General features: G+C 74.9%; 45 protein-coding genes and 1 pseudogene (2 of these 46 running past the window's edge). 20 read left to right on the forward strand and 26 right to left on the reverse strand.

All coding sequences use genetic code 11. The annotated features are described in order from the left end of the window. From AB0F11_RS01280 to AB0F11_RS01355, 16 genes are all read right to left on the reverse strand, one after another. Window positions 1–315 carry the 5' end (the start) of a beta-ketoacyl synthase N-terminal-like domain-containing protein gene (locus tag AB0F11_RS01280; RefSeq protein ID WP_362166909.1) on the reverse strand. Its footprint begins 7,290 nt before the window's first position, so only the first 315 of its 7,605 coding nucleotides appear in the window; the start codon lies at window positions 313–315; the stop codon falls past the left edge of the window. A gap of 106 nt (window positions 316–421) precedes the next feature. After that, window positions 422–7,756 (reverse strand): SDR family NAD(P)-dependent oxidoreductase, encoded by a 7,335-nt coding sequence (locus tag AB0F11_RS01285; RefSeq protein ID WP_362166911.1) that lies wholly within the window; start codon window positions 7,754–7,756, stop codon window positions 422–424. Window positions 7,757–7,841: 85 nt separating this feature from the next. Beyond that, window positions 7,842–8,720, reverse strand: a complete 879-nt coding sequence (locus tag AB0F11_RS01290) for an alpha/beta fold hydrolase (RefSeq protein ID WP_362166913.1) — start codon at window positions 8,718–8,720, stop codon at window positions 7,842–7,844. Then, the gene (locus tag AB0F11_RS01295) at window positions 8,704–8,985 is read right to left on the reverse strand and encodes an acyl carrier protein (RefSeq protein ID WP_361903351.1); all 282 of its coding nucleotides are present in this window, start codon (window positions 8,983–8,985) and stop codon (window positions 8,704–8,706) included. Before AB0F11_RS01295 ends, AB0F11_RS01290 begins: the two co-directional genes overlap by 17 nt. 507 nt (window positions 8,986–9,492) lie before the next feature. Further along, window positions 9,493–9,768: a chorismate mutase gene (locus AB0F11_RS01300; RefSeq protein WP_362166915.1), complete on the reverse strand. Its 276-nt coding sequence runs from the start codon at window positions 9,766–9,768 to the stop codon at window positions 9,493–9,495. Between the two features lie 128 nt (window positions 9,769–9,896). Next, window positions 9,897–11,957: an anthranilate synthase family protein gene (locus AB0F11_RS01305; RefSeq protein ID WP_362166918.1), complete on the reverse strand. Its 2,061-nt coding sequence runs from the start codon at window positions 11,955–11,957 to the stop codon at window positions 9,897–9,899. Further along, window positions 11,954–12,613: an isochorismatase family protein gene (locus tag AB0F11_RS01310; protein WP_362166920.1), complete on the reverse strand. Its 660-nt coding sequence runs from the start codon at window positions 12,611–12,613 to the stop codon at window positions 11,954–11,956. The genes AB0F11_RS01305 and AB0F11_RS01310 overlap by 4 nt, the downstream gene beginning before the upstream one ends. A 20-nt stretch (window positions 12,614–12,633) precedes the next feature. Next, a complete protein-coding gene (locus tag AB0F11_RS01315; protein ID WP_362167257.1) occupies window positions 12,634–13,404 on the reverse strand; it encodes a 2,3-dihydro-2,3-dihydroxybenzoate dehydrogenase in 771 nt (256 codons plus the stop codon). 50 nt (window positions 13,405–13,454) lie between these two features. After that, the gene (locus AB0F11_RS01320) at window positions 13,455–15,008 is read right to left on the reverse strand and encodes an amidohydrolase family protein (RefSeq protein ID WP_362166922.1); all 1,554 of its coding nucleotides are present in this window, start codon (window positions 15,006–15,008) and stop codon (window positions 13,455–13,457) included. Then, on the reverse strand, window positions 15,005–15,304 hold the full coding sequence (locus AB0F11_RS01325; protein WP_362166924.1) for a phosphopantetheine-binding protein: 300 nt from the start codon (window positions 15,302–15,304) through the stop codon (window positions 15,005–15,007). Before AB0F11_RS01325 ends, AB0F11_RS01320 begins: the two co-directional genes overlap by 4 nt. Window positions 15,305–15,353: 49 nt before the next feature. Continuing rightward, window positions 15,354–16,967, reverse strand: a complete 1,614-nt coding sequence (locus tag AB0F11_RS01330; RefSeq protein ID WP_362166927.1) for an AMP-binding protein — start codon at window positions 16,965–16,967, stop codon at window positions 15,354–15,356. Between the two features lie 61 nt (window positions 16,968–17,028). Then, window positions 17,029–18,063 carry a ketoacyl-ACP synthase III family protein gene (locus AB0F11_RS01335; RefSeq protein WP_362166929.1) on the reverse strand — a complete coding sequence of 345 codons (1,035 nt, stop codon included), beginning with the start codon at window positions 18,061–18,063 and terminating at the stop codon, window positions 17,029–17,031. Beyond that, window positions 18,053–19,465 (reverse strand): salicylate synthase, encoded by a 1,413-nt coding sequence (locus AB0F11_RS01340; protein WP_362166931.1) that lies wholly within the window; start codon window positions 19,463–19,465, stop codon window positions 18,053–18,055. The genes AB0F11_RS01335 and AB0F11_RS01340 overlap by 11 nt, the downstream gene beginning before the upstream one ends. A 163-nt stretch (window positions 19,466–19,628) precedes the next feature. Further along, on the reverse strand, window positions 19,629–21,203 hold the full coding sequence (locus AB0F11_RS01345) for an MFS transporter (RefSeq protein ID WP_362166933.1): 1,575 nt from the start codon (window positions 21,201–21,203) through the stop codon (window positions 19,629–19,631). An 87-nt stretch (window positions 21,204–21,290) separates the two neighbouring features. Continuing rightward, window positions 21,291–21,515, reverse strand: a complete 225-nt coding sequence (locus AB0F11_RS01350; protein ID WP_362166935.1) for an acyl-CoA carboxylase epsilon subunit — start codon at window positions 21,513–21,515, stop codon at window positions 21,291–21,293. Then, entirely contained in the window at window positions 21,512–23,116 is a 1,605-nt protein-coding gene (locus AB0F11_RS01355; protein WP_362166936.1) for an acyl-CoA carboxylase subunit beta, read from the reverse strand. Before AB0F11_RS01355 ends, AB0F11_RS01350 begins: the two co-directional genes overlap by 4 nt. A gap of 305 nt (window positions 23,117–23,421) precedes the next feature. Between AB0F11_RS01355 and AB0F11_RS01360 the strand changes: the two genes are divergently transcribed. Beyond that, window positions 23,422–24,348 (forward strand): MBL fold metallo-hydrolase, encoded by a 927-nt coding sequence (locus AB0F11_RS01360; protein WP_362166938.1) that lies wholly within the window; start codon window positions 23,422–23,424, stop codon window positions 24,346–24,348. Window positions 24,349–24,456: 108 nt separating this feature from the next. Here the strand turns inward: AB0F11_RS01360 and AB0F11_RS01365 are convergent, their stop codons facing one another. Beyond that, window positions 24,457–24,783 (reverse strand): TfoX/Sxy family protein, encoded by a 327-nt coding sequence (locus AB0F11_RS01365; RefSeq protein WP_362166941.1) that lies wholly within the window; start codon window positions 24,781–24,783, stop codon window positions 24,457–24,459. 146 nt (window positions 24,784–24,929) lie between these two features. Here AB0F11_RS01365 and AB0F11_RS01370 point away from each other — a divergent pair, with 146 nt between their 5' ends. The 11 genes from AB0F11_RS01370 (at window position 24,930) to AB0F11_RS01420 (ending at window position 41,183) form a co-directional block, all read left to right on the forward strand. Next, a complete protein-coding gene (locus AB0F11_RS01370; protein WP_362166943.1) occupies window positions 24,930–25,328 on the forward strand; it encodes a VOC family protein in 399 nt (132 codons plus the stop codon). 159 nt (window positions 25,329–25,487) lie between these two features. Next, on the forward strand, window positions 25,488–25,895 hold the full coding sequence (locus tag AB0F11_RS01375; protein WP_362166946.1) for a VOC family protein: 408 nt from the start codon (window positions 25,488–25,490) through the stop codon (window positions 25,893–25,895). Window positions 25,896–26,149: 254 nt separating this feature from the next. Continuing rightward, window positions 26,150–26,500, forward strand: coding sequence for a hypothetical protein (locus AB0F11_RS01380; protein ID WP_362166948.1), 351 nt, complete (start codon window positions 26,150–26,152; stop codon window positions 26,498–26,500). Between the two features lie 119 nt (window positions 26,501–26,619). Next, window positions 26,620–27,297 carry a transposase family protein gene (locus tag AB0F11_RS01385; protein WP_362166951.1) on the forward strand — a complete coding sequence of 226 codons (678 nt, stop codon included), beginning with the start codon at window positions 26,620–26,622 and terminating at the stop codon, window positions 27,295–27,297. 369 nt (window positions 27,298–27,666) lie between these two features. Beyond that, complete coding sequence (locus AB0F11_RS01390) at window positions 27,667–30,786, forward strand: BTAD domain-containing putative transcriptional regulator (protein WP_362166954.1); 3,120 nt, start codon at window positions 27,667–27,669, stop codon at window positions 30,784–30,786. A gap of 625 nt (window positions 30,787–31,411) precedes the next feature. Next, on the forward strand, window positions 31,412–32,509 hold the full coding sequence (locus AB0F11_RS01395; RefSeq protein ID WP_362166956.1) for a 3-oxoacyl-ACP synthase: 1,098 nt from the start codon (window positions 31,412–31,414) through the stop codon (window positions 32,507–32,509). A 5-nt stretch (window positions 32,510–32,514) separates the two neighbouring features. Then, window positions 32,515–33,387, forward strand: a complete 873-nt coding sequence (locus AB0F11_RS01400) for a hypothetical protein (protein ID WP_362166958.1) — start codon at window positions 32,515–32,517, stop codon at window positions 33,385–33,387. Between the two features lie 5 nt (window positions 33,388–33,392). After that, window positions 33,393–35,678: an AMP-binding protein gene (locus AB0F11_RS01405; RefSeq protein ID WP_362166960.1), complete on the forward strand. Its 2,286-nt coding sequence runs from the start codon at window positions 33,393–33,395 to the stop codon at window positions 35,676–35,678. Continuing rightward, window positions 35,675–36,751, forward strand: coding sequence for an NAD-dependent epimerase/dehydratase family protein (locus AB0F11_RS01410; protein WP_362166962.1), 1,077 nt, complete (start codon window positions 35,675–35,677; stop codon window positions 36,749–36,751). The genes AB0F11_RS01405 and AB0F11_RS01410 overlap by 4 nt, the downstream gene beginning before the upstream one ends. Before the next feature lie 53 nt (window positions 36,752–36,804). Further along, on the forward strand, window positions 36,805–40,386 hold the full coding sequence (locus AB0F11_RS01415; RefSeq protein ID WP_362166965.1) for a non-ribosomal peptide synthetase: 3,582 nt from the start codon (window positions 36,805–36,807) through the stop codon (window positions 40,384–40,386). After that, window positions 40,383–41,183 (forward strand): formyltransferase family protein, encoded by an 801-nt coding sequence (locus AB0F11_RS01420; RefSeq protein ID WP_362166967.1) that lies wholly within the window; start codon window positions 40,383–40,385, stop codon window positions 41,181–41,183. Before AB0F11_RS01415 ends, AB0F11_RS01420 begins: the two co-directional genes overlap by 4 nt. Here the strand turns inward: AB0F11_RS01420 and AB0F11_RS01425 are convergent. Beyond that, window positions 41,119–42,648: a reprolysin-like metallopeptidase gene (locus AB0F11_RS01425; protein ID WP_362166970.1), complete on the reverse strand. Its 1,530-nt coding sequence runs from the start codon at window positions 42,646–42,648 to the stop codon at window positions 41,119–41,121. The two genes, AB0F11_RS01420 and AB0F11_RS01425, sit on opposite strands and share 65 nt — an antisense overlap. 502 nt (window positions 42,649–43,150) lie before the next feature. Here AB0F11_RS01425 and AB0F11_RS01430 point away from each other — a divergent pair. From AB0F11_RS01430 to AB0F11_RS01440, 3 genes are all read left to right on the forward strand, one after another. After that, entirely contained in the window at window positions 43,151–44,050 is a 900-nt protein-coding gene (locus AB0F11_RS01430; RefSeq protein WP_362166973.1) for a DUF1963 domain-containing protein, read from the forward strand. Between the two features lie 111 nt (window positions 44,051–44,161). Further along, the gene (locus AB0F11_RS01435; RefSeq protein WP_362166976.1) at window positions 44,162–44,536 is read left to right on the forward strand and encodes a VOC family protein; all 375 of its coding nucleotides are present in this window, start codon (window positions 44,162–44,164) and stop codon (window positions 44,534–44,536) included. Then, entirely contained in the window at window positions 44,533–45,342 is an 810-nt protein-coding gene (locus AB0F11_RS01440; RefSeq protein WP_362166979.1) for a thioesterase domain-containing protein, read from the forward strand. The genes AB0F11_RS01435 and AB0F11_RS01440 overlap by 4 nt, the downstream gene beginning before the upstream one ends. Window positions 45,343–45,416: 74 nt before the next feature. Here the strand turns inward: AB0F11_RS01440 and AB0F11_RS01445 are convergent, their stop codons facing one another. From AB0F11_RS01445 to AB0F11_RS01460, 4 genes are all read right to left on the reverse strand, one after another. Next, window positions 45,417–45,677: a type II toxin-antitoxin system RelE/ParE family toxin gene (locus tag AB0F11_RS01445; RefSeq protein WP_362166982.1), complete on the reverse strand. Its 261-nt coding sequence runs from the start codon at window positions 45,675–45,677 to the stop codon at window positions 45,417–45,419. Next, entirely contained in the window at window positions 45,674–45,931 is a 258-nt protein-coding gene (locus tag AB0F11_RS01450) for a type II toxin-antitoxin system Phd/YefM family antitoxin (RefSeq protein ID WP_362166984.1), read from the reverse strand. The genes AB0F11_RS01445 and AB0F11_RS01450 overlap by 4 nt, the downstream gene beginning before the upstream one ends. A 416-nt stretch (window positions 45,932–46,347) precedes the next feature. Beyond that, a complete protein-coding gene (locus tag AB0F11_RS01455) occupies window positions 46,348–48,570 on the reverse strand; it encodes a helix-turn-helix domain-containing protein (RefSeq protein WP_362166986.1) in 2,223 nt (740 codons plus the stop codon). Window positions 48,571–48,576: 6 nt separating this feature from the next. After that, a complete protein-coding gene (locus AB0F11_RS01460) occupies window positions 48,577–48,855 on the reverse strand; it encodes a hypothetical protein (RefSeq protein WP_362166989.1) in 279 nt (92 codons plus the stop codon). 520 nt (window positions 48,856–49,375) lie between these two features. Here AB0F11_RS01460 and AB0F11_RS01465 point away from each other — a divergent pair. The 4 genes and pseudogenes from AB0F11_RS01465 to AB0F11_RS01480 all read left to right on the forward strand — a co-directional run bounded on the left by AB0F11_RS01465 (window position 49,376) and on the right by AB0F11_RS01480 (window position 51,648). Then, the gene (locus AB0F11_RS01465; protein WP_362166992.1) at window positions 49,376–49,786 is read left to right on the forward strand and encodes a VOC family protein; all 411 of its coding nucleotides are present in this window, start codon (window positions 49,376–49,378) and stop codon (window positions 49,784–49,786) included. A 29-nt stretch (window positions 49,787–49,815) separates the two neighbouring features. Beyond that, window positions 49,816–50,066, forward strand: a pseudogene (locus AB0F11_RS01470) (AraC family transcriptional regulator); the annotation flags it as partial. Further along, window positions 50,066–50,710 carry a glyoxalase gene (locus AB0F11_RS01475; protein ID WP_362166994.1) on the forward strand — a complete coding sequence of 215 codons (645 nt, stop codon included), beginning with the start codon at window positions 50,066–50,068 and terminating at the stop codon, window positions 50,708–50,710. The pseudogene AB0F11_RS01470 and the gene AB0F11_RS01475, both read left to right, overlap by 1 nt. Before the next feature lie 143 nt (window positions 50,711–50,853). Continuing rightward, complete coding sequence (locus AB0F11_RS01480; RefSeq protein ID WP_362166996.1) at window positions 50,854–51,648, forward strand: alpha/beta hydrolase; 795 nt, start codon at window positions 50,854–50,856, stop codon at window positions 51,646–51,648. Between the two features lie 19 nt (window positions 51,649–51,667). Here the strand turns inward: AB0F11_RS01480 and AB0F11_RS01485 are convergent, their stop codons facing one another. Continuing rightward, on the reverse strand, window positions 51,668–52,399 hold the full coding sequence (locus AB0F11_RS01485) for a TetR/AcrR family transcriptional regulator C-terminal domain-containing protein (RefSeq protein ID WP_362166999.1): 732 nt from the start codon (window positions 52,397–52,399) through the stop codon (window positions 51,668–51,670). Window positions 52,400–52,606: 207 nt separating this feature from the next. On the opposite strand from AB0F11_RS01485, the gene AB0F11_RS01490 reads away from it, so the two are divergent. After that, entirely contained in the window at window positions 52,607–54,103 is a 1,497-nt protein-coding gene (locus tag AB0F11_RS01490) for an MFS transporter (RefSeq protein WP_362167001.1), read from the forward strand. Between the two features lie 71 nt (window positions 54,104–54,174). Here AB0F11_RS01490 and AB0F11_RS01495 read toward each other — a convergent pair whose 3' ends face one another. From AB0F11_RS01495 to AB0F11_RS01505, 3 genes are all read right to left on the reverse strand, one after another. Continuing rightward, entirely contained in the window at window positions 54,175–55,116 is a 942-nt protein-coding gene (locus tag AB0F11_RS01495) for a tyrosinase family protein (RefSeq protein WP_362167003.1), read from the reverse strand. Then, window positions 55,113–55,547, reverse strand: coding sequence for a tyrosinase family oxidase copper chaperone (locus AB0F11_RS01500; protein WP_362167006.1), 435 nt, complete (start codon window positions 55,545–55,547; stop codon window positions 55,113–55,115). The genes AB0F11_RS01495 and AB0F11_RS01500 overlap by 4 nt, the downstream gene beginning before the upstream one ends. 67 nt (window positions 55,548–55,614) lie before the next feature. Continuing rightward, window positions 55,615–57,671: the 3' portion of a BTAD domain-containing putative transcriptional regulator gene (locus tag AB0F11_RS01505; RefSeq protein ID WP_362167009.1), read on the reverse strand. The gene runs 1,459 nt beyond the window's last position; only the last 2,057 of its 3,516 coding nucleotides appear in the window; its start codon lies off the right edge, out of view — the gene reads right to left on this strand; its stop codon occupies window positions 55,615–55,617.

Consider the following 57,671-nt stretch of genomic DNA (forward strand, 5'->3'; position numbering starts at 1 on the left):
CGCGTAGCCGCTGTCGCGCAGCGCCTCCCGGGCCACGTGCAGCGACCAGTGGAAGATCCGGTCCAGCCCGGACAGCTTGCCGGCGTCGAGCAGGTAGCCGGTCGGGTCGAATTCGAAGTCGGTGATGAAGCCGCCCCGGCGGCAGTAGATCTCGTGCCGGGGGTCGGTGTCCCGGGTGTCGAGGGCGGGGCCGAAGACCTCCTCCCCGCCTTCCCTGCGGCTGTCCACCCCGGAGCTGAGGTTCTGCCAGAACGCGGCAGGGGTCTCGGCTCCCGGGAACAGGCAGGAGAGGCCGACGATCGCGTACTTGCTCATGAGAGCTGTGGGGTCCCTTCTGAGGGGCGGCCGGCCCGGACGGCCGGGGTGGTGCTGTGCCGTCCGGGCCGACGCGACCGCTTACGTCGTCAGGTACGAAGCGGGATCAGCCGCTGATGCCGTTCCGGGTGGCGAACTTGGCCGCCAGCTGGGGGGCGGAGACCACGGAGACACCGTCGAAGCGGGTCAGGACGCGGCCGTCGCGGGCGCAGGCCGTGATGGTGAGCGAGGAGCTGGTGCCGTTGCTCGCGGCGGTCGGCTCGACCACGATCAGGAAGGGCTCGCCGTCCGGCAGCGGGTGGTGCAGGTCGGCGCGGGCCACGCCGAGCGGCAGCCCGGCCGTCCCGCGGAACAGCTTCACCCACACCAGGCCCGCCTGGAGCAGCAGGTCGGCCGTGCCGGGCGCGAACCGCGAGCCGCCGAAGGCGCCGCCGTCCGGCCGCAGTTCGGCCAGCGAGACCTCCAGGACCAGCCGGGACTCCGCCTCGGCCAGCACCCGGCGCACCCCGCGCAGGGCCGGGCCGTGGAAGAGCGTGCCGTCCGTGTAGAGGTCCGCCGCGTCCCGCCCGGAGCCGAGCGCCGGCAGCCCGGCGACCGTGGCCTCGGCGGGCGCCGAGCCCGTGGCGACCACCGCGCCGTAGTGCGGCCGTACGGCGCCCTGCGCGTCCGCCGAGCGGATCGCCGCCTGCACCGAGCCGTCGCCGGCCGGGGTCAGCGTCAGCGTGATCTGCTCCGGCTGGGTCCCGTCGAAGACGATGCCCTTCTGGACCGAGAAGTCGCGCACCTGGCGCACCTCCTCGCCGCCGGTCCGCTCCACCGCACCGATCGCCCAGCCGAGCGCCACCACCGCGGGCAGCACCGGCGCGTCACCGATCACGTGGTCCACGACGACCGGGTCCTCGGCCACCGAGGCCAGCGACCGCTGCACCGTCACCGGCGCACCGCCCGCGGGCCGCTCCGGCTCCGACAGCGGGGTCGTCGGGCCGAGGACGGTGACGACGTCGTCCGCCCGGCCGGCCGAGAACTGCTCGGCGAACAGCCGCGCCCCGGTCTCCACCGGGATCAGGACGATGCCGCGCTCCTCGAAGATCGCCTTGACCTGCGGGGAGACCATGCCGCTCTCCCACGCACCCCAGTTGAGGGAGGTGATGTGGGCCTGCGGGTTGCGCTGCTTGAAGGAGGACGCCCAGGCGTTGAGCACCTCGTTGGCCATCGCGTAGTCCGACTGGCCCTGGTTGCCGAAGAAGCCGGCCACCGAGGAGAACAGCACCACGTGGCGCAGCGACCCCTCGGGCAGGGCGGCGGCCACCGCGCGCAGTCCGGTCAGCTTCGGTGCGAAGACCCGCTCGATCTCGGAGGCCTTCTTGTTGGCGATGAGCTGGTCGGCGAGGACGCCGGCGCCGTGCACCAGACCGGTGATGCGCTCGCGGTACGGGGCCAGCGCCGCGGCGGTCGCACCCGCGTCGGTGATGTCCGCCGCCAGGTACTCCACCTCGCTGCCCGCGGCCCGCACCCGCTCCAGGGTGCCCCGGATCTCACGGGCGCCGATGACGGCGGCACTGAGCTGCTCCACCCGCTTCGGGGTCGGCTTCTCGCCCGTCGCCTTCAGGTGCGCGGCCGCGGCTCCCTTGAGGGCCGGGTCCGCGATGCCGCGGGCCCACTCGGGCTCGTCGGCCAGCGGGGTGCGGCCCAGCAGGAGCAGGCCCGGCCGGTACTGCTCGGCCAGTTCGACGACACAGGCGGCGGTGATGCCGCGGCCGCCGCCGGTGACCACCAGCAGGTCGTCGGAGCCGAGCTCCGGGACCCCGGTGGTGCCGGTGCCGGTCAGCGGCTGCTCGGCCAGGGTCAGGCCGACGCGGCGGCTGCCGTCGTGGCCGGCCTGCACGGTGTCGGTGACGGCGTCGTACGCCTCGGCCACGACCAGCGCGGCCGCGGACTGCGCGTCCAGCGCGGGGGCCAGGTCGACGGCCCGGCAGAACACCGCCGGGGCCTCCACGGCCAGCGTCTTGACCAGGCCGGCGACACCGCCCGCCGGGACCTGCTCCTCGGGGACCCCGCCGAGGCCGAAGCGGCCGTCGAGCCGGGTGGCGGTGACGAACGCGGCCCGGCCGGAGCCGGCCGCCGCGGTCAGCGGCTCCACCGCGTGCTTGGCGACGAGGAGGGTGTGCGCCAGGCGGCGGACGCCGTCGGCCCACTCGCCGCCGTGCGCGGCGGACAGGTCGACCACCAGGGCGACCCGGTCGGCGAGGATCGGGTCGATCCGCTCGGCGAGCTCGGTCACGCCCCAGCCGGACAGGGCGTGGTCCTTGGCGCCGGTGATGCGCTCGGCGACGCCGGGCAGCCGCAGCACGTGCACCCGCCAGCCGGTGTCGGCGAGGCGGCCGGCGACGGCCGGGGCCAGCTCGGAGCCGTCGTCGACGACGAGGGCGGCGGAGCCCTGCGCGTACGCGTCGACCAGCAGGTCGGGCGTGGGCAGCTCGACCAGGGCGGCCTGCGCCCGGCCGATGCCGGCCTTGGGCTGCTGCGGCCCGTCGGCCGGGGCGGCGGCAGCGGCGGCGGTGGGGGCGCCGGCTTCGGTGGCGGGCGCTCCGGTGGGGGCCGAGCCCGCGATCAGCTGCACGATGTCGCGCAGGGTGCGCAGTTCGGCGAGCTGCTCCGGCCCCGCGGTGACGGTGGCGTCGGCGCGCTCCTGGAGGACGCCCATGATCTCGACGCGCTTGATGGAGTCGATGCCGAGGTCGGCCTCGATGTCCATGTCGAGGTCGAGCATGTCGGCCGGGTATCCGGTCTTCTCGCTCACGACGGACAGCAGGACGGCCTGGACGGCGCCGGCATCGGGACCGGTGGGGGCGGTCGCCGCAGCGGCGGGCGCGGCCGCGGCCGCGGGGGCCGCGCCGCCCGTCGTACCGGCGATGATCTCGACGATGTCGCGCAGGGTGCGCAGTTCGGCGAGCTGCTCGGGTCCGGCGGTGACGGTGGCGTCGGCGCGCTCCTGGAGGACGCCCATGATTTCGACGCGCTTGATGGAGTCGATGCCGAGGTCGGCCTCGATGTCCATGTCGAGGTCGAGCATGTCGGCGGGGTAGCCGGTCTTCTCGGAGACGACTTCGAGCAGGACGGCCTGGACGGCGCCGGCGTCCGGGCCGGAGGCGGCCGCGGGGGCGGCGGCGGGAGCAGCGGCCGGGGCGGCGGCGCCCGCGGCACCGGCGATGATCTCGACGATGTCGCGCAGGGTGCGCAGTTCGGCGAGCTGCTCGGGTCCGGCGGTGACGGTGGCGTCGGCGCGCTCCTGGAGGACGCCCATGATTTCGACGCGCTTGATGGAGTCGATGCCGAGGTCGGCCTCGATGTCCATGTCGAGGTCGAGCATGTCGGCCGGGTATCCGGTCTTCTCGGAGACGACCTCCAGCAGGACCGCCTGGACGGCGCCGGCGTCCGGGCCGGAGGCGGCCGCGGGAGCAGCGGCGGGAGCGGCCGCCGGAGCGGCCGGGGCGGAGGTGGCCGTGGAGCCCGCCATGATGCCGATGATGTCGCGCAGGGTGCGCAGTTCGGCGAGCTGCTCCGGTCCGGCGGTGGTCGTGGCGCCCGCGCGCTCCTGGAGCACGCCCATGATCTCGACGCGCTTGATGGAGTCGATGCCGAGGTCGGCCTCGATGTCCATGTCCAGGTCGAGCATGTCCGCCGGGTAGCCCGTCTTTTCCGAGACGACCTCCAGCAGGACCGCCTCCACACCCGGGCCGGAGGCAACGCTCGGAGCCGGAGCCGGAGCCGGAGCCGGAGCCGGAGCCGGAGCCGGAGCCGCGGCGGCAGCCGGGGCGGGGGCCGGGGCCGGGGCGGCCTTCGGGGCGGCCGGGGCCTGCGGGGCGGCGGCGGGCGCGGCCACCGCGGCGGCGACCAGGGCGGGTGCCGGGGCAGGGGCCGGGGCGGGAGCCGGGGCCAGGGCCGCAGGGGCCGGTGCCGGGGCCACCGCCGGGCGCGGGGCCGGTGCCTGCTGCCGGGTCAGGGCGGCGGGCCGCTCCGCGGCCGCCGGGGCGGCGCCGAGCTCCAACTGCGCGAGGTCGCGCAGGATCTCGTTGGCCCGCAGGTGGCTGCGGCCGATGTCCAGGCCGTGCTCCTTGACGGCGTTGACCGCTTCGAGCACCTCGCTCAGCTGCCCCTGGTCGGCGGCGCGCTCGAGCAGGCTCGTCAGGCGCTCGGCGCTGTGCAGCTGGCCGCTCAGATAGTCGTCGTGCAGGGAAAGGTGGTCGGCCACAAGATCGGCCAGGCGGTCGTTGTCCACGTGGGCTGTCTCCATGACGGCGGGTTCCGGGGCCGGCGCCGGCGCGGGTGCCGGAGCCGGTGCGGGGACGGAGGCCGCGACCGGGGCGGGTGCGGGCCGGACGGCGACCGCCGTGGCGGTGGCGGCCGGTGCGCCGGACGCGGCCACCGCCGCCACCGGTACGGGCTGCGGGACGGCCGGAGCCGGGGCCGGTGCGGTCGGTGCGGCCACCGGAGCCGGTGCGGCCGGGGCCTTCGCGGCGGCCGGCGCGGGAGCCGGCGCAGGCGCAGGCGCCGCGGCGACGGCCGGCAGGGTCGGGACGGCGATGCGGTAGCCGTTCTCGATCGCGTCGCGGTACGCGGCCCGGCGCTCGGGCGAGATGTAGTTGATGCCGTTCAGCAGGATCGACATGCCCTTCTTGGGCGCCGTCTCCGCCTCCGCCACCGCCGTGTAGCGGTCCGCGGTGGCCAGCTCCAGGCCGAGCACCGCGAGCTGGGCGACGCCCTGCTTCAGCGCGGTGTCCGCGTCCTTGCCGGGGCCGGCGTCGAGCGCGACCACGGTGTGCTCCCGCTCGCCCAGGATCCGGCCGACCAGCTTGGCCAGCACGTCCTTGGGGCCGAACTCCACGAACACCCGGAACCCGGCCGCGTACATCTCCTCCACGCGGGCCGCGAAGTCGACCGGGTTCAGCAGCTGCTCGGTGAGGATCTTCCGGTTGGCGGCGACGTCCTCGCCGTACACCGCGCCGCGGGTGTTGGCGTACACCGGCGCGGCCGGGGCGGACACCTCCACCGCGTCCACGCTGCCGCGGAACGCCTCGACGGCGTGCCCGACGAACGGGGTGTGGAACGCGGCCGACACCGGCAGCCGGGAGGCCCGCAGGCCCGCGTCCTTGGCGGCGGCGATCAGCTTCTCCACCTCGGCGGTGGCCCCGCCCACCACGATCTGGTCGGGCGCGTTGCGGTTGCAGACCACCACGCCCTCGCGGGCGGCGAGCAGCTCGGCCACCCGCTCCTCCGGCGCGGACACCGCGGCCATCGCGCCGGCCTCGAAGCCCTCCTCGGCCGGCGGGGCCATTGCGGCGCCGCGGGCGCGGGCGAGGGCGAAGAAGGCGTCGTCGTCGAGGGAGCCGGCCGCCCACAGGGCGGTCAGCTCGCCGAAGCTGTGGCCGAGGAAGCCCTCGGCGGTGAACCCGAGCTCGCTCAGGTAGCGGAACTGGCCCGCGGACAGGGCGCCGATGGCGGGCTGCGCGTACGCGGTGGCCCGCAGGGCGGCCTCCTGCTCCGTACGGGCGGCCTGGTCGAACGCCGGCGGCGGGAAGGCGACCGCCGACAGCGCCTCGGCGGCGCCCTCGAACTGCCGGTTGGCGGCGTCGAAGGCGGCCCGCAGCGGCGGCAGCGCCATCACGGCGGTCCTGCCGGGGCTCACGTACTGGCTGCCCTGGCCGGAGAAGAGCGCACCGACCTTGCCGGCCGCGGCGGCGCGGCGGCGGAAGTACACGCCCTTCGGGTGCGACCAGGCCTCCTCCGCGGGCCGGGCGCGCAGCTGCCCGAGTGCGAGCTCGCGCAGCGCGGCCAGCTCCTGGGCGCTGCGGGCGACCAGCGCGAGGCGGGCGCTGCCCTCGGGGGCCGGACCCCCGGTGGCGGTGGCGCCGGCGGCGAGCAGCTCGGTCAGCGCGCCGGTGTCGGCGGCGTGCCACAGGTGGACGGAGGCCACCGGGTGGGCGGGCCGCAGGTCATCGCCCTCGCCGTGCTCCTCCAGCACCATGTGGAAGTTGGTGCCGCCGAAGCCGAACGAGGAGATCGCGGCCCGGCGCTTGGGCCGCTCCGGGTGGCGGATCCAGGGGCGGGCCTCGGAGTTCACGTACAGCGGGCCGGCGCCGCGCTGCAGCGAGCCGTTCGGCTCCTGGACGTTGATGGTGGGCGGCAGCACCTTGTGGTGCAGGGCCAGCGCCAGCTTGATCATGCCGGCCGCGCCGGCGGCCGCCTTGGTGTGGCCTATCTGGGACTTCACGCTGCCGACGGCCGCGTAGCCCTTGGTGTCGGAGGCCTCGGCGAGGACCGAGGTCAGCGCCTTCAGCTCGGTGGCGTCGCCGACGGCGGTGCCGGTGCCGTGCGCCTCGAACAGCTCCACGCTGGCGGGGGAGCAGTCGGCGTCCTCGTACGCGCGGCGCAGCGCGACCATCTGGCCCTCGGCGCGCGGGGCGTAGATGGACTTGAAGCGGCCGTCGCTGGAGGTGCCCATGCCGCGCAGCACCGCGTAGATCTTGTTGCCGTCGCGCTCGGCGTCGGCGAGGCGGCGCAGGGCCAGCATGCCGATGCCCTCGCCGATCAGGGTGCCGTCGGCGTCCTTGTCGAACGGGCGGATGTTCCCGGACTTCGACAGGGCGGGCGTCTTGCTGAAGCACAGGTACATGAAGATGGTGTTCTCGGCGTCACAGCCGCCCACCAGCATCGTGTCGGAGCGGCGCTCCAGCAGCTCGCTGACGGCGGCGCGGACCGCGCCGAGCGAGCTGGCGCAGGCGGCGTCGACCGTCATGTTGATGCCGCCGAGGTCCAGCCGGTTGGCGACCCGGCCGGCGACAACGTTGCCGAGCATGCCGGGGAAGGAGTTCTCCTCCCACGGGGCGTACGCGAGGCGGAACTTGGCCGCGATCTCCTCCGCGTCCCGCTCGGAGAGCCCGCAGCTGCGGACGACCTCCTTGATGACGGGGGTCTGCAGGCGGGCGGTCAGCGGCTGGGTGAGCTGGTTGGCGCCGGTGATGCCGAGGACCACGCCGGTGCGGGAGGCGTCGTACCAGGGCTGCTCGGCGCCGGCGTCCTTCAGCAGGTCGCGCGCGACGACGAGGCTGAGGAGCTGGAGGACGTCGGTGACCTCCAGGGTGTTCGGGGGCAGGCCGAACTCCAGCGGGTTGAACGGCACGTCCGGGATGAAGCCGCCGCGCCGGGAGTACGTCTTGTCGGGCGCCGTCGGGTCCGGGTCGTAGTGCTCGGACACGTCCCAGTGGGTGTCGGGCACGTCCTCGATGCAGTCGGCCGCCGAGACCACGTTGGCCCAGAACTCGCGCAGGTCCGGCGACTTCGGGTACAGGGCGGAGAGGCCGACGATGGCGATGGGGTCGTGGGCGAGCCGACGGTCGAGGTGGCTGTCCGACGGCGGCTTGACGGGCTGCGGAGAATTCACGACAGAGCTCTCTAGGTCTCGGGGCGATCGGCCCGTGGGCCGGGGTCCGCCGGTCATCGTGGAGAAGGGCCTGCCAGGAGCGGGCTCATGCGGCGTGCACGAGCCGGGCGATCACGGCGGCGGCGTCCGGGCGGCTGAGCATGGTGTAGTGGTCGCCGGGGCTGCGGTGCGTGGTGAGGCCGTGGGGGGCCAGCGGCTCCCACCCGAGGGTGGGGTCGTCGGGGATCAGGCTGCCCTCGGCCGTGACGAGGACCAGCGGAACGCTCGACGGGACCGCCCGGTAGGGGGCCGTCAGCCGGTTGTTGCGCAGCAGGCCGTCCACGTACGTGTCGTACAGCTTGCGCAGCCCGAACACCGGTGTGTCCGCACGCAGGGCGCCGCCGGCGACGGCGGCCTCCAGCACGGCCTGCAGGCCGTCCTCGATGCCGGCCCCGGCGAGCCGCTCGGCGTCCGGGACCACCGGCTGTCCGCGCTTGGCCCCGAGGTACAGCGCGAACCAGCCGAGGAGCAGTGTGGGGTTCAGCTCCTCGTCCGACGGCTTGTACGCATCGGTGGGGGCGATGCTGTCGAGCAGTACGAGCCGCCGGGGCCGCTGCCCGGCCGGGAGCCGCTCGACCAGGGCCTGGGCGATCACACCGCCGAACGACCAGCCGGCGAGGGTGTACGGGCGGCCGTCCGCGCCGTCGGCGGTGCGGGCGCGGACCAGCTCGTCCGCCAGCCGGCCGGCGAGGTCCTCGACGGTGGTGGCGGCGCGGCCGCCGGTCAGCGCGGCCTCCCAGTACTCCGGGAGCGCGGACAGGTCGAGCACGGTGAGGCCGGTGCCGCCGGGCAGCGCTTCGGCGAGCGTCCGGTGCACCTCGGCGTCGAGTGCGCCGGGGTGCACCAGGTACACCGTGCCCGCGCCGCCGTCGGCGGCGCGGAGCCGGCGGACGGCCGCCGGAGTCCGGTCAGGACGCAGCCGCATGCTGTTCCTCGGCGCGGGTCGCGGACTCCTCCGCGATGAAGGCGGCCAGGTCCTTGATGGTGGGGTGGTACCACAGGGTCGTGGTGCCGAGTTCGAATCCGAGCCAGTTCTCCATTTCCCCGGCGAGGATCAGAGCCTCGGTGGAGTCGAGGTCGAGCTCGTCGAAATACAGCTCGGGTGACACCTCGCTCTGCTCCACCCCGAGCTTGTGGGCAATCTTCTCGATGAGCCACTGCTGGGCTTCTGCTGCCGTCACAACGAGCACGTTGTTCCTCCCTGGTCCTGAATTCCGAAAAAGCCCGTGCTGAAATGCGGGCGAGGGGCCGGCGGCCTGGGCGCCGGCACGGCCGGCGGGTGGTGCACGGCGGTGGCGCCGGGGAAATACGGGAACGCGGGTCAGTGCACGGTCCGGTGGAGCCGGCGGGACGCGGGTCCGGCCGGCGGGAGGAATGTGGTGCGAGGCATTTCGCAAACCCCCCGTGGCCCGAAATCGGAGATGGAATTTCTGCCGTATCTCCCGTACCTGTTGCCTGCCCTCGTTCAGCACACTAGGCAGCGGCCGGGGGCCGTTGCAAGCAGATCCGGGGGCCGTTCGGGACGCGGCCGCCCGCCTCCAGTTCGTATTGAGTTCAGGTCTAGGCATACGCGGCCGGGAACCGGACTATTCCGGACTGTTCGGGCGGTCCGGGGAACGAAGAGAGCGCCTCTTCGGCCACTGGCCGACGAGGCGCTCTCGTGCGGTTGTCGAGCGGTTGTCCCTCCGGGGGACGGCTCAGCTTCTGCCGTCGGGGAGGAGGTCGGGCCGGCTGCCCAGCTTGAGCAGGAGCAGGGCCAGCGTCGTGCCCTGGGCGCCCAGGGCGGAGCGGTACCGGTTGAGCATCTGCGTCTCCTGGCCCAGCTCCGTGCGCGGCAGGCCGGCCCGGCCCTTGGCCTGCTGGAGCTCGGTGACCAGCTCGGTGCGGCGGCGCACCAGGTCGATGATGGTGGAGTCGAGCTCGCAGACGCGGTCGTCCTGGCGGGTGAGGTCGAGCAGGGCGGTGGGGGACATGTCTCCTCCGGGGTCGCAGGCGGTCGTACGGCGGTCACGGCCACGGCCACGGTCGGGGCCGGGCGCGGGTGGTGCGGGCGCTACGGGCGTCGCGGGCGGCAACACGGGGATCACGGCCGTTGCGGTCGTCACGGGCATCGGAGGCGGCCGAGGGCCGCGTCCAGGAGGTCCGCGAGGATCGGCGTCGCGTTCTGCGTGAGGATCGACGCCGGGTGGAACTGCACGGAGGCGAAGCCGGGTCCCGCCAGCGCGTGCACCTCGCCCGTCTCCCCGTCGCGGCAGACCCGGACGGTGCCCGGGCGGCGCGGGCAGCGGAAGGAGTCCTCGGCGCTGACCGCGGCGAAGGTGTTGTAGAAGCCCACCAGTTCGGGCCGGCCGAAGAAGTCGATCTTCAGCTGGACGCCCTGGTTGGGCACGGGACGCCGCCTGATCTCCAGGCCCAGCAGGGTGCTGAGCACCTGGTGCCCCAGACACACCGCCAGGAACGGCGTGCCGCTGCGCAGCAGGACCTCCGTCGCCGCCCGCATCGCGGCGATCTTGGGGTGGCCGCTCTCGCGCGGGTCGCCCGGCCCGGGGCCCACGATCACCACGTCGTACGCGGCCGGATCGTACGGCTCGTCGTAGCGGCGGATGGCCACCTCCGGTCCCAGCGCGGCGAGTTGGTGCTGCGCCATCGCCGTGAACGTGTCCTCCGCGTCCAGGATGAGCACCCGCCGGCCCGCGAGCCCGGGCCTGGTCTCCGCCCGCGACGCCGGGTCGGCCAGCCAGAAGGACCCCAGGGCCGAGTTCCGCGCCGCGAGCGCCTGCCGGACCTCGGGATGCCCGGCGAACGACCCGGCGGCCGGGTCGGCCGACACCCCGGCGGACCAGCCGGCGAGCGGTCCGTCGGCCGCTGCAGCCCCCGCGGTCCGTGCGGGTGCCGCAGCCGCCGCGCCCGGCGCAAAGACCGAATCCGCAGCCGCAGCCATCGGCTCCCGCTCCAGGGCCGCCAGCAGCCCCGCCGCCTTCGCCCGGGTCTCGGCCACCTCCGCCTCGGGCGAGGACTCCCGTACCAGCGTGGCCCCGACGGCCAGGCGCAGCGCCCCCGTCCGGTCCACGTCCGCCGTGCGGATCAGGATCGCCGAGTCCATGGTGCGCGCCCCCGCCGCATCGCGGCCGATCAGCGCCGCCACCCCGCTGTAGTAGCCGCGGCCCTCCGGCTCGTACCGCTCGACCACCTTGCAGGCGCTCTCCAGCGGGCTGCCCACCACCGTCGGCGCGAACATCGTCTCGCGCAGCACGTCCACCACGTCGAGGCCGGTGCGGCCCTCGATCAGGTACTCGGTGTGGGCCAGGCGCGACATCTCCTTCAGGAACGGGCCCACGACGCGCCCGCCGTCGGTGCAGACCCGGCCCATCATCTTCAGTTCCTCGTCCACGACCATGTACAGCTCGTCGGCCTCCTTGCGGTCGGCGAGGAAGTCCAGCAGCCCGGTCACGGTCGGGCCCGAGGCCGGATAGCGGTAGGTGCCGCTGATCGGGTTCATCACCGCCGTGCCGCCCGCGAGGCTGACGTGCCGCTCGGGGGTGGCCCCGATCAGCGTGCGGTCGCCCAGGTGCACGAGGAAGGTCCAGTACGCCGACGGCTCGGCCAGCAGCATCCGCCGGAAGAACGACAGGGCCCGCTCCGCGCTCCAGTCCTCGACCGTGGTCGTCCAGCTGCGCTGCAGCACGAAGTTGGCGCCCTCGCCGCGGCCGATCTCCTCGGCCAGCACCTGCGCCGCCCGCGCCGCGTACCGCTCGTCGTCGATGTCGAAGGCGCCGCCCGAGGTCCGCAGCGCCGCCCGCGGCAGCCGCCGCAGCACCTCGGCGAGCGGCACCACCTCCTGGTCGTGGATCTCCAGGGCGACCAGCGGCGTGCCGTCGTCCGGCGCCGCGAAGCCGCGCTCGCGGACCTGCCGGTACGGCAGCAGCGCCAGCAGCTCGTGCCGGCCGCGGGCCCCCGTCCCTGTGGCCCCCGCCTCCGCCTCCGCCGCCGGCAGCGGCAGTCCGGCCAGCCCCGCCCCGTCCGGCACCTCGGCGGCCCGGCCGACCAGTACGTCCACCCTGCCCGCCCCCGCCTCCGGCCGGTGGACCAGCGCGAAGTGCGGGGCGTGGGCCGGGCCGCCCGCCAGGATGCGGCCCAGCAGCGGGTGGTCGGGCCCGGTCAACGGACCGCCTCCACCGCGAGGCCGGCGAGCTGCCCGAGCACGTCCGCGGTGGTCACGGCCATGCCGCAGCGCGTGGCCACGTACTCCACCGTCATCCGGTGGAACTCCGGGGTGAAGTCGGCCACCGCGTCGGCCACCACGAAGGTCTGGATGTCGTGCGCGAAGGCCTCGTTGGCGGTGGTCAGGATCCCCACGTGGGCGTAGACCCCGCACACGATCAGCTGGTCGCGGCCCTGCGCGCGCATCCGCTGCAGCAGGTCCGTACGGAAGAACGCACTCGGCCGCCACTTGGTGAGGACCGTGTCCCCCTCGGCCGGCGCCAGCGCGGCCGTGATCGCCCGGTCGGCGGGGGCCACCGTCATGCCCGGCCCCCAGAAGTCCTTCAGCAGACCGCGGTCGGCCTGCGTCATGTCCCCGGGCTGCGCCGTGTACGCCACCGGGATGCCCAGCTCGGCGCACCGCCCGCGCAGCGCCGCACTGTGGGCGACGAGGTCCGTCAGGGGCTGCCGGCCGGCCGGGAAGGGGTGCAGGAAGTACTCCTGCATGTCGTGGATCAGCAGCATCGCCCGCCGGGGGTCGACGGTCCACCGCGCGGTGTTGACGGGCAGGGAACCGACGGAGGGCATGGAATAGGGTGCGATCGCCGGGATGCCCATGACGATCTCCTTTCTGGGTGTCAGACGCCGAGGGTGGCGCCGCCGTCGACCACGAGGTCGTGCATGGTGATGTGCCGGGCCCGCTCCGACAGCAGGAACAGCACCGCGTCGGCGATGTCGGGCGGAACGGCGATCCGGCGCAGCGGGATCCCGGTCCGGTAGTTCTCCGGCAGCCCCTCGATGGAGCTGCGGGCGACGTCCTCCGGGTCGTACATCCCGTACAGCATCGGCGTGTACGTGGAGCCGGGCGCCACCGTGTTGCAGCGGATGCCGTGGCGGGCGAGCTCCAGTCCGAGGCATTTGGTGAGCATGGTCGCGGCGGCCTTCGACGCCGCGTACGCGGACATGTTCATCCGGGCCGTGCCCGCCGCGTTCGAGGCCACGGTGACGACGGCGCCGCTGCCGCGCTCGGCCATCCTGCGGCCGACGGTGCGCGAGAGGCGGAACACGCCGGTCGCGTTGACGGCGAACGTGGTCTCCCAGTCGTCGTCGGACAGCTCCAGCACCGGGCCCATCCGCAGCACGCCCGCGCTGTTGACCAGCTCCTCGACCGGACCGAGCTCGGACTCGGCGCGGTCCACCGCCGCCGCGACCTCCTCGGGGGAGGCCACGTCGGCGGGGACCGCCAGCACCCGGTGCCCGTCCTCGGTGAGCTCCTTGGCCAGCATCCGCAGTGCCGCGGCGTCCCGGTCCAGCAGGGCCACCGCGCGGCCCTCCGCGGCCAGCGCCCGCGCAACCGCCGCGCCGATCCCGCCGGCCGCGCCGCTGACCAGCGCCACCTTCCCCGGTATGCCGCCCTGCCCCTGTCCCAGTCCCAGTCCCAGTCCCTGTCCTGTTGCCGTCATGCGTGGGCCCCCCTGCCGTGTGCCGCCAGCACCCCGGCGACCGCCGCGGGCGCGATGCCCAGGCGGCGCGTCGAGAAGGACGCCAGCGCCTCCAGGTAGTCGGCGGTCAGCTGCTCCTCGTCGAGGTGGACCGTCCGCCCGTCCTCGACCAGCACCCGGCCCGCCACGATCACGGTCCTCACGTCCGCGGACCCGCCCAGGTTCAAGAACCCCTCCAGCGGCCGCGGGTTGAGCAGGTAGCGCCAGTCGTCGGCCGGCACCAGCACCAGATCGGCCTGCAGCCCCGGCGCCAGCGCGCCGATGTCCTCCCGGCGCAGGGCCCGCGCCGCGATCCGCGTCGCCATCGCCAGGGCGTCCGTCGGCAGCAGCGCCGTGTTGTCCGCGTACAGCTCGGTGTACCCGTGCCACGCGGCCCGCATCGCCTCCGCCATCCCGCCGACCGGCAGCGCGCCGCCGTCCGTGGACAGCGACACGTCCAGCCCCGCCCGGCGCAGCTCCGGGATGGCCCGGGTCTCGCTGAGCGTGGACTCGCCCGTCGGCCCGTACTTGGCCGGGGAGTGGCTGACGTGGGCGCGGGCCAGCAGCAGCAGGGAGCGCTCGTGCTCGTCGAGGAAGGCGCAGTGCACCGCCACCAGCCGCTCGTCGAGCAGCCCGAGCTCCGCGAGCCGCCGCACCGGCGTGGTGCCGTAGCCGGCCCGCATGACCTCCGCCTCGCCGCGCAGCGCTCCGACGTGCGTGGCGAACGGGACGTCGTAGGCGCGGGCCAGCTTGCTCAGGCCCTCGCCGAGCGCATCGCTGACGTTGGTGATGTACGAGGCGCTGACCTGCGCCCGTACCAGCCCGGACGGGTCCGCGGCGCAGTCGGCGAGCAGGTCCTCCAGCCGGGCCAGTACCGCGTCGGTGTCGCGGGTGAGGCGGTGGCGGCCCTCGCCCGGCGCGCAGACCGCGTCCCCCGTCCAGTGGCTGACGGAGCAGCGGATGCCGACCGCGCGGGCGGCGGCCGCCAGGGCCTCGGGCCGGTTGAAGGAGCCGACGTCGCCGAGGGCGGTGGTCCCGGAGCGCAGCTGGGTCCACAGCGAGTACCGGGCGATCGCCTCGGCCTCGCCGGGCGTCAGTCCGTCGGCGACGTCCTGGAAGGTGTCGAACATCGCCGAGATCTTTCGGACGTCGCCGCCCAGCGCCATGACGCCCGGTTCGTCGCCGGCGTCGCGCGGGTCGCGCAGCGCGCCCTTGAACGGCAGCCGCAGGGCGAACATCTCGTGCCAGTGCGCGTTGACGAAGCCCGGCAGCACCAGGTGCCGGGTGCCGTCGACCGTCCGCAGCCTGGCCCGCACCTCCTCGGGCAGGGCCCGCACCGCCGCGTCGACCTCCTGGACCGGGCCGACGGCGGCGATCGTGCCGCCGACCGCCAGCACCGAACCGGAGGGCAGCATCCGGCCGTCGGCGTCCGCGGTGTAGACGCAGCCGCCGCGCACCAGCAGCGCCGGGGCCCGGCCGGGCAGGCCGCCGTCGCCGCCGGCCGCGCCCGCGCTCGTACGGGCCTCGCTCATGCCAGCCTCGCCGCGATCTCGTCCGCCGGATGCGCCCGGAGCAGGTGCTCCGTCCACGCGCCGAGCGTCGGGTCCGTCGCCAGCTCCCGGACGTCGGCGGTGATGCCGGCGCGGCGCAGCTCGCTGACGATCCGCATGATCTCCAGCGAACCGAGGCCGCGGTGGACCAGGTTGGTGTCCGCTTGCAGGGTCTCGGGCTCCACCTTCATGAACCGGGCGGCGATCCGGCCCAGGATCAGGGTCACCGCCTCGGGCGTGGCCGTCTCGGCCGCAGCGGCGATGGAGTGGGATGTCATCGGGGCTCTCTCTCCTCGGTTGGTGGCCGTGGCCGTGGCCGTGAACGGGTCAGTGGGCCGCCGCGGCCAGGCCGGCCGCCAGTGCCTTCTTGTCGACCTTGCCGAGCCCGGTCAGCGGGAACTCCTCGACCAGTTCGAGCCGGTCGGGCAGCTTGTAGTCCGCCAGGCCCCGCTCCTGCAGCGCCTGCTTGAGGCCGGGCAGGCTCGGCGGCTCGCCCTCGGCGACGACGAACGCGCAGATCCGCTCGCCCAGGTACTCGTCGGGCACGCCGATCACGGCCGCGCGGGAGACCGCCGGGTGCGTCAGCAGGTGCGCCTCGACCTCCGGGGCCGAGATCTTGTCGCCGCCGCGGACGATGACGTCCTTGATCCGGCCCTCGATGACGAGGCGGCCCTCGGCCGTGAGCCGGGCCAGGTCGCCGGTGCGGTAGTAGCCGTCGGCGGTGAACGCCGTCCGGTTGTGCTCCTCCGCCCGGTAGTAGCCGTGCAGCGTGTACGGGCCGCGGGTGTGCAGTTCGCCGGTGGCGCCGAGCGGCAGCTCCGTACCGTCCTCGCCGACGATCCGCACCTCGTCGCCGGGCGAGATCGGCCGGCCCTGCGTGGTGAGGACGGCCTCCTCGGGGTCGTCGGCGCGGGTGAAGGACAGCAGCCCCTCCGCCATGCCGAACACCTGCTGCAGCCGCACCCCGAGGCCCGGGCCGATGCGTGCGGCGAGCTCCGCGGACAGCGGGGCGCCGCCGATCTGCACCGTCCGCAGGGTCTGCAGACCGTACGAGGACCACTCGGCGGTCTCCAGCCACAGCTGGGCGACGGTGGGCACCAGCGAGGTGAAGGTGACGCCCTCCTCCTCGATCAGCTTGAAGCAGTCCTCGGCGGTCGGGCCGTCGGCGATGACCACGGTGCCGCCGCAGCCCAGCGTGCCGATCACCCCGGGGCAGCCCCAGGTGAAGTTGAACTCCACCGGCAGCGCCGCCAGGTAGACGTCCTCGCCGGTCAGCCCGTTGACGGCGGCCGCGGTCCGGGTCTGGTACGCGTAGTCGTCGTGGGTGCGCGGGATCAGCTTCGGCAGCGCGGTCGTACCGCCCGACAGCAGGAAGAACGCCACGTCGGCGGGGTCCGGCTCGGGCAGCTCCACCGGCTCGGCGTCGACGGCGTCCAGCGGCACCGCGCCGCAGCCCTCCGGCACCTCGCCCAGGACGAACAGGTGCCGCAGCGCATCCAGTTCCTCCCGCAGCGCGAGCCCGAGCCCGAGGTGGTCGAAGCCCCGGTACCGCGCCGGCAGGACGTAGGCCGCGGCCCCGGAGATCTCCAGCAGGTGGCGGATCTCGTTGGCGCGGTGCGAGGTCAGGGAGAAGACGGGCACGGCCCCGAGGCGGAACAGTGCGAAGCAGACCGCGGGGAACTCGGGGGCGTTGGGCAGCTGGACGACGACCCGGTCGCCCGGCGCCATGCCGTGCGCGCGGAAGCCGGCCGCGAGCCGGTCCACCCACGCGTCGAGCGCGCGGTAGGTCAGGCGGGTCGTGCCGTGGACGAGCGCGGTCTTGCCGTCGTACGTCCGGGCCCAGGAGCGCAGCAGGGCCGACAGGTTCTCCCCGCGCCAGTAGCCGTTCGCCCGGTACGCGGCGGCGAGCTCCTCGCCGGCAGGGGTGCAGCCATCAAGCATGGTCGTCAGGTCTCCTCGGTTCTTCGCTTCGGGGGGCGGACCGGGCCCGGGCGGGCGGCGGTCACAAGGTGCCCTGCTCGCCGGTGATCTCGAGGACGGCGCAGGTGACCTCGGCGCCGGGCGCGGCGCCGATGAGCATCACGTGGTCGCCGGCCTCCACCTGGCCGGTCTCCAGCAGGTACTGGAGCCCGGAGAACGGGTCGACGGCGCCGGCGTGCCCGGTGCGGCGGGTGAACTCCCACACCCCGCGCTCGGCGTCGATCCCCAGCGGGTCCAGGAAGGTGTCGGTGAGCGGGCCCCGGGAGAACCCGATGTGGACGACCCGCCGGACCTGCTCCATGGCCACGCCGGCCTCGGCCAGGGTCCGCGCGGCGACGTCGGCGACCAGCTCGCCGAGGTTCCCCATCGGGGGCAGTACGCCCTGGGCCCACTGGTCGCGCCAGTACTGGCGGCGGGCCTCCAGGTTCAGCGGCCGGCCCACCGTCACCGGCGGCGGGAACAGCACCTCGCCGCCCCGGTTGAACTCCTCCATCTCCGGGTTCGACAGCGAGCCGACGGCCAGCACCCGGGCGAAGCCGCCGTCACGTGTCACCACGGCCGCCGCCGCCCCGTCGGCCAGCAGGAACAGCCCGGAGGCCCGCCACCGGTCGACCATCGGCGTGCCGAAGTTGTCGGCCGCGGTCAGCAGTACCGCCGGCCGCGCCGGGTCGGCCGCCAGCCGGTACGCGGCCAGCTCCAGCGAGGCGAGCATCCCCAGGCAGCCCTGGCGGACCTCCAGGGCCGGGATGGGCACGTCCAGCGCCTTGCGCAGCACGTAGTGCTGCGGGGACCAGCCGTCGGGGCCCTGGAAGTGCGCCCCGCTGTGCAGCAGGGCCGCGAACTCCTCCGGCCGGCGGCCCGAGCGGCGGATCGCGGCGGCCGCCGCCTCGGCGGCCAGGTCGGGCGCGGGGACCTCCCCGGCCACGGCGACCGACACGATGCCGGACGCCTCGCGCACCGCCGGGTCCAGCAGGCCTTCCTTGACCGCCTGCTCGGTCTCCACCACCTCGGGGAGCACGGCGGCGACCCCCGCGAGGTACAGGTGCTCAAGCCGCACGGCGGCCGCCCCGGTCCCGGCCCTGTTCCCGCTGCGGGCCCTGGCCCAGCTCCTGGACCTGGACCTGGCCCCGGCCCTGGTCCTGGTCCTGCGTGGTGGCGACCAGGAACCGCGAGACGCTCTCCAGCTTCTCGGAGGTCTCCTCGAACTCCCGGGCCGCGGTGGACTGTCCCACGATCCCGGCGCCCGCGCGCAGCCACGTACGGCCGCCCTGGCGGTAGACCGAGCGCAGCACCAGCGCCGCGTCCATCTCGCCGTTCTGGTCGGTGGTCAGCACCGCACCGCTGTACAGGCCGCGCCGCTCGGGCTCGTACTGCCGGATGACGTCGTACGCGGCGGCCTTCGGGACTCCGGAGGCGGTGACGGCCGGGAAGACCGCCCCGAAGGCGTCCCAGGTGCCGAAGCCGTCGGCGAGCTGCCCGGTGACCCGGGAGGCCAGGTGCTGGACGCTGCCGCGCTCCTTGACGGCCATGAACTCGGGCACCTCGACGGAGCCCTCCTCGGAGACGTCGGTCAGCTCGTCGGTGCCGACTTTGACCGAGATGGCGTGCTCGTAGATCTCCTTGGGGTCGGACAGCAGGTTCTCGCGCAGCTCGCGGTTGCGCTGCGGGTCCTTCGTCAGGGCGCGGGTGCCGGCGAGCGGCTGGCTGTACACGCGGCCGCCGGCCTCGACCTCGACGACGGTCTCGGGGCTGAACCCGGCCGCCTCGACGCCGCCGAGGTGCAGCAGGAAGGAGCGGGCGGGAGTGTTGCCGCGCCGGCCCTGGACGTAGGTCTCCACCAGGTCGATGTCGTTCTCGACCTCGACGACCCGCGAGAGGATCACCTTCTGCAGCTTGTCCTCGTTGATCTCGGCCACGGCCGACTCGACGGAGCTGCGGTAGTCGGTCTTGTCGAAGCCGCGGACGTCGATCTGCGCGACCTTGCCGCCGGCCGGGCGGGTGGGGGAGCGCAGCACGTCGAGCGCGGCGACCAGGCCGGCCGGGTCGGCGGAGCGGACCAGGGCCGTGCCCTCGCCGAGGCGGACCTCGGTGCGCGGCACGACCAGGTGGAGCAGCCGCTCGTCACCGACGTGGTCCACCGCGCCGTCCTTGGCGTACGACAGCTCGAACGCGGCCCAGCCGTAGGCGCGCCAGCCGTCGACGGGGAGGGTGGCGAGCAGGCTCTGCACCTGCTGCAGCGGCTTGCCGTCCCAGGGCAGGAACGTCTCTCCTTCGTGGGAGAGGCGGGCGCCGGAGCGGTCCAGGGTGAGCTGGGCGAGGGTGCCGCCGGCGTAGGACCAGCCCTGCGGGCCCTCGTAGACCACGTAGTCGTCGTGCAGGCCGGAGTCGGCGAGCGCGGCGGCCGTGGCGAGCTGGTCCTGCGCCAGCTTGATTCTGGTTTCGACGTAGTACGCAGACACGTTCGTATTCCCCCTGTGCGTCTGGAGCGGGCGGTGCGGGATCCGGCAGGGCGCGGGATCCGGCGGGGTGCGGGATCCGGCGGGGTGCGGGATCCCGCGGAGTGCGGCAGGGACGGGCCGGCGCCGGGCGGCGCCGCACGGGCGGCGGCCCGGCGCCGGCGCTTCACCTCCCCGCGGTCTGGAGCGGTGCTGCGGCGTCGCCGTTGACGCCGCCGCCCTCGGCCGCGGGTGCCGGGGAGCCGGCGGGCCGGGCCGGAGCCGGGGCCGCCGTGCGGATGAGCAGGGCCACCAGGGCGGCACCGGCCAGGCCGGTGATGCCGGAGGCGAGCATGACGTCGTCCAGGGCCTCGGCGAACGTCTGCCGGACGAGGTGGACGACGCTGTCCAGCTGTCCGGCGGGCGCCCGGGCGATGACCTCGTGGGCCTGCCCGCTGCCGAGCGCCGTGGCGGCCGAGCCGCCGAGCGCGTCGGCGCCCCCGGCCGAGTCCAGGGCCCGGGTCAGGCCCTGCTGGAGCACGACGCCGAAGACGGCGATGCCCAGCGCCTGCCCGAGTTGGCGGAAGGTGTTCATGGCGCCGCTGGCCATGCCGCCGCGCTCCGGCGGTACGGCCGCCATGGCGGTGGCGGCCAACACCGGGGAGACGATGCCGACGCCGAGCCCCGTCAGGACGAGGCCGGGCACCAGCACGGTCCAGCTCGCATCGGCGTCGAGCCGGGCCTGCAGCAGGCTGCCCGCGGCGATCAGCGCCAGGCCGCCGCCGAGCGCCAGCCAGGCGGGCACCTTGGGCAGCCGCTTGCCGGCGGCCGCGGAGACCACGAAGGCCACCGCGCTCATCGGGAGCACCACCAGGCCGCCGGAGACCGGGCTCAGCCCGAGCACCGACTGCACCCACAGCGAGGTGTACGGCAGGTAGGCGAAGGCCACCGCGGAGAACAGCAGCCCGCACAGCATCACCCCGACGAACGGGGCCCGGCGGAACAGCGAGAGGTCCAGCATGGGGTGGCTGCCGCGCGCCTCGGCCACCAGGAAGGCGGCGAGCGCGACGACGGCCAGGGCGGCGAACCCGAGCGAGGTGCCCGAGGTCCAGCCCTGCGAGCCGCCGCGGATCAGGACGTACACCACCGAGCCGACGGCCACCGTGAAGGAGGCCATCCCCGCCCAGTCGGTCCGGCCGGCCTTCGGATTGCGGGACTCGGGCAGCACCTTCAGCGACAGGGCGATCGCCGCCGCGCTGACCGGCAGGTTGACCAGGAAGATCCACCGCCAGCCGAGGTACTCGGTCAGCACCCCGCCGAGCACCGGGCCGACCGCGGCGGCCGCACCGCTGACGGCGCCCCAGACGCCGAAGGCGATGCCGCGGTCCTTGCCCTGGTAGGTGACGTTCAGCAGGGCCATCGCGGTGGCGAGCATCGCCGCGGCGCCCACGCCCTGCACGGCCCGGGCCGCGACCAGCACCGCCGGGTCCCCGGCGAGTCCGCAGACCAGCGAGGCCGCCGCGAAGAGGGCGAGGCCGCCCGTGTAGACCCGGCGCCGGCCGGACTTGTCCGCCAGCGAGCCGGCGCCGAGCAGCAGCGCCGCCAGGGTGAGGGCGTAGCCGTCCATCACCCACTGCAGGTCGGACAGGGACGTCCCCAGGTCGGCGCCGATGCCCGGCAGGGCGACGATCACGATGGTGACGTCGACCAGGAGCATGAACACGCCCAGGCTGACCGCTGCGAGCGGCCACCACTTTCGCACGAGGCCTCCATAGATCTCGTATCGCGTATGACGGGTGCGGGTGCGGGTGCGGGTGCGGGTGCGGGTGCGGTGAGGGGTTGCGAGGCCTTACGAGGCCCAGGCGCCCGGCGCCGCGAACGCGGGCCGGGGCCGCAGCGGGAGCTTGTGCACCGTCGCCTGCGCCTGCTCCTGCGCTTCCTCCGCCTCGTGCTGCATCCGCAGCCGGGCGGTGAGCAGGACGGCCAGCGCCGCGACCTCCTCGGCGGTCGGGTTGCCCCGGGTGATCCTGATGGCGGCCAGCGCCAGGGCGGTCCGCTCGTCGGGGGCGCTCACAGCGGGAGGTTCCCGTGCTTGCGGCTCGGCTGCTGGGCGTGCTTGGCACGCAGCATGTCGAGCGTGGCGATGAGCCGGGTGCGGGTGTCCGCCGGGTCGATGACGTCGTCGACGAGGCCGCGCTCGGCCGCGTAGTACGGGTGCATCAGCTCGGTCTGGTACTCCTTGATCTTCTGCGCGCGGGTCTCCTCCGGGTTGTCGGAGGCAGCGATCTCGCGCCGGAAGATGACGTTGGCCGCGCCCTCCGCGCCCATCACCGCGATCTCGTTCGAGGGCCAGGCCAGCGCGATGTCCGCGCCGATGGACCGCGAGTCCATGACGATGTACGCGCCGCCGTAGGCCTTGCGCAGGATCAGGCTGATCCGCGGGACGGTGGCGTTGCAGTACGCGTACAGCAGCTTCGCGCCGTGCCGGATGATGCCGTTGTGCTCCTGGTCGACGCCCGGCAGGAAGCCCGGCACGTCGATCAGCGTGACCAGCGGGATGCTGAACGCGTCGCAGAACTGCACGAACCGGGCCGCCTTCTCGGAGGCCTGGATGTCGAGCACGCCCGCCAGGTGCGCCGGCTGGTTGGCCACGATCCCGACCACCTGCCCGCCGAGGCGCGCCAGCGCACAGACCACGTTCTGGGCCCACTGGCTGTGGACCTCGAAGTAGTCCCCGTGGTCCACGACCTCCTCGATGAGGTCGCGGATGTCGTAGCCGTGCGTCGGCCGCGCCGGAACCAGGTCCAGCAGGCTTTCGCAGCGGCGGTCGGCGGGGTCTTCGAGGTCGCCGGAGGGGGCGAGTTCACGGTTGTTGGAGGGGAGCAGCGACAGCAGGTGGCGCACGTCCTCCAGGCAGCTCTGCTCGTCGTCGTAGGCGAAGGTGGCGACGCCGGAGGAGCCGGCGTGGCTGTCGGCCCCGCCGAGGTGTTCCATGGTCACGGCCTCGCCGGTGACGGCCTGGACCACGTCCGGGCCGGTGATGAACATCTGCGAGGTGCCCCGCACCATGAACACGAAGTCCGTGAGGGCGGGGGAGTAGGCGGCGCCGCCGGCGCAGGGGCCGAGGATCACGGAGATCTGCGGGATGACGCCGGAGCTGCGGACGTTGCGCTGGAAGATGCCGCCGTAGCCGGCGAGCGCGGTGACGCCCTCCTGGATGCGGGCGCCGGCGCCGTCGCAGAGGCCCACGATGGGGGCTCCGGCTGCCTCGGCGAGGTCCATCAGCTTGTGGATCTTCTCGGCGTGGGCCTCGCCCAGCGCACCGCCGAAGATCCGGAAGTCATGGGCGTACGCGAACACGGTGCGGCCGTGGACCTTGCCCCAGCCCGTCACGACGCCGTCGGTGTGCGGCTTCTTGTCCTCCAGGCCGAAGCCGGTGGCGCGGTGCTTGCGCAGCCCCTCGACCTCGTTGAACGTCCCCTCGTCGAAAAGGATGTCGATGCGCTCGCGGGCCGTCAGCTTGCCCTTGGCGTGCTGGGCGGCGGTGGCGCGCTCGCTGGGGCCGGCCTCGGCCAGCGCCCGTACGGCACTCAGTTCGGCGGTGCGCTCACGGAGCGAGGCGAAGCGGAACTCTTCTCGCACGCTCTCCAGTGGTCTTTCCTCGACGATGCTCATGCGGGCCCTTTCGACACGGAGGCACCGGGGTACGGCCGGTTTCGCATCGCCAGCTTGGGCGCGGCCGCTACAGCCCGGCTCGAATTCCGGCCGGGGACCCGTACGGGACGGCTCGCGACGCACCGGGCAGCCTTCTACAGGCGGACGCCAGGCCCCTTCGAGCGCAGGTCCAGGCTGCCGGGCCAGGCTCGGGGCCCGGGGCGCGGGCGACCGCGAGCCCCTCAGCCCGCTCGCCCGCAGCCCGCCCGCACTCCCCGACGGCCCTGCAGGCGGCCCGTACGAGCCAGAAGAGAGGTGCGTGGACCGTGCCCGGCACCAGCGCGCAGGATCAGGCCGCCGCCACCCTCACCGAGGTGGCCGACGGCGTCCACGCGTACGTCCAGCCGCCCGGCGGCTGGTGCCTGAACAACGCGGGCATCCTCACCGGCGGCGGCTCCTGCGCCCTCGTCGACACCGCCGCCACCGAGCGGCGCGCCCGCAGCCTGCGCGAGACCGCCCTCGGCCTGGCCGGACGGCCGCCGCGCGCCGTGGTCAACACGCACTTCCACGGCGACCACACGTACGGCAACTTCGTCTTCCCCGAGGCCCTGACCATCGGCCACGCCCGCACCCGAGCCATGGTCCGGGCCGCCGGACTGCACATGGCCGGGCTGTGGCCGGAGGTCTGCTGGGGCGACATCGAGATCTCCCCGCCCGACCTCACCTTCACCGACCGCACCACCCTCCACGTGGGCGAACTGCGCGCCGAGCTGATCCACATCGGGCCGGCCGCCCACACCACGGACGACACCGTCGTCTGGCTGCCCGACCGGGGCGTGCTGTTCACCGGCGACCTCGTGATGAACGGCGTCACGCCCTTCTGCGTGATGGGGTCCGTGTCCGGCTCCCTGGCGGCGCTGCAGCGGCTGCGCGACCTCGGCGCCACCACCCTCGTCCCCGGCCACGGCCCGGTCGGCGGCCCCGGACTCCTCGACGCCAACGAGGCCTACCTGCGCTGGCTCCAGGACCTGGCCGCACAGGGCGCCGCCGCCGGAGCGAGCCCTCGGGAGGCCGCCCGGGCCGCCGACCTCGGTCCGTACGCCGAACTCCTCGACTCCGAGCGGCTGCTGCCCAACCTGCACCGCGCGTACGCCGAGCAGCAGGGGCTGCCCGAGGGCTCACCGCTCGACGTCGGCGCCCTGTTCGAGGAGATGGCCGCCCACCACGGCCGCCGGCCCGCCTGCGCGGCCTGACCACAGCCGACAGCGGCCGCCGTCCCCGGACCGTCCGCCTCGCCCCCGCGTCCGTGAGTCCCGGGCGTCCGTCACCTCTTGCAAGAGCACGCGGTGAGCGTGGAGGGGTTACTTCGGCGGAAGTCCGGCAGCGGCTTCCCGGCCCAGTTGCAGCCAGTCGTCCAGGACGTCGTCATCGAGGACCTCTCCTGCCACCAGTACCCAGCCTTTCGAGACCCGGCCGCGGGACTCGAAGGGTCGTGCGCCCGGCCTGGCGAGGGCCCGTGGGGTGCGGTCCGGGCCGACTCGCACCAACAGTTCGTCGCCGACCACGCCCACCGCCGTGTTCCCCTGCACCATGAAGACGAGCCCGCCGAACATCTTCTTCGCGACGATCTCCTCGCCCTCCTCCAGCAGCTCCCGGACCCGTTCCGCCAGCACCTCGTCATAGGCCATGGCCCTCACGTTACCCACGCGTCACGGCACCCGCCCCCGCAGCCTGCACCGAGCCCCATATAGGACATTCTCCGCCCTACATGCTCGTTACGGTCGGCTCAGGAGGGCGGGAACCGCCCAGCCGACCTGCAACAGAGGAGAAGACCATGGTCGACGCACACGCCGGTGGCGCCTTGACCGGCAAGGTCCTGTCGCACGCGATCTGGGCCGGGGACGGGGGCGAGCTCGCGGAGTTCTACGCCGCCGCCCTCGGCGCGCAGGTCTCCGAGCCGTACCGGGACGAGGACGGCAGCCCGGCGGCCTTCCCGGTCTGGGTCGGCGACATGATGTACGTCTTCTGGTCCGCCGCGTCGTTCAAGGCCCCCAGCTGGCCCCAGGACGAACTGGCCTTTCACATGGACATCAGGTTCGACGACGTCGAGGCGGCGGAGAAGCGGCTCCTGGAACTGGGCGCGACGAAGCCCGCTCACCAGCCGGGTGGGGACCACTGGACCGTCCTGCTCGACCCCTCCGGCCAGCCCTTCTGCATCAGCAGCACCCGCTGACGCAGCCGCTCAGGGCGGCTGTGGCCGTCACCGGACGGCGGCCCCCGGCGTGCGGAGCCGCCCGGACCGGCGGAGAAAGGAACCGGGGGTGCTCGGCGGCTCATGCCGGCCCCTTGCGCCCGCACCCCGGTGGAGGCCGCACCCGACCATGGAGGACTCATGCCGTTCGCTCCCTGCCTGAGCGTCAAGGACACCGCGGCCAGCATCACCTTCTACAAACAGCTCGGCTTCGACGTCGACTCCAGCACCGCCCGGCCCGGCGACGACATCCACATGCTGCTTTACCAGGGCGGATTCTGCGGGATGCTCTACAGCAACGCCGATCTGAAGAACTGGCTGCCCAGCCTGGCCGACACCCCCATCGGCTTCGCCGGCATGTTCTACCTGGGCGTGGACGACTTCGACGGCGCCCACGACCGCATCTCCCGGCACGCCGAGATCATCAAGGACACCGACACCGACCACACCGGTCAGCGCATGTTCTACTTCCGCGACCCGGACGGCTACGTCATCGGCATCAACGACCAAGCCGCCCTCCAGGCCGGCGAGCTCGGCAAATACACCTGACCGGGAGAGACCTCACACGGTGACCTTCACCGTCTCCGGCCGGCCCCGGCTGCCGGAAGGACCGAGAACCCCGCCCCCCTGCGCCGGCCCTGGGCCCCACCACCCCGTTACGAGGTGGTGAGCGAAGCCGCCGTCTCACGCGGTGTTGCCGCCACCGACTCGGGTAGCGCCCTGCGTCTCGGATGGGGATTGCCATTGGGATGGCAGCTTCGGGCAACGGGAACCGGCACGGTGGGCTGATCGTCATGCATAGCATGCCTTCCGTTCTCATTCTTGGTTTCGACCCTCACGCGGTGCCTGGTATGGACGGGGACGCCATGCGCGCGGTCCTGGACAAGGAACTGGCCCGTTTTGGCGAACACGCCATCGACGCTTCCATGACGCTGATCGCGCCGGACGAAGCAGCCGGGTCCACGGTGGTATCGGCACTTTCCGAACAAGACTGGGACGTCGTCGTCATCGGGGGTGGAATACGCAAACCTGAACCCCTTGTGACGTTCTTCGAGCAGGTCGTGAACCTGGTCCGGCGGCATGCACCAGGGGCCGCGATCGCGTTCAACACCAGCGGCGGCGACAGTGTCGAGGCAGCCAAGCGGTGGCTGTGAAGCCCAGCCCTTGGGCTGAACCGCCGCAACGCGCCTAAAGTGACGGCCCCTTGATTCCCCCCACGCCGCGCTCGCAGAGCTGTACGGCCTGGAGCGGTCCACCATCACCCGAGCGATCGGTGAGATCCGCCCGCTGCTTGCCGAGCGGGCTTCGCCGTCCCGGCCCGCCCCGGGGTGCGGCTGCGGACCCTGGCCGACGTGTTCGCCTACGCGCAGGCGGAGGGCGTGAACTGCGGATTGATGGCACCGAGACTCAGGTCCGCCGCCCGAAAGCCCACCAGCCCGGCCGCCGCGCGTTCGTGTCCGGCAAGAAGAAGCAGAACACCTGCAAGACCACCACGATCAGCGACGGCCAGGGCCGCACCCTATGGTCGGGCGCCGACCGGCCCGGCCGCATGCACGACCAGACCGCGATGCGCACCGAGGGCATCGCCGAACAACTCCGCCTCCATCCGGAAGTGAAAGCCGAGGTCGACGAGGGCTACCGGGGCCTAGCCAACGAATTTCCAGACCAGGTCAGTGCCCCGCCGAAGAAGCCGAAGGAAGATGCGCCGCTCGGCGAGCAGTACGCGTGGCGCGAGCAACGGCGCCGCCAGTCCTCCGAGCGAATCTGTGTCGAGCACGCCAACGCCGAGCACAAGCAGTGGCGTCCGCTGCAACGCTTCCTCGGACGACGTGAGCACTACGCGGCTACCCACCGGGCCATCGCCAGTCTGGTCTCCGACCGGGCCGCCCAACGGGCCTCCCGACGTAAGCCGAGCACCGAACTCGTGCTCGTCAGCTCGCTGACCTGCTGAATCACCCACGAGCCGAACCCCCAGGCCGACGTGCCCCGACCTCATTCGCTCACAACCTCGTTACTGCTCAGCGGGGCCGACGGCACGCCGCTGCCGCGAGACGTTCCGCCGAACGGGGCGAGCCGTCATGCGGTGAGACGCCCGACTCGTGGCGTCACCCACCCATGGGCCCGTCCGTACCGAGAGGGGAACAACCGTCCTGTTCGTGAAGCGCCCGGCGGGCGGTGCCGTTTCGGCGGGATCGTCGAGGCCGTCGTGGTGCCGTGCCGCGCCCCCTCTGGAGGTCTTGTGGAGGGGGGCTCGAGAGTGGCGTCAGGACGCGTCTGCGGGCGGGGCGTTGAGGGCGCGGCTCCCCTAGCATCCGGGAGCGTGGGCCGGCAGCCGGTACGGGGCCGCCTGCAGTTCTCGGCAGTCTCGGCGGATCGGGGGGACCGGGTGAGCGGCGACGTCAGCTTCGCGGTGCTGGGACCGCTGGAGGTCAGGGTCGGGGGTGTGCGGCTGCGGCTCGGCGGGCCGATACCGGCGCGGGTGCTCGCCACCCTGCTGCTCGAACCGGGCCGGATGGTCTCGGTGTCCCGGCTGGTCGAGGCCGCCTGGGACGACGAGCCGCCGACCACCGCCGCCCACCAGGTCCGCAAGGCCGTCGCCGACCTGCGCCGGCGCATCCCGGACGGCGCCTCCGTGATCCTCACCGAGGGGCCCGGCTACCGCGCCGACGTCGAACCGGACCGGCTCGACCTGACCCTCTTCTCGCTCCGCCTGCAGCAGGCCCGCGGGGCCCTCGACGCCGCCCGGCCCGCCGAGGCCGCCGACCACCTGCGCAGTGCGCTCGCCCTGTGGCGCGGCCCGGTGATGCACGCCGACTGCGGCCCGGTGATCGCCGCGGCCTCCGCCGTCCTGGAGGAGCGCCGGCTCACCGCGGTGGAGCAGCTCGTCGAACTGCGCCTGGCGCTCGGCGAGAGCGGCGAACTCATCGGCGACCTGCGCGAGCTGATCGCCGAGCACCCGCTGCGCGAGACCCTGCGCGGCCACCTCATGCTCGCCCTGTACCGCTCGGGCCGCCAGGCCGAGGCCCTCGCCGAGTTCGGCCGGGTCCGCGAGCTGCTGGTGGAGGACCTCGGCATCGACCCGGGCCCCCGGTTGACCCGGCTGTACGAGGCGATCCTGCGCGACGGCCCCGAACTGGCCGCGCCGGGACCGCCCGACGGCCGGACCCCCGCACCGGCCCCGGCCCCACCCTTGCCCCCGCTCCGGTCCGGCGCACCCTGCACCCTGCCGCCGGACCTGCCGGACTTCACCGGCCGCGAGCGCGAGGTGCAGCGGCTACTGGCCCGCCCCGAACTGCCGGACGCCGCCGCCCGCGTCCTCGGGATCGACGGCATGGGCGGCAGCGGCAAGACCGCCCTCGCCCTGCACGCCGCGCACCGGCTGGCCGCCGGCTACCCCGACGGGCAGCTCTACGCCGACCTGCGCGGCTTCTCCCCGGGTGAGAGCCCGCGCCTGCCGGGCACCGTCATCGGATCGCTGCTGCGCACCCTCGGCACGCCGGGGGAGCGCGTACCCGAGGACCTCGACGGCCGTACCGCCCTGTGGCGGGCCACGCTGGCCGAGCGCAGGGTGCTCCTGCTGCTGGACAACGCGGCCGACGCCGCCCAGGTCCGGCCGCTGCTGCCGGCGTCCTCAGGCTGCCTGGTGCTGGTCACCAGCCGCAGCCGGCTGACCGGCCTCGACGGCGCGGACTGGCTCAGCATCGGGACGATGCCGCCGCCCGACAGCCTCGCCCTGCTCCACCGGGTGCTGGGCGCGCAGCGGGTGCGCAGCGAGTCCGCGGCGGCCGCCGAACTCGGCACGCTGTGCGGGCACCTGCCGCTGGCCCTGCGGATCGCCGCGGCCCGGCTGCGCAGCCGTCCCCGCTGGACCTTGCGCCATCTCGTGGACCGGCTCGGCGACGAGACCCGCCGCATGGACGAGCTCAGCTCCGGCGACCAGAGCGTCAAGGCCACCCTCCAGCTGAGCTACGAGGCCATGGACACCGCCCACCGCGACGCGCTGCGGCTGATCGGGCTGCACCCGGGCCGCGAGATCGGGATCCACTCGGCCGCGGCCCTGCTCGACACCGGGCTGCGCGCGGCCGAGGAGGCGCTGGAGCACCTCCTCGACATGAACCTCATCGGCCAGTGCGAGATGGGCCGCTACGTCCTGCACGATCTGGTCCGCAGCTTCACCCACGGCCTGCACGGCGGGCGGACCCGCCAGGAGGAACTGGCCGCCTTCGAGCGGGTGCTCGACCACTACCTCACGACCGCGGAGGAGGCCTGCCGCATCCTCTTCCCCGGCCGGGCCCCGCTCGGCGCCGGCGGCAGCCGGACCGGCGCGGGCCCGAGCGAACGTCCCGCCCTCGCGGACGGCGCCGAGGCGGAGGCCTGGTTCGAGCGCGAGCAGGGCGCCCTCCTGACCGCCGTGGAGCGCGCCGAGCAGCTCGGCTTCACCCGGCACGCCGCCCAGCTCGCCCGCAACCTGATCTTCCACCTCAACTCGCGCAGCCAGCTGGAGGAGTTCCAGCGGGTCGCGGACGTCTCCGTGGCCGCGGCCCGCCGGCTCGCCGACCCCCGGCTGCTGCGGGTGAGCCTGTCCAACCAGGCCGTCGCCCGGTGCAAGCTCGGCCGCTTCCAGGACGGCGTCACCGCCGCCGCCGAGGCCCTCGAGCTCGCCGCGGGCCTCGCCGACCGGGGCGGCGAGGCGGTCTGCCTGACCCTGCTCGGCCTGCTGCAGAGCTTCCTCGGCGACCTCGACGGCGCCCGCCGCCACCTCGAGCGCGGCGCCGCGCTGCACCGCGAACTGGCCGACGCCCGCCAGGAGGCGTACACCCTGTGCAACCTGAGCTCGGTGTACACCTGGACGGGCCGGCACCGCGAGGCCGCCGAGGCCGCCGGACGGGCCGTCCTGCTCAGCCGGCGCGCCGGCAGCGGCGCCGAGGAGATCTCCGCCCTGAACGACCTGGCCATCGCCCAACTGGCCCTCGGCGAGGAGCGGGAGGCCCTCGCCACCGTGGAACGGGCCATGGAGCTGGCCGACGACTGCCGCATGCCGGAGAACCTCGCCCTCGCCCTCGCCCTGGCCGCCGAGGCGTTCCAGCGCACGGGCGCCCCCGACCAAGCGGCCGACCACGCCGAGCGGTCCTTGTCCCTGATCCGCTCGAAGGGGACGGCGATGCGGCAGGCGGCCGTGGAGAACATCCTCGGCCGGGTCCACCACCTGCGCGGCGCCCACGAACGGGCCCGGGAGCTGCACGAGAGCGCGTACCGCAACGCGGAGGCCATCACCTACCGCATCGAGGCGGCCCGCGCCCTGCACGGAATGGCCCAGGCCCTGGAAGCCCTGGGCCACCACGAAAGCGCCCACTCCCACCACGCCCGAGCCACAGCCATCCAGGAAACCCTCACCCGCACCCAACCCAGCCCCGCATCCCCCAGCCCCGCCGGCGTTTGAGGCGGACGGGGTCCGGGGCGGAGCCCCGGGATACGGGGAAAGGGCGGGGCGGGGAGAAGGCTCCGCGCAGCGGCACCGGCCGCCGCCCGACGCCTGCAGCCGACCATCCCCGGCCCGGAGCCCGAGGCCCCGACCCCCTACAAAGGCACGACCGACGGGCCGATCTCGGTGGACCGCATCCCCGCAACCTCCTCCTGCAAGCGACGTCCCACCGATCCTGCCCGCACCCGTTCCCGAACCGTTCCCGACCGGATCCCGAGCGCACGGTCAAGACGGACCGGGCGATTCCGGACATCTTTTGCGCCGGGTGAGCCGGGTGCAGGCGCAGACCGGGCGCCCCGGAGGAGCGGGCCGGAGCGACCCGCACCCGGCCCGGAGCCCCCGGCCGGGGGCCCCGCCCGCCGCCCCGGCCGGATCGACGGCCCCGCCACCGACGTGAATTCGCCCTTCGAGGGATTGGCTGAGATCGATCGGATGATGGCGTTCCGGCCGCTTCCGGCCCGGCCCCGGTAAATCCGTACGCTACGGTAACTTCGCTGTCCGTCAGCAACAGACAACCCTCTGCCATTTCCCGCCCCACGCCCATTCCGAGGGCGCGCCAGGCGGATCGCCATGGAGGGCGAATATGCGTACCACCGAGCGCCGCAGCCGAATAGAGGCCCTCGGCGCCTTTCTTCCCGCCGGAGTCCTGACCACCCCCGAACTGGCCGCGCTGGCGCCCGGCCTGGGCGGTGCGGACGTAGAGCGGATCACCGGCGTCGCCGAGCGCCGCGTCCACGACCCCGACCCGGCCGCCGGGGAGGACTCCTTCGGGATGGCCCTGGCCGCCGCCCGCGACTGCCTGGCCGTCTCCCGCCACCGGGCGGCCGACCTCGACGTCGTCATCAGCGCCTCCATCACCCGCGTGAAGGACGGCAGCCGCTTCCACTTCGAGCCCTCCTTCGCCGGGATGCTGGCCAAGGAGCTGGGCGCCCGCTCCGCCATCGGCTTCGACGTCTCCAACGCCTGCGCCGGCATGATGACCGGCGTCTGGCTCCTGGACCGCATGATCCGCTCCGGTGCCGTGCGCACCGGCATGGTCGTCAGCGGGGAGCAGGCCACCCGCGTCGCGAGCACCGCCGCCGCCGAGATCGGCGACTCCTACGACCCGCAGTTCGCCTCCCTCTCGGTCGGCGACTCCGCGGCCGCCGTCATCCTCGACGCATCGGTGGACGCCGCCGACCGCATCCACTACATCGAGCTCATGACCTGCTCGGAATACTCTCACCTGTGCATGGGAATGCCGAGCGACCGCACCCAGGGAATCGCCCTCTACACCGACAACAAGAAGATGCACGACCGCGAGCGGCTGAAACTGTGGCCGCGATTCCACGCGGATTTCCTCGCCAAGGACGGCCGCAGTTTCGCCGACGAGGAATTCGACTACGTCATCCAGCACCAGGTCGGCGCCCGTTTCATCGACTACGCGAACCAGACGGCCGAGGCCGAGTTCGGCGCCGCGATGCCGCCGTCGCCGCGCGTCGTGGAGCGGTACGGCAACACCGCGACCACCTCCCACTTCCTGACGCTGCGCGAGCACCTCCGCGCCGGTGCCTCCGGCAGCGGGGCCGCTGCCGGGGCTGCCCCCGGGGTCGCCCCCGGGGCGAAGTACCTGCTGGTGCCCGCCGCCTCCGGGGTCGTCACCGGCGCCCTGTCCGCCACGATCACCAGCGCGGGGGTGTGAGCCGCATGGGCATCGTCATCACCGCCGCCGCCACCGCCGTCCACACCGACCCGCACACCCCCGCCTCGGCCGTGGACCTCGCCGGCCGCGCCGCCCGCAGCTGCCTCGACAGCGCCCGCGTCTCCGCGTCCGGGGTCGGCGTCCTCATCAACGTCGGCGTCTACCGCGAGCACAACACCTTCGAACCGGCCCTCTCCGCCCTGGTCCAGAAGCAGGTCGGCATCAACCTCGACTACCTCGCCGACCCCCAGCCCTCCCCGGGGTTCTCCTTCGACCTGATGAACGGGGCCTGCGGCGTGCTCAACGCCGTCCAGGCCGGGCAGGCCCTCCTCGCGACGGGAACCACCGAGCGGCTGCTCATCACCGCCGCCGACGTCCACCCCGGCGGCAACGCCGCCGCCGACCCCGACTACCCGTACGCCGACCTGGCCGGCGCCCTGCTCCTCGAACGCGCCGCCGACCCCGGCACCGGCTTCGGGCCCGTCCGCCACTACGGCGCCGACGGCACCGACGGCGCCTGCGACACCGGGGGCTATCTCGACCTCGACACCATGGGCACCGCCGGCCGCTCCCGCATCACCGTGCGCCGTACGCCCGGCCACGACGCCCGGGCCGGCGAACTCGCCGCCGCCGCAGTGGCCTCCTACGCCGAGGAGTTCGGACTCGACCTCGACCGGACCCTGGTCGTCGGACCGCGCACCGCAGCCGCCGACGGGCCGCACGGCATCACGGGCGAGCCGCACACCGCGGCCCCGGTCCTCGGCTACCGGCGCGCCCTGGACGGCGTACGGCCCGAGGACTGCGACGGCCTCCTCTTCGTGACCGCGGGCGCCGGCCCCGCCGCCGCCTGCGCCTCCTACCGACCGCAGGGGTGGTGACCGGCATGGCAGCCACCACCCCCCGTACGGCGGCGACGACCCGCACCGCACCCCTGACGGGCACCCACGCCGACGCCCATGTCGCCGACGCCCATCCCGACGCCGACCCGCAGAGCCTGGCCGCGTTCCTGGAGCGCAACGCCCGGGCCTTCCCCGACAAGCCGGCCGTCGTGTACCCCGAGGGCCCGTACCGCCCGCACCGGCGCGGCGACCGTCCCCGTCCCCGCCCCCGCTACCGCACCCTCACCTACGGCGCCCTGCAGCAGGCCGTCGAGGAACTGGCCGCCGGCTTCACCCGGGCCGGCATCACCAAGGGCACCCGGACCGTCCTGATGGCCCCGCCCGGGCCGGAGCTGTTCGCCCTCGCCTTCGCCCTGTTCCGGGTCGGCGCCGTACCCGTGGTCGTCGACCCCGGCATGGGCGTGCGCCGCATGCTGCACTGCTACCGCACCGTCGGCGCCGAGGCGTTCATCGGCCCGCCGCTCGCCCACCTGGCCCGGGTGCTGGGCCGGCGCACCTTCGCCGAAGTACGCGTTCCCGTCACCCTGGGCCGGCACCGGCTCGGCCGCGCCCGCACCCTGACCGCGCTGCGCGCCCTCGGCGCCGCCGGCCGGCGCCGCAGCGGCGGCCCCGCACCCGCGGCGGCCGGCCGCGGCGACCTGCTGATGATCGGCTTCACCACCGGAAGCACCGGTCCCGCCAAGGGAGTCGAGTACACCCACCGCATGGCGCTGTCCATCGCCCGCCAGATCGAGGCCGTCCACGGCCGCACCCGCGAGGACACCTCGCTGGTCACCCTCCCTTTCTACGGCGTCCTCGACCTCGTCTACGGATCCACCCTCGTCCTCGCCCCGCTGGCACCCTCCCGGGTGGCCCAGGCCGACCCCGAGCTCGTGGTCGACGCGCTGGAACGGTTCGCCGTCACCACGATGTTCGCCTCGCCCGCCCTGCTGCGCACCCTCGCGGCCCACCTCACCGCCGCCGAGCCCGGCCGCCACCCGCTGCCCGCCCTGCGCTGCGTCGTCGGCGGCGGCGCGCCGGTCCCCGACGCCACGGTGGCCGCCCTGCGCCGCGTCCTGGACGACCGCGCGCGCATCCACGTCACGTACGGCGCGACGGAGGTCCTCCCGATCACCTCGATCGAGGCGGGGGAGTTACTGGGCCCGGACGCCGCGGCCCCCGGCGGGACCGCCGTGCGGGCCGCCGAAGGGGCCGGAACCTGCGTCGGACGGCCCGTGCCCGGGACGCGGGTGGTGATCCTGCCCGTCACCGACGGGCCGATGCCGCCGCTCGGGCCCGCAACGCCCCTGCCCACCGGGCGGGTCGGCGAGATCGCCGTCCACGGCGACTCCGTAAGCCCCCGCTACCACCGCGCCCCGGAAGCGAACCGCCTGCACAAGGTCGCCGAGGCGCCGCAGCACGACGACGACGCCGCGGCGCCAGCCGCGCCGGCGGACGCCCCCCGCACCTGGCACCGCACCGGCGACCTCGGCTACCTCGACGAGGACGGCCGGCTCTGGTTCTGCGGGCGCGCGGCCCAGCGCGTGCGCGCCGAGCACCGGGACCTGCACACCGTGCGCTGCGAGGGCGTCTTCAACGCCCACCCGCTGGTACGCCGGACCGCCCTCGTCGGGGTGGGAAGCGCCGTACCCGCCGCCCCCGGGCCCGACTCTCGCCCCCGAGCCGACAGCGGCTGGGGCCGCGGCCGGGGCGGCAGCGCCGCCGGTGGCGGTACTGGTGGCGGCGGTCAGGGCGGTCAGGGCGGCCAGGGCGGCCGCGACCGGCCCCGCGCCCAGCGCCCCGTCGTCTGCGTGGAGACCGAGGGCGACGGCGAGCTCGACCCCGCCGCCTGGCAGCGCCTCGTCGCCGAACTGCGCGAGCTGGCCGCCGCCCACGCCCCCACGACCGGCCTGGAGGAGTTCCTCCAGCACCCCGGCTTCCCCGTCGACATCCGGCACAACGCCAAGATCGGCCGCGAGGAGCTGGCCCGCTGGGCCGAGCGCCGCCTCACCCCGCCCGCCCCGCTGCTCTCCCGCGCCGGCGCGCCCCGGCTCGTGCCGCTCGCCGGCTGGGCGTACCTCCTCGGCGGCGCCGTCTGGGCCGCCACGGCCGGCGTGCCCGACTCCCGCACGCTGCGCCTGCTGTGGTGGACAGACGCCGCCCTGAGCATCGCCGGGCACGCCGCCCAGCTCCCGCTCGCCCTGCCCCGGGCCCGCGCCGCGGGGGTCCCCCGCCCGGCCGCGGCCGCCCTGACCATGCTCTACGGCGCGACCTGGTGGCGGGCCCTGTGAAGCAGATCCTGGTCACCGGCGCCACCGGCTTCCTCGGTGGCCACCTCGTCGACGGCTGCCTGCGCGAGGGCCACCGCGTACGGGCCCTGGTGCGCCCCGGCAGCGACACGGCCCGGCTGCGCGCCCTGCCCGGCGTCGAACTGGCCACCGGGGACCTGACCCGCCCCGACTCCCTGATGCGCGCCGCCGAGGGCTGCGACGCCGTCGTGCACAGCGCGGCCCGCGTCGTGGACCACGGCAGCCGCGCCGCGTTCACGGCCGCGAACATCACCGGTACGCTGCGCCTGATGGAGGCGGCCCGTACCGCCGGGGCGCAGCGCTTCGTGTTCGTGTCGAGCCCGAGTGCGCTGATGCGCGTACGCGAAGGGGACCGGCTCGGCATCGACGAGAGCACCCCGTTCCCGTCGCGCTGGTTCAACGACTACTGCGCCACCAAGGCCGTCGCCGAGCAGCACGTACGGGCCGCGGACGCGCCCGGGTTCACCACCTGCGCGGTGCGCCCGCGGGGCATCTGGGGGCCGCGCGACCACGCCGGGTTCCTGCCGAAGCTCGTCGCCGCCATGCACGCCGGGCGGCTCCCGGACCTGTCGGGCGGCAAACGGGTCCTGGTCTCGCTCTGCCACGTCGACAACGCCGTCGACGCCTGCCTGCGGGCCGCCGTCTCGGCCGACCCCGAACGCATCGGCGGGCGCGCCTACTTCGTCGCCGACCGCGAGGCCACCGACCTGTGGCCGTTCCTCGCCGAGGTCGCCGGACTGCTCGGCTGCCCGCCCCCGGGCCGGCGGATCCCCCTGCCGGTCGGGCGCGCGCTGGCCGCGGCGGTGGAGGCCGCCTGGCGGCTGCGGCCCGACGCGCCCGCGGGGCCGCCGCTCAGCCGCTACATGCTGGCCCTGCTGACCCGCTCGACGACGTACGACATCGGGGCGGCCCGCCGCGACCTCGGCTACGAGCCGACCCGCACCCGCGCCGACGGGCTGCGGGAGCTGGCGCGCTGGGTGGCCTCGCAGGGCGGCGTCCCCGCCTGGACCGCCCGCACCCGCACCCCGGCCACCCGAGGAACCAGCCCCCGATGAAGAACCACAACCCTCGCCCTCGCCCTGAGATTGCCGCCTTGCACAGCAGGCCGGTGTCCCCGACGGAACGCCTGTACCTCGCCGCGGGCCAGGCCCGCGGCGCCATGGCCCTGCGGATCGTCGTCGAGGGCGACGGCGTGCCCGACCCGGGGCGGCTGCGGGCCGCCGTGGCCCGGGCCGCAGAGGCCTGCCCCGGCTCGCGGCTGCGCCGCCGCGGCGCCCTGTGGGTGGCCGACGGCCCGCTCCCGCGGATCGTGTACGCGCCCGAGGCGGCCGGCCGCTTCGACCCCTCGGACCCGCAGACCGCCCGGCTCCTGACCGGTCGTGCGCACCCGGACGCCGCACCCGGCTGCGAGGTGCTGGTCGTACCCGGTGCGGGCGGGGCCCGGACCGCGGTGGTCTTCAGCGCCTCGCACGCCGTGATGGACGGCCACGGCGCCCTGACCTGGGTCCGCGAGGTCTACCGCGCCCTGCGCGGCGAACCCGCGCGCCCGGCCACCGCCCCCACCACGGACCACACCCTCCTCCCCACCCTGCGCGGCACCCGGCCCCGCCGCGTCCCGGCCCCCGCCCCGCTCAAGGCCGTGCGCGCCGCCTTCCGGGGCGATCGCGCCCACCCCGAAGCTCCCAACCCCTTGGCAGCCGAGGGTGTTTTCCCCGCCGGCACCGGCCACACGGGCGCGGACCCCGGCAGGGGCACAGGCACTGGCACCGGGCCCGGCGCCGGAGCAGGCGCCGGAGGGGATTCAGGCGCGGGCGCGGGCACAGGGGCGGGCGGGGGCGTTAACGCCGTTAATGCCCGCGGCCACCGGCGCCCGGCGCCCTTTCCCGGGCGGCCCTCGCCGCTCGGCCGCGGTACGGCCGGGGCCGCCCCGCAGACCCTGTGGCTGCGCCGCACCCTGCCCGGCCGGCACCCCGCGCTCACCGCGCGCCTCGCCCAGGCCCTCGCCGACATGACACGGCTCGACACCCGTGTCATGGTCCCGGTGGACCTGCGCCGGCACCGCCCGCAGCTCGCCGCGACCGGCAACCTGACCCTCCCGCTCTTCCTGGACCTGCGCCCCGGCCAGGACTGGGCCGCGGCCCACAGCCGGCTCCTGTCCGCGCTCGCCGAGGGCGGCGAACTCGCAGCCGGCTTCGAAGCGGGCCTGGCCCGGCTTCCGTTGCCGGCGGTGGCCGTCCTGCTGCGCACCGCCCAGGCCGCCGCCGTACGCACCGACCGCCACCTGGCCTCGGCGGTGGTCTCCCACCTCGGCCGGCTCGACCCGGCCGAGCTGTCCGGCGGCGGCTTCACCGCGGCCACCGCCTACGCGCTGCCCGTGCACGCACCGCTGGTCCCGTTGTCGTTCGCCGCCGCCGAAACCGGCACCCGGACGGAGATCACGCTCGGCCTCCGCGCCCGCGACCCCCTCCTCCGCCCCCACGCGGACGCCCTCCTCGACGCGGTCCTCGCCCGCCTGGCCACCGACACCACCACCGCGCCCCCGCGCCGCCCGCAGGCCCCCGCGGCTCCGGCGGACCGGCCCGGCGCACCGCGGGAGCGGCAGCTCCCTACCGGGCCCGCCGGGCCGGGAGTTGCGGCAGGGGAAGCCCGCGCGGACGCGGCCCCGGTGGCGCCCGGGCCTGCGGCCGCGCCCGGGCCTGCGCCCGCGCCCGCGCCCGGGCCTGCGGCCGGGGCCGGCGCCGGCCCGGAGGCGGTCCAGCCCTCGGACGGCCTCACCGTCGTCGACCTGTTCCGGGCGCAGGCGGCCCGGACCCCCGGGGCCGTGGCACTCGACGGGCCCGCCGGGGCCGTCACGTACGCCGCGCTCGACCGGCGGTCCGACGAGGTGGCCGCCGAGCTCGTGCGCCGCGGGGTACGGCGCGGGGACCTGGTCGGGCTGGTCGTCGACCGGACGCCGGCGGGGGTCTGCGCCCTGTGGGGGGTGCTGAAGGCCGGCGCCGCCTACGTGCCCCTCGACCCGGCCCACCCCGGCGCCCGCGTCCGGGACGTCCTGCACGGCTGCGCCGCCCCCGTCACCCTGACCCGCCGCCACCTGGCCGCCGGGCTCGCCCCGTTCGTCCCGGGCGAGCTGCTCGCCGTCGACGACATCCCGGCCACCCCCTCGCACCCCGCCCGCATCGCCCCGGCCGCCGCCACCGCCCCGGCCCCCGCCCCCGACGACCTCGCGTACGTCATGCACACCTCCGGCTCGACCGGCCGCCCCAAGGGCGTCCTCGTCGAACACCGCGGCCTCGTCGCCTTCGTACGCTGGATGACCGAGCTGTGCCGCGTCGGCGAAGCCACCCGCTTCGGCTTCGCCGCCTCCTACGCCTTCGACATCTCCTGCTTCCCCCTCTTCCTCCCGCTCCTCGCCGGCGGCACGGCCGTCCTCGCCCCCGACGCCCCGTCCCCCGCCGTCCTGCGCGCCCTCGTCGGCGAGCACCGCGCGGACACCCTCGCGCTGACCCCGTCCCACCTCGCCCTCCTCGGCGGCGACGGCGGCGGCCGCCTGCGCACCCTGCTGCTCGGCGGCGAGGAGCTCACCCCGGCCGCCGTCCGCTCCGCGTACGCCGCCTTCGGCACCGGCTGCCGGGTGATCAACGGCTACGGGCCCACCGAGGCCACCGTCGCCTGCCTCGCGCACGTCGTGGACGACACCGAGACCGGCTCCTCCCTGCCGCTCGGCACCCCCGGCCCCGGCACCCGCGTCGACCTCGTCACCGAGGACGGCGAGATCCTCGGCACCGGCCCGGGCGACACCGGCCGCACCGGGGAGATCGTCGTACGGGGCGTGCAGGTCGCCCGCGGCTACCTCGGCCACACCGCCGAGGAGCCGGGCGCCTCCTCGCCGTTCACGACCGGGCCCGACGGCGTGCGCGCGTACCGCACCGGCGACCTCGGCCGCCGCCTGCCCGGCGGGGCCGTCGCGTTCGCCGGGCGCGCCGACGGGCAGGTGAAGATCGCCGGGTACCGGATCGAGCCCGCCGAGGTCACCGCCGCCCTGGAGGCCCTCCCGGGCGTGGCCCGCGCCGCGGTGACCGTACGCCGCCGACCGCCGTCCGGCAGTCGTTGCGCGGCCCCGGCGCCGGCTCCGACGGCAGCGGTGCTCGTCGCGTACGCGGTCCCCACCGCCACCGCCACCGACGACACCGCCACCACCGACGACGACACCGGCACCGCCCCCGCCGTCACCGCCGACGACCTGCGCGCCGAGCTCGCCCGCCGCCTGCCCGGCCACCTGGTCCCGGCCCACGTCGTCACCGTCGAGGCCCTGCCCACCACCGTCAGCGGCAAGACCGACTTCGACGCCCTCCCCGACCCCTTCGCCGCCGCACCGGCCGCCTCCCCCGACCCCGACCCCGACGCCGCCGGACCGCCCCCGACCCAGGCCGCCCTGCGGACCCGTGTCGCCGGCCACTGGGCGGCCGTCCTGGGCGTGGACGCCGCCGGCCTGGGCGCCGACTCCGACTTCCAGGCCCTCGGCGGCGACTCCCTCGCCCTCGTCGAGATGCTCAGCGCGGTCAGCGCCGACCTGCTCACCCCCGACCAGGCCCGCCGCTTCACCGAGGACCTCGCCTGCCTGGTCCGCGACCTGACCCTCGGGCAGGTCTGCGCCCGGCTCACCGCCGCCCGCGAGGAGGCACCCGCATGATCTTCGTCGGAGACGGCGCCCTGCTGCGCCGGGCCGTCGCCCACGCCGCCGCCCGCGGCCACCGCGTCGACCTGGTCTGCTCCGCCGACAAGCTCGACGCCGAGGCCGCCGGCCCCGGCACCCCGCACGTGGCCGCGCCCGACGTCAACACCCGCGCCGCCGAGCTGGCCGCCGCCTGCACCGACGGGATCGTCTGGTCCGTCAACAACCGGCAGATCTTCCGGGCGCCGCTGCTCTCCCTGGGCCTGCGCATCGTCAACGTCCACAACGGGCTGCTGCCGCAGCACCGCGGACTGCCGTCCGTGGCCGTCCTGTTCGCGCTGCTGAACGGCGACACCGCGTACGGCGCCACCGTCCACGAGGTCGACGAGGGCATCGACACCGGGCCGGTGATCGCCGAGCACCGCTTCCCCATCGGCCCCGAGGACCGCTTCCACCAGGTGATGCTGCGCGGCATCCGCGCTTGCCAGAGCCTCTTCGAGGAGACGCTGTCCGCCGTCGCCGCGGGCCTCGCCCCGCCGCCTGCCTCACCGCAGGCCCCACCGGAGGCCTCGGCGCCCCGCCCGTCCGCGTACCACGGCCTGCGCACCCTCGCCCGCCTCGCGGACCACCGACACTCCCCGGCCTTCGCCCGGGCCACCGACCTCGGCCCCTTCGCCGCCCACGCCCCGGAGCTGGCCGCGGCGCTGGACCGCCTCGGCCGCTGGCCGGGGCCGCAACCGGGGACAGGGCTCACAGCCGCACGAACTGCGCGGTCACCGTGCGGTTCTGATGCAACATCAGGAAATGCGACGTGAGGGTGTTCAGCTGCAGGACGCCGTCCACCACCCACCCCGAGAACCGGTAGCCCGGCTTCGGCCCGGCCGTCACCGTGACCCCCGTACCCGGCCGGTACGGCCCCCACGTGGTCGGCCGGACCGTGCCGCCCTCCGCCGGCCACGCCGCCAGCTCCAGCCCGTACCGCAGGCGCGTCTGCGTCGGGGTGCGGTAGCCCGCGACGACCGGCGTGGTGAGCTGGGCGACCACGGCGTTGTTGTCGTACGCGTCGCCCAGCGGCTGTCCCCACCACGTGTTGGCGGTGTTGGAGTACTGGTTGACCGCCGAGCACGGCTGCCCGCAGGCGCTGGAGTACGCCATCAGCGTGTGCCAGCGCCGGTCCGGGGTGACGAAGCCGGTGCTGTACGGGGTGGTCAGGTACGGCCGGTAGTCGGCGCCGCCCGCCTGCTGGTCGAGGGTGGTCCGGTCGTGCCACAGGCCGAGGTTGTGGCCCACCTCGTGCCCGAAGTTGTACCAGTCGACGATCGAGTGGACGTCGGTGACGGAGTAGGCCTGGGCGTCGCTCTTCTCGCTCGGCGGCATCGGCAGGCTCCCCTGCCCGGTGCTGGTGCCGGCCGGGACCTGCACGATCAGGCCGACGACGTCCGCGCCGTACGCCTCGCGCACTTGGGAGGCGTACGCCCCGAGCTCCGGGTCGCGCGGATCGGACAGCTTGCCGTGGACCACGGAAGCCGTCTCTTCCCCGTAGTAGTTCGCCCGGTAGGTGGCGACGATGTCCACGCTCGCCCGCACCCCGCTGTCCGCGAACGCCTGGTTGATGGTGGACTCGGCGTACGCGACCCGGTTGAGCATGCCGTCGGCGCCGCCCATGGCCCACTCGGCCGTCGGCGTCCACCCGACCACCATGTCGATGACGACCGGCTTGTCGGAGGCGGCGCGCGCCCGCGCCTGAGGCGCGCCCCCGCCGGGCGGGGCGTACTGCTCGTCGGCGTCGTCGGCGGCCGGGCGCTCGCGCAGCGCCGGATCCTCCTCGGTGACCAGGGCCCTGCCGGGCTCGTTGCGCAGCGGCGCGATCCGGAACACCCGGTCGCCGCGGTCGTACAGGGCGTCGACCGCGACCGGATCGCCGTCGGCGTCGCAGGCCCCGGTGACGTTGAGGTAGACGGTGCGCTCGGGCCGGTCCGCGTCGTGGCCGGCGAAGCTGACGGTGCCGGCCGCGTCCCGGGGCTCGATGCGCTCGGCGACGGCCCGTACGGACACGTCCGGGAAGAAGCTGATGGTGTGCTCCAGCGGCCGGCCCTCGCGCGGGCCCGCGCACAGGTCGGCGTACTCGGCGCGGTCGACGGTGATGGTCTGGCGGCGCAGCTCGTCGACCGGGACCGGCTCGGCGCGGGGGCGGGCGCCGGCCCCGCCGGGGGCGGAGGCGAGGAGGGAGGAGGCGAGGGCGAGCGCGCTGCAGAGCAGCAGCAGGGGGCGTCTGGGCATGCCCTCCACATGCCGGGGCCGCGGCAACCCCCGCACGCCCGACACCCGCCCCCCGCCCGAGGTTCACCCCGACGCCCCCGCCCCGTCCCCCACACAGTGGGGCGCAAGGCCCGGGCGCACACAGGCGCACACATCCCACCGTCGGCGCAGGTCAGAGCCGTTCGGGGGGCGGCGTTGTCCAGTACTGCACGGTGATCCGCCGGGCAGGCCCGTCGACGGTCACCGTGCCGCGGAGCGCGGCCACAGGATCTGCGGGTTGGTGTGCCCGAAGTCGACGTCGAACACGGCCATGCAGTCCGGGGCGGGCACGGCGCGGGGCGCGGGGCCGTCAGTGGGGGCGGATACGCTGCGGGCTGCCCCGGCAGTGGGCGACCGCGACCGCGACCGGGGCCCGTCCGCCGTCGCCCGTCGCCCGTCGCCCGCCGTCGGCCGCCCGCCGTCGCCCGCCGAGCCGATCCCGCTGCCCTCAGTGCCGGATCCCGATGCCCCAGGAGCCCGTTCGATGCCCCGTACCACCCCGCCGCGGCCCCTCGATGTGGAGGCCCTGTTCCCGGAGGTCGCCGCCCACCGCAGGGACGCCGTACGCCTGCACCCCCGGTCCGGTGCCCCCGGGGTGCGGGACAGCTCGCTGGGCGGGCCCCTGCTGTGGCCGCGCGCGGAGCCGTGGCCGCACTGCGAGGACGACCACCCGCGGACCGCGTTCTCCCCGCCGCCGGCGCCGGAGCCGCTTCCCCTCGTGCCGGTGCTGCAGCTCTTCGCCGCCGACGTCCCCGAACTGCCGTTCCCGCCCGGCACGGACCTCCTCCAGGTGCTGTGGTGCCCCTTCGACCACGAGGCCGGCTACGTCCCGCGCCCCGAGCTGCGCTGGAGGTCCGCCTCCGACTGCGCCGACGCGCGCACGGCCGAGCCGCCCCGCCCGGCCGGCGCCGCCGCCCAGTACCTCCCGGACCCGTGCGTCCTGCACCCGGAGCGGGTCGTCGACTACCCGAACCGGGACCTGCCCGCGGAGGTCTTCGAGGCCCTGGAGGAACGGTTCGAGCAGGTGGAGGAGGAGACCGGCTGGTCGTACTGGTCCCACCTCTCGGTGTCCCCGGGCGTCAAGGCCGGCGGATACCCGACCTGGACGCAGGACCCGTACTGGCCGGACTGCCCGGGCTGCGGACACCGCATGGAGCACCTGCTCACCGTCAACAGCTGCGAGTTCGACGGCGAGAGCCGGCGCACCTGGCTGCCCGTCGAGGACACCCCCGCCACGGGCACCGTCCGGGACCTGCCCTACGAGGAGCGGACCCGGATCCAGCGCCCGCCGGGGCTCATGCTCGGGGACATGGGCGGCATCTACCTCTTCGACTGCCGCCACTGCCCCGACCGCCCGTACGCCTACCACTCCGACTGCTCCTGACCGCGGCGCTCCGGGGAAAGGTCGGCGTCCCGGCCGGCCGGCACGGCATCCTGGGAGCGGCCGCAGCCACCCGGCGGGCCGTCCCGAACTCCCTTCCCCACACGGAGAGTCATGTATCCGAGCATCCGCACGATTACCTTCGACTGCACCGGCGACCCGTACGAGCTCGGCCTGTTCTGGAGCCGGCTGCTGGGCCGCCCGCTGGCCGACGACGACAAGCCGGGCGACCCCGAGGCGTGGATCCAGGACCCCGAGGGCGGACCCTCGCTGCTCTTCGTGCAGGTCCCGGAGGGCAAGACCGCCAAGAACCGCGTCCACCTCGACCTCAAGCCGGCCGGACGGAACCGGGACGAGGAGGTGGAGCGGCTCGTCGCCCTCGGCGCGCGCCTGGTCGCGGACCGGACCCGCCCCGACGGCACCGGCTGGGTCGTCCTCGCCGACCCGGAGGGCAACGAGTTCTGCGTGGAGCGCGGTGAGCTGGGGTGACCGACGCAGCACGCTGGCTGAAACGATTCACCGCCTCCGCCTCCGCCTCCGCCTCCGCCTCCGCCGCTGCTGACGGGGGCGCCGCCACCTCCCGCATCGTCTGCTTCCCGCACGCCGGCGGCGCCGCGAGCGCCTACCAGGCCTGGGCCCGCCACCTCCCCGCCGGCACCGAGCTGCTGGCCGTCCAGTACCCGGGCCGCCAGGACCGGTTGGGCGAGCCGTGCATCGAGTCGATGGCGGAACTGGCCGACGCCGTCGCCACCGTGCTCGCCGGGCTCCCCGAGCTGCCCACCGCCGTCTTCGGGCACAGCATGGGCGCGCTGGTCGCGTACGAGAGCGTGGTCCGGCTCGCCCGCAACGCCCCCCGGGCCCTGCCGGCCCACCTGTTCGTCTCCGCGACCGCCGCGCCCGCGCCCGGCGCCGAGCGCAGGACCCTGCCCGCACTGGACGACGAGTCGCTGGTCGCCTTCACCCGCCGCCAGGGCGGGACCGATCCCGAGGTCTTCCGGATCCCCGAACTGCGGGAGTTGCTGCTGCCGGCGCTGCGGGCCGACATCCGGCTGCTGACCGACTACCGGCCGGAACTGCCGCCCGTACGGCTGGACCTCCCGCTCACCGCGTTCGGCGGCGACCGCGACGCCGGCTGCCCGCCCGCGTCCCTGTCCACGTGGGCGGGGCTCACCACGGGCGCCTTCACCTCCCGGGTGTTCCCCGGGGGCCACTTCTGGCTCCAGGGCCGCGAGGAGGAGCCGGCGCACCTGGTCGCCGCGGCCGTCCCCGCCCCCGCCGGCCGGTCGCGCGCGTAGCCGCCGGCGCGGCCCCCCGTACCGGGTCGACCGGCAGGAACGACCCGGTACGACAGACCCGGTGCCGCGGGCCGTCAGCCGAGCCGGCCGACGTGGAGGACCACGATGGTGCCCGTGGCCTCGGCGGTCTCGGTGATCTCGTACATCACCCGGTAGCGCCCCACGTGCGTCCGGCGCAGGTCCGGGGAAGCGTACGGCGCGCTGCCCTCCGGGCGGGGTTGATCGGCGAGCAGGTCGACGGAGTCCATCAACTGGCGCACACCCTCGGGGTCGTGCCCGAGGAACCGGGCGGCCGCGTCGATGGCGGCCTCGTCCCAGACGATGTCGTACGTCACCCGCGCGCCAGGCCGAGCCGGGCGCGGACGTCCTCGTGCGGGACGGCCGGCGCGGCCCCGGCCGCCGCCAGGCGCTCGCGGTACCTGGCCAGGGCCAGGGCCTCCTCGAGGTCGGCGAGCTCGTGGGGGTTGATGAGCACGGCTGCCGGGCGGCCGCGGTGGGTGATCGTGACGCGCTCGCGGGCCTGGGAGGCGCGCCGCACCAGCGCCCCGAACCTCGCCCGGGCCTCGGTGACCGGCAGACTGTCGCTCATGGGCGCAACCGTACGCCTCCCGCGTCGGTGGCGAAGGTGCACGACGCCCACAGCCTCGCCCTCTACGAGAAGGCCGGCTTCCCGGGCCCGGCCGCGGACCGGGCGGCGGCCGCCGTCTTCACGTACGTGCGCGGCAGCGTCCTCGGCGCCTCGGCCACCGCCTCCCTGACCCGGCGGCCGGCCCGCGACGACGGCGGCCCCGAGGAGCTGATCAAGGAGTCCCTCGCCTGGGCGACCGAGGTCGCCCAGGCCTACCCGTGCCTGCGCGCCCGCCTCGACACCCGGCGGCGGAGTACAACGCGGGGCTGCCGGGCAGACCTTCGAGCACGGCCTGCACGCCCTCCTGCGCGGCCTCGAGGCCGAACTCCCGGCCGCCACCGGCTGACCGCCCCCGCCTCCCGAACGGACCCTCCGGGTCACGCCCCCTCCGCGTCCCGCTCCGGCAGGTCCGCGGTGTCGCGGTACCAGTGGGCCACGGCCGGGTGGTTGAAGGACCAGCCGTCCGGCCCCGACCGCAGCACCTCCGGGCCCGTGGCCTCGCCGAGCAGCTCGGCGAGGGCAGCCGGGTACAGGCCCCACAGCGCGAACCGCGAGGCGAACAGGGCCCGCAGCCAGTAACCGGTCACGGCCACCCCCAGCCACAGGGGCACCAGCGCGACCAGTGCAACGAAAGAGGCCCTCGGCCCCGCCCCCACCAGCAACAGCGCGGGCAGCAGCGCCAACTCGCCCGGCATTCCTTCCGCCCCCCGCTCACGGACGACCCGCTCCGCGAGCCCCACCGCCCCCGCCAGCGCCGCCCCCGCCATGCAGAAGCCGATCGGCTCCCCTTCGTCGGGCTCGACGCCGAGCACGAGCAGCGCCGCCACCGCCGGCGGAACGGCCCGCACCGCCCACAGGCCCATCCGGCCGAAGAGGTCCGTGCGCCCGCGCGGTTCGTCCAGGCGGTGGCGCAGGTAGACGTACCACCCTGCCCCGAGCAGCAGCCCCAGGAAGAACCCGAACGGTGTCCCGGGCGTCCCGGACGACCCGGAGTCGTACCCGCCCGCAGTACTGCTCGCCTCGGTGATGCCGATGAGCAGCCAGACCAGCAGGCCCAGCAGCCCCGCCTGTACGGCCGCCCGCCGCCGCGCGGGCCGCCGCCCCCGGTAGAGCACCCGCAGGTCGCCGACCGGCCCGCCCTCCTCCTGCTCCCTGCGGGCCAGCAGGTGCAGCGCCAGGTGCCGGTGCCGCTCGCGGTGCGCGCCCTGCCTGCCGCGCACCGGGTACGGCGGGAAGACCGCGAACAGGTGCTGCACCAGGCGGGAGGCGAGCGCCCCGGCGCTCGCGTCCTCGGCGACGAGCTCGCCGGGATCCGCGCGCCCGTCGGTGTACAGCAGCCGGGCGGCCCCGGCGAGCGTCGGATCGGCGAGGACCGCGGCGGCCGGCAGTTCGGGCCGCGCGGCGAGGGCCGCCAGTACGGGCGCCCAGTCCTGCTCCTTCGTACGGGACCGGGAGCTGCGCTGGATCCAGCCGTCAAGGTCGCCGACGCCGACGGGCCGCAGCCGCACCCCGCTGCTGCCGGCGATGACGGTGTCGGTCTGCTCCACCGCTCTGGTGAACTCCGCCCAGCCGCTGACGAGCACGAACGGCGCCTGCTCGGGCAGCTGGTTGAAGATGCTCAGGGCCCGCGCCCGCTGCCGCAGCGTCAGGCTGTCGAAATCGTCGAGGAGGGGCAGCAGGCGGTGTCGGCCCAGCAGGGTCCGCACGTCCTCGGGGGAGCAGCCGGTGAGGGCGTCGGCGAGCCAGGCGAACAGGCTGTCCGGCCCGCGCTCGGGGCTCCAGCCGCGCAGCGACACCAGCACCGGGACGGCCCCGCTGCTGCCCGCGCTGGCGCCGCCCGGGCCGCCGTCCTGCGTGAGCAGCCGGGTGCCCAGGTGGCGGGCGAGCTGGGTCTTGCCGCTGCCCCGCTCGCCGAGGATCAGCAGGCGCCGCCGGCCTGTGAGGGCGAAGACCTCCGCGATCTGGTCGTAGCGCCCGGTGAGGTCGGCAGCGCCGGTCGCGGTGTCGGTGTCGGTGTCGGTGAAGTCCGGTCCGACGGTGGTGAACCGCACGGGGATCGCCGCCGGATGGGCGGCGACGCCCCAGGGCCGCCGGTCCGGGGCGAGGGTCCGCCAGGCATCCCGCTCCAGCGAGCCGGGCCCCGGCCCGGGGGCCGGCTCGGCGGCCCCGCGCGGAGCCGGTACGGGGGAGGGGCCCGCCGGCGCAGCCGCTGGCACCCGCGCCCCCGGCACTGCGGCCGGCCCCGCCGCCGGCACCGGTCCGGCCGGCGCTCCGGCCGGAGCCCCGGCCGCCTTCGCCGGGGCGATACGCGTGCGCTGGTGCTGCGCCCGGGCCCGCGCGTGCCGGGCCCGCCACAGGTCCAGGTTGGCCTCCGGATCGCAGGCGAGGACCCAGGCCTCGACGAGCTCCCGGCGCGGCAGGTCCCGCCCGGTCGTGGCCGCGCTCAGGGCGCCCTTGCTCCAGTGCGTCGTCGCGGAGAGGTTGTCCAGGGTGAGCCCGGCCGCGGCACGGAGCTCGCGCAGGTGCTGCGCGAGCTCCGCCAGGGCCGGGACGGTGGTGTCGAGGGGGCGTTGCGGCCGCCCCCGCCGTCCCGTGGTCATGCCGCCCTACCGGCCGGGCTGCTCGGCCGGGGCCCCGGACCGGACCCCGACCCGGCCGCCGCGCCCGGTGCCCCCGGCGTCGGGCACGTCCGTGGTGATCCGGTGGGCCAGCTCCAGCCCTGTGGAGGTGACCATGACCATCACCGCGAGAGAGGTGCCCGGGGCCTGGCCGAGGCAGCCCAGTACCGCGGTCACCAAGGCCACCACCACGACCACGAGGACCTTGACGACGACGGGGGAGGGCCACCCCCGGGGGCGGGCAAGAGGAAATGCAGAAACCACCATGACGAGGACTCCTTGGAAAGCGACGGTCCGAAGGGTGGTGCAACGCGCCTGCACGATCCCGTAGTTGGCGCTACGGGCCCGCTCGCCGGCCGGGTACGGCCTGCGGACGCCCACCCACCATGCCCGAGACGGACCCCCGGCAACACCGGGCCTCAATACGCCGACATTCCAGACATCAGCCGAATATCCGCTCTTCTGAACAATTCCCGGCCCGGACCCCGCGGCCGTGAACAATTCCGCCGCCGGGGGAACCCCGCAGCTCACACCGCCCCGCCCCGCCGCCCGCGTTCACGAAGAACTTGCGGCCCTGAACAACGCCCCCGCGCCGCATACTGCCGACAGGGCGGAACCGTGAAGATTCACCGCCGCCCGCGGGGGAGCCGACGGTCCGGACCCACGCACCCGGCGGGGGCCGTTGGCGCGGCCCCCGCCCCCTGACATGCCTGCGAACGTCCCGACGTCTTCGGATCGAGCAGGAACAGAAGCGCGGCTCACGCCGGTCGCATCTAGCCTGCTCGCCATGGACATCACCATTCACACGACAGCTCTCCCGCACGACGACCCGGACGCGTCGCTCGCCTTCTACCGCGACGTCCTCGGCTTCGAGGTCCGCAGCGACGTGGGGCAGGGCCGGATGCGCTGGATCACCGTCGGCCCGGCCGGCCAGCCCGGCACGTCGATCCTGCTGGCGCCGCCTGCCGCTGATCCCGGCATCACCGAGGCCGAGCGGCGCACGATCGCCGAGATGATGGCCAAGGGCACGTACGGCTGGATCCTGCTGGCCACCCCGGACCTCGACGCCACCTTCAAGAAGGTGCAGGCCGGTGACACCGAGGTCGTCCAGGAGCCGACCGAGCAGCCGTACGGCGTCCGTGACTGCGCCTTCCGCGACCCCGCGGGCAACCTGGTCCGCATCCAGGAGGTGCGCTGAGCCTGCAAGCCTGAAGGGCGGCGTGCACGCGTGCAGGCGCTCTCGACGTCACCGAGGTCTGCTTCGCGGTCGGCTGCGCGTCGCTGGGGACGTCCACCACCCGCTTCACCGAGCTGGCCGGCATGCCGCCCGGGGCCTTCCGGCGCCAGGCGGCGGATGCGGCGGCCGTCGATCCCGATGAGGCGGGTACGGCCTACGGGCCGGGCTCGGCATCGCGAAGCAGGTCGCAAGACCGGTCAGGAATCGAGAAGCCCCGGCCGCCGCCCGGCCCCTAGCGTGATGGTCATGGCAACCACCACTTCCACCGCAGCCCCCACGTCCCTCGCGTCCGTCACCCTTGAGGTGACCGACCCCGAGGCCGCCCACCGCTTCTACACCGCCTTCGGCGTGGACGCGTACATACGCCTGCGGGCGTCCGAGGCGCAGTCCACCGGATTCCGCGGCTTCACCCTGGGGCTCACGGTGTCCGGGCCGGCCACCGTCGACGGCTTCTTCCGCGCCGCCGTGGACGCCGGCGCCACGGTCCTGAAGCCCGCCGCGAAGTCACTGTGGGGCTACGGCGGCGTCGTCCAGGCCCCGGACGGGACGATCTGGAAGATCGCGACCTCGGCGAAGAAGGACACCGGCCCCGCCACCCGCGAGATCGACGAGATCGTCCTGCTGCTCGGCGTCGAGGCCGTGAAGGCCACCAAGCAGTTCTACGCCGGCCGGGGCCTGACCGTGGCCAAGAGCTTCGGCGGCACGTACGTCGAGTTCGCCCCCGGCACTTCCAGCCCCCTCAAGCTGGCCCTGTACAAGCGCCGCGCCCTGGCCAAGGACCTCGGCGTCCCCGTCGACGGCACCGGCTCGCACCGCATCGTCCTCGGCGGCACCGCCGACACCTTCACCGACCCGGACGGTTTCCCCTGGGAGGCTGCCGCGTAGCTCTCCACCCGGCGGGACCTCCTTCCGGCCAACGCTCGACCACTCGCCTATACAAGCGTATTGAACGGCCGTCATGTACGTGTGTATAGTCGATCACGTCGAGGGGCGGCCCGCCCCCGGCACCCGATGCGAAGGAGCCCGACATGACCGCCGCCCAGCCCACCCGCGCCACCCTGACCATCGACGGCCGGGCCCTGTCCTACCTGGACTTCGGCGGCACCGGCCGCCCCCTCGTCGCCCTGCACGGCCACCTCTCCGAAGGCGCCTCCTTCGGCGCCCTGGCGGCCGCGCTCGGCCCCGAGTGGCGGGTGATCGCCCCCGACCAGCGCGGCCACGGCGACTCCGACCGGGCCGCCGAGTACACGCGCGCCGGCTACCTCGCCGACCTCCTCGCCCTCCTCGACCACCTCGGCATCGACCGGGCGGTCTTCCTCGGCCACTCCCTCGGAGCCTTCAACGCCTACCACCTGGCCGCCGAACGGCCGGAGCTGGTGGAGGCGCTGATCAACGTCGACACCGCCGCCGACCTCCCCGACCACGGCGCGAGCCCGCTCGCCTTCGTGCTGAACTTCCCCTACACCGCCCCCAGCCGCGAGGAACTGGCCGCCGCATGCGGCCCCCTCGCCGCCGTCCTCGGGCCGGTGCTGCGCCCGCTGCCCGACGGCGCCGGCTGGCGGCTGCCGTTCCACCCGCAGGACACCGTCGACTCCGAGAACCTCGTCCACGGCGACCACTGGAAGCAGTGGCTCGGCTCCGACTGCCCCGCGCTCCTGATCCACGGCCTGCGCAGCCAGGTCCTCCCCGCCGAGCACGCCCGGGCCATGTGCGCCCGCCGCCCCGGCACGGCGTACCGGCCCCTGGACGCCGACCACTTCATCGCCCAGGCCGACCCCGAGGGTTTCGCCACCGCGGTCCGCGAGTTCCTCGCCGGCCTGTGAGTCCCATGAGCCCCTGCCTCTACCGCTCCAGCCGCAGCGCCAGCCCGTCGAGCACCACCTCCAGGCCGTACGCGAACTTCGCGTTCCGGGTCTCCACCGGATCGGCCGCCGCCGCGGCCGCATACCCCTCCACCAGGTGCTCGTGGCCGGCCGCCGCCTGCTGCGCCGCCGGCATCAGCCGCGCGATGAACTCCGCCTCGCTCTGACCGGACCGGGCCACCGTGGAGAGCCAGGCCGCCTCCGTGGTGCTCATCCCGACGACGTACGCCATCAGCGCGTCGATGGCCCGGCTCGGCTCGGGGAACCCGGCCCGCGTGACCAGCGTCGCCAGCCGCTCCGAGTACGACATGAGGTTCGGGCCCAGGTACGCGAGCCCCGCCTGGCCCAGCACCGACGCCAGCCAGGGGTGTCGCAGCGCCGTCGCGCGGAACGACTCCGCCGCCAGGGCGGCGGCCGCCCGCCAGTCGGGCCCCTCGGCCTCCGGCGCCGGCATCTCGCCGAACACCTCGTCCACCGCGAGCTCCATCAGCTCGTCCTTCGTGGCGACGTGCCGGTACAGCGAGGTCGCCCCCGCCCCCAGCCGCGCCCCGAGCTTGCGCATGCTCAGCGCCTCGACCCCCTCCGCGTCGAGCATGGCGACCGCCTCGCGGACGATCGCGGCCCGGCTGAGCGCCGGCTGATCGGCCTCGCGGGTCCGGCGGGCCCATACGGACGGGATCGGCGGGTTCGGCGGGTTCGCCTTGGCTGCCATGGTGCTGCTCCTTCTGGATCGCATGCGGTGGACCGGCGTCCGGTTGTGCTGCGTACAGCGTACGCGGGTGGCGTACGCCGATGCAGGCTTGCGTACACCGTTCCGCCATGCGTACAGTGTTCGCATCGAAGGAACGCCGTACGCGCCACCCCGCCCCGAACACCAAAGGGGCGCCGGCACACACCCGAAGCCGAAAGGGAACCACCCATGGAAACCCGCAACCCACGCCGCTGGTGGATCCTCATCGTGCTGTGCCTGAGCTCCCTGGTCCTCGTGGTCGACTCCATGGCCCTGACCGTCGCGGTCCCGTCCATGACCGCCGACCTCGGCGCGAGCGCCCAGGACACCCAGTGGATCCTCGACTCCTACATCCTGGTGTTCGCCGGCCTCCTGCTCACCTCCGGAAGCCTCGGCGACCGCTTCGGGCGCCGCCGGATCATGCTGATCGGCCTGCTGCTCTTCGGCGCCGCATCCCTCGCCGCGACCTTCTGCACCAACCCCGGCGAGGTCATCGCCGTCCGGATAGCGATGGGCATCGGCGGAGCGCTGATCATGCCCTCCACCCTCTCCATCCTCATCACCGTCTTCGACGAGGAGGAGCGGCCCAAGGCCATGGCCGCCTGGGGCTCGGTCTCGATGCTCGGCCTCGTCGGCAGCCCGGTCCTCGGCGGCGTCCTGATCGACCGCTTCTCCTGGCACTCGATCTTCCTGATCAACGTCCCCGTCGTCGCCCTCGCCGTCCTCGCCGCCCTCACCCTCATGCCCGAGTCCAAGGGCCCCTGGCAGAAGCCCGACCCGCTGGGCGCCGTCCTGTCCGCCGCCGGCATGACCGCCCTCGTCTGGTGGATCATCGAGATCCCGCAGCACGGCGCCTTCGGCGGCCGCTCCACCCTCACCCTGGCCGTCGCCGCCGTCGCGCTCATCGGCTTCGTGGTGTGGGAGAACACCACCGACTCCCCGATGGTCCCGCTGGTCCTCTTCAAGAACCGCAACTTCAGCGGCGGTTCGCTCTCCCTGACCCTGGTCCAGATCGGCAACGGCGGCCTGCTCCTGGTCCTCACCCAGTACCTGCAGTTCGTCCTCGGCTACTCGCCCCTCAAGGCCGGCCTCGCCTTCGTCCCGCTGGCCGTGGCCGCCCTCATCGGCAACGGCGCCGGCGCCGCCCTCGCCGCCAAGGCCGGCAACCGCCCGCTGATCCTGGCCGGCATGCTCGTGATGGCCTCCTCCTTCGCGCTCCTGACCACCGTCTCGGCCGACACCGGCTTCACCGTCCCCGCGACCGCCCTCGGCCTCCTCGGCCTCGGTGCCGGCCTCGCCATGCCCGCCGCCGTCGGCGCCCTGATGGGCACCATCCCCGAGGAGCAGGCCGGCGTCGGCTCCGCCCTCAACGACACCATCCAGCAGGCCGGCACCGCCCTCGGCATCGCGATCCTCGGCTCGCTGCTCACCAGCAGCTACGCCGACGAGATGCCGGCCGGCGCCCCCGAGCAGGCCAAGCAGTCCATCGCCGGGGCCCTGGCCGCGGCCCACGGTGAGCCCGGCCTGATCCGCGCCGCCCGCGAGGCCTTCACCTCCTCGATGGCGACCACCTTCACCATCAGCGCCGCCGGTGTCCTGGCCGCCGCCCTGCTGGCCACCCTGGTCATGCGGGACACCAGGAAGCCCGCCGCCGAAGACGCCGCCGAGCCCGAGCTCGCCGCCTGACCCGCGGCCCCCGGACAGGCCGAAGGCCGGTGCCCCACCAGGGACACCGGCCTTCGGCACGGGCATCGCGGCTAGTAGCCCCGGGGCGCGCTCGGCGCCGGGGCCTGCGGGGCCTGCGGCGGGGGCGCCGACGGGGCCTGGGCCGCCGGAGGCGCCGACGCCTGCGGGGCTGCGGGGGCTCCCGCGGCCCCCTCGGTGTCGAAGGTGTAGAACCTCCGGTGGTCCAGCAGATCGGCCGGAGTCACGTTGTTCCACGGGCGCATGGTGCCGTGCAGGTCGACCACGTTCGCCGTCCGCCCGGCCGGCAGGTACGTGGACTTGGGGTTCCGGCGCTGCCACTCCGCCCACAGCTTGTCGATGAAGGCGTGGTGCAGCCAGAAGGCAGGGTCGTTGGGGGAGGCCGCGGAGGCCATCTGCCCGCCGATCCACACGTGCACCCGGTTGTGCACGTTGACGCCGCGCCAGCCCTCCAGGTGGTTGCGGAAGCTGTTGGAGGAGCTGTTCCAGGGCGCCGCGTCGTACACGGGCATGGCCAGGACGGAGTCCACGTCGGCCTTGGTCGGCAGCTGGACGCCGCCCGCGCCGAGCGTGCGCCGCAGGTACGTACGCCGGTCCACCCCGACCGTGATGGCCCACTTGCCGCCGGAGAACGCGAAGGGCCCGTCCAGGACCTGGCCGTCGCGGGCCCGGCTGGTGCCGCCGAGGAAGTCCGCGGCCCACAGGGAGGAGGTGGGGCTGCGGTCCACGGTCCAGTCCCAGTAGGGCAGCGTGACGTTGCGGTCCACCCGCTGCAGCGCCGCCTCGAAGTCCAGCAGGAAGCGGCGGTGCCACGGCAGGAAGGAGGGGCCGCGGTGGCCGACGCGCTCGCCGAAGTCGGAGTCGCTCAGCAGGAAGTTGTTGTGGGCGTAGACGAACTTGTCGTACGTGCCGTTGCGCTTGAGCTCGAGCACCGCGTTGGTGAAGGCGCGCTTCTCCGCGGGGGTCAGGGTGGCCTGGTTCTTGCGGACGGTCACGACGTGCTACCACCCTCGTGGGGGCCGAACGGGGCGAGCTGGGTGCCCTGGAGGTCGCGGATGGCCGCCTTGGCGGCCGCGATGGGGTCGGGGAACGTCTCGTAGTGGTTGACGACGCTGACCCAACTGCCGTCGGCGTTGCGCATGATGTGGAGCTCGTTGCCGTCGATCTTGACGACGGGCATGGCGGGCAGGTGGTGGCCGCCGTGCTGGCCGCCCTCGCCGAGGGTGATCTGGATGCGGTGCCCCTCGTACACCTCGTCTATGCCGCCGGAGGGCAGGGAGAACGGCGGCACCGAGGGGGAGCCCGAGGCCTCGGCCCCTATGGCCGCGGTGGCGGGGGCCTTGGACGACGAGCAGGCGGACAGGCCGACCACGGCGGCCGCGCCGATGGCGAAGCCCAGGGCCTGTCTTCTGGTGATCTTCTTCATGGCTTGAAGTGGTACCAGAAAGGCTTGAACGTTCGATAAGCGGCCCGGCATTCGAGCGGTGGGTGGGTCAGCGGCGGGCAGTCGGGGGCGCGACGTCCTTCCACTGGCGGGTGATGGCGGCCGCCCGCTCGGCGTGCGCGGCGGCCTCGGCCGGGCGTCCGAGCAGCAGTGCCAGCTCCCCGAGCGCGTACGCCACCGGCCGGGTCGCCACCGTGAACCCCGAGGACGGCGGCGGGGCGTCCCGGTACGGCAGCAGCTGCGCGTACAGCTCCGCGGCGCCCTCCCGCTCACCCAGCGCCACCAGCGTCGTCGCCCGCAGGCTCCCGAACACCTTGAAGAAGTAGTTGGCCGGCAGCGGCCCGGCCCCGTCCAGGACCGCGCGCGCCTCCTCCCGCTCGCCCGCCGCGGCCAGCGCCGCCGCGAGCAGGTCCGCGGCGGACGGCCCGTACCGCGTGAAGGCCTCCCGGGCCGCGGGTACGCACTCCGCGAGCCTTCCCTCGCCCGCCCGCAGCGTGGTGAGGGCGATCGCGAGGTACCCCTCCGCGTGGGGCGAGCCCTGGCGGGCCATCAGGGCGGTGGCCCGGCGGTATCCCTGCTCGGCCTCCGCGGTGCGGCCGGCGACGTGCGCGAGCGTGGCCTCCACGCAGGCGCAGACCGCAGCGGGCCCCGGCAAGGCGTACGTACGGGCGAGCTCCGCGTAGGCGTCGACGAGCCGCCGGACACCGCGGACGTCACCGCGGGCCGCCGCAGCCGTGGACCGGACGAACAGCCCGTACCAGCGGTGGACCGGCAGGTCGTGCGCGGCGGCGAGCTCTTCCAGCTCCCGCCCCAGCTCCTCCCGTTCGCGCCACTGGAGGTCCGCGTCGAGCTCCCGGGCGAGCGCGGCGAGCGTCGAGGCCCGCAGCACCGGGTCGGCCTGCCCGTCCGCCAGGGCGACGGCCTCCCGCGCCGCCGCGAGGACGGCGGGCAGCCGCTCGTCGGACAGCTCGACGGTGTACGCGACCAGCAGCCGGCACCGTAGGTCCGGGGCGAGGCCGGGCCGCTGCAGCAGGCGCTCCAGCAGCTCCACCACCGGCCGGTCGACCATCCCGTACGGGCGGGACTGCCACGGCACCGGCTCCGGCCAGGACGTGAACGCGCGGACCAGCAGGTCGTCGCGGGAGGCGGCGACCGCACGGTCGATCGCCGTACGGCGCGTCGCGCGGGCGGCCATGACCGCCCCGGCCCGCACCTGCGCGCGCGTCAGCCGGCCCAGCAGGATGCTGCATTCCCCGTCCCGGTCCCCGCCCGCTCCCGCCGGTACGCGCCCGAAGGCGTCGACCGCGTCGGCCAGCAGGGCGGCGGCCGCCTCGTGGGCGTGGCGCGCCTCCGCCAGGCCGGCGGCCCGTACGCAGTACTCCACCGCCTTCGCCGCGGTCGCGGAGGAGGCGGCCCGCACGAAGTGGTGGGCGAGGCCCGACACGTCGCGCGAGCCGGCGCCTTCCAGCGCGGCCGCGATCCGCCCGTGCATGCGGGCGGCGCGCAGGGCGCTCAGGTCGGCCAGCAGGGTGTCGCGGACCAGGGCGTGGGCGAACCGGACGCGCCCGGGCGCCGGTTCGAGGAGCAGCCCGGCGACCAGGCCGGCCTCCAGCGCGCCGAGCACCGCGTCCTCCCCGGCATCCGCGGCCCCGACGAGCACCTCGACCTCCGCCTCCCGTCCGGCGACCGCGGCGAGGCGCAGCACCGCCACCGCCTCCTCGGGCAGCCGCCGCAGCCTCCGCCGCAGTACGTCCCGTACGCCCTCGGGCACTTCCGACAGCGCGACGAGGGCGCCCTCGCCGGCCAGCAGCCGGGCGCTCTCCCGCACGTAGAAGGGGTTGCCGCCGGTCCGCTCGGTGAGCGCGGCCACCGTCTCGGGATCGGCCTCGGGCACGCCCAGCGAGCGGACCACCTCGGCGACGGCCGGTGCAGCCAGACCGGGCAGCGGCAGCCGCAGCGGCGAACGGCGGGCCAGCACGGCCAGCGTGTCGGCGAGCGCCCCCGAGACCTCGTCGGACCGGTGCGCGCACACCACCAGGACACGGCTGTCGGCCGGCAGTTCGGCCGCCCCGGCGAGCAGCGCCAGGCTTTCGGCATCGGCCCAGT

Origin of the sequence: Streptomyces sp. NPDC032472 (assembly GCF_040636955.1) — a bacterium.
In the GTDB taxonomy this organism is placed as follows: domain Bacteria; phylum Actinomycetota; class Actinomycetes; order Streptomycetales; family Streptomycetaceae; genus Streptomyces.

Bases quoted from the DNA above. Each gene is read 5' to 3' on its own strand.
- AB0F11_RS01290 (WP_362166913.1), bottom strand. From the start codon at position 8,720: ATGCGGCTGCGTCCTGACCGGACTCCGGCGGCCGTCCGCCGGCTCCGC.
- AB0F11_RS01300 (WP_362166915.1), bottom strand. From the start codon at position 9,768: ATGTCCCCCACCGCCCTGCTCGACCTCACCCGCCAGGACGACCGCGTC.
- AB0F11_RS01310 (WP_362166920.1), bottom strand. From the start codon at position 12,613: ATGGGCATCCCGGCGATCGCACCCTATTCCATGCCCTCCGTCGGTTCC.
- AB0F11_RS01320 (WP_362166922.1), bottom strand. From the start codon at position 15,008: ATGAGCGAGGCCCGTACGAGCGCGGGCGCGGCCGGCGGCGACGGCGGC.
- AB0F11_RS01325 (WP_362166924.1), bottom strand. From the start codon at position 15,304: ATGACATCCCACTCCATCGCCGCTGCGGCCGAGACGGCCACGCCCGAG.
- AB0F11_RS01330 (WP_362166927.1), bottom strand. From the start codon at position 16,967: ATGCTTGATGGCTGCACCCCTGCCGGCGAGGAGCTCGCCGCCGCGTAC.
- AB0F11_RS01355 (WP_362166936.1), bottom strand. From the start codon at position 23,116: ATGAGCATCGTCGAGGAAAGACCACTGGAGAGCGTGCGAGAAGAGTTC.
- AB0F11_RS01365 (WP_362166941.1), bottom strand. From the start codon at position 24,783: ATGGCCTATGACGAGGTGCTGGCGGAACGGGTCCGGGAGCTGCTGGAG.
- AB0F11_RS01370 (WP_362166943.1), top strand. From the start codon at position 24,930: ATGGTCGACGCACACGCCGGTGGCGCCTTGACCGGCAAGGTCCTGTCG.
- AB0F11_RS01375 (WP_362166946.1), top strand. From the start codon at position 25,488: ATGCCGTTCGCTCCCTGCCTGAGCGTCAAGGACACCGCGGCCAGCATC.
- AB0F11_RS01380 (WP_362166948.1), top strand. From the start codon at position 26,150: ATGCCTTCCGTTCTCATTCTTGGTTTCGACCCTCACGCGGTGCCTGGT.
- AB0F11_RS01395 (WP_362166956.1), top strand. From the start codon at position 31,412: ATGCGTACCACCGAGCGCCGCAGCCGAATAGAGGCCCTCGGCGCCTTT.
- AB0F11_RS01400 (WP_362166958.1), top strand. From the start codon at position 32,515: ATGGGCATCGTCATCACCGCCGCCGCCACCGCCGTCCACACCGACCCG.
- AB0F11_RS01405 (WP_362166960.1), top strand. From the start codon at position 33,393: ATGGCAGCCACCACCCCCCGTACGGCGGCGACGACCCGCACCGCACCC.
- AB0F11_RS01420 (WP_362166967.1), top strand. From the start codon at position 40,383: ATGATCTTCGTCGGAGACGGCGCCCTGCTGCGCCGGGCCGTCGCCCAC.
- AB0F11_RS01425 (WP_362166970.1), bottom strand. From the start codon at position 42,648: ATGCCCAGACGCCCCCTGCTGCTGCTCTGCAGCGCGCTCGCCCTCGCC.
- AB0F11_RS01430 (WP_362166973.1), top strand. From the start codon at position 43,151: ATGCCCCGTACCACCCCGCCGCGGCCCCTCGATGTGGAGGCCCTGTTC.
- AB0F11_RS01435 (WP_362166976.1), top strand. From the start codon at position 44,162: ATGTATCCGAGCATCCGCACGATTACCTTCGACTGCACCGGCGACCCG.
- AB0F11_RS01450 (WP_362166984.1), bottom strand. From the start codon at position 45,931: ATGAGCGACAGTCTGCCGGTCACCGAGGCCCGGGCGAGGTTCGGGGCG.
- AB0F11_RS01455 (WP_362166986.1), bottom strand. From the start codon at position 48,570: ATGACCACGGGACGGCGGGGGCGGCCGCAACGCCCCCTCGACACCACC.
- AB0F11_RS01460 (WP_362166989.1), bottom strand. From the start codon at position 48,855: ATGGTGGTTTCTGCATTTCCTCTTGCCCGCCCCCGGGGGTGGCCCTCC.
- AB0F11_RS01465 (WP_362166992.1), top strand. From the start codon at position 49,376: ATGGACATCACCATTCACACGACAGCTCTCCCGCACGACGACCCGGAC.
- AB0F11_RS01475 (WP_362166994.1), top strand. From the start codon at position 50,066: ATGGTCATGGCAACCACCACTTCCACCGCAGCCCCCACGTCCCTCGCG.
- AB0F11_RS01480 (WP_362166996.1), top strand. From the start codon at position 50,854: ATGACCGCCGCCCAGCCCACCCGCGCCACCCTGACCATCGACGGCCGG.
- AB0F11_RS01485 (WP_362166999.1), bottom strand. From the start codon at position 52,399: ATGGCAGCCAAGGCGAACCCGCCGAACCCGCCGATCCCGTCCGTATGG.
- AB0F11_RS01490 (WP_362167001.1), top strand. From the start codon at position 52,607: ATGGAAACCCGCAACCCACGCCGCTGGTGGATCCTCATCGTGCTGTGC.
- AB0F11_RS01500 (WP_362167006.1), bottom strand. From the start codon at position 55,547: ATGAAGAAGATCACCAGAAGACAGGCCCTGGGCTTCGCCATCGGCGCG.